The organism is Enterovirga sp. CN4-39 (assembly GCF_049446235.1).
Lineage (GTDB): Bacteria > Pseudomonadota > Alphaproteobacteria > Rhizobiales > Beijerinckiaceae > Enterovirga.
This window is the reverse complement of the sequence record NZ_JBMSEF010000010.1, coordinates 1-55,395: the sequence shown is the minus strand read 5'-3', so window position 1 is coordinate 55,395 and position 55,395 is coordinate 1. Positions and strand designations below refer to the sequence as shown.

At 68.3% G+C, this 55,395-nt stretch carries 54 protein-coding genes (1 of these 54 only partly in view); 26 read left to right on the top strand and 28 right to left on the bottom strand.

Annotation, left to right across the window (positions count from 1 at the left end):
- Positions 1-801 carry the 5' portion of a tryptophan--tRNA ligase gene (gene trpS / locus ACO2SS_RS16820; protein ID WP_423278912.1) on the bottom strand. Its footprint begins 237 nt before the window's first position, so only the first 801 of its 1,038 coding nucleotides appear in the window; the start codon lies at positions 799-801; its stop codon lies beyond the left edge, outside the window.
- Positions 802-936: 135 nt separating this feature from the next.
- Here trpS and ACO2SS_RS16815 point away from each other — a divergent pair, with 135 nt between their 5' ends.
- Positions 937-1,935 (top strand): alpha/beta fold hydrolase, encoded by a 999-nt coding sequence (locus tag ACO2SS_RS16815; RefSeq protein ID WP_423278911.1) that lies wholly within the window; start codon positions 937-939, stop codon positions 1,933-1,935.
- 3 nt (positions 1,936-1,938) lie between these two features.
- Here ACO2SS_RS16815 and fabI read toward each other — a convergent pair whose 3' ends face one another.
- From fabI to fabA, 4 genes are all read right to left on the bottom strand, one after another.
- Entirely contained in the window at positions 1,939-2,784 is an 846-nt protein-coding gene (gene fabI / locus ACO2SS_RS16810; protein ID WP_423278910.1) for an enoyl-ACP reductase FabI, read from the bottom strand.
- Positions 2,781-3,161, bottom strand: a complete 381-nt coding sequence (locus ACO2SS_RS16805; protein ID WP_423278909.1) for a hypothetical protein — start codon at positions 3,159-3,161, stop codon at positions 2,781-2,783. Before ACO2SS_RS16805 ends, fabI begins: the two co-directional genes overlap by 4 nt.
- Positions 3,161-4,384, bottom strand: coding sequence for a beta-ketoacyl-ACP synthase I (fabB, locus tag ACO2SS_RS16800; RefSeq protein WP_423278908.1), 1,224 nt, complete (start codon positions 4,382-4,384; stop codon positions 3,161-3,163). The genes ACO2SS_RS16805 and fabB overlap by 1 nt, the downstream gene beginning before the upstream one ends.
- 69 nt (positions 4,385-4,453) lie before the next feature.
- Positions 4,454-4,978 (bottom strand): 3-hydroxyacyl-[acyl-carrier-protein] dehydratase FabA, encoded by a 525-nt coding sequence (gene fabA, locus ACO2SS_RS16795; protein WP_423278907.1) that lies wholly within the window; start codon positions 4,976-4,978, stop codon positions 4,454-4,456.
- Between the two features lie 180 nt (positions 4,979-5,158).
- Between fabA and irrA the strand changes: the two genes are divergently transcribed.
- Together irrA and ACO2SS_RS16785 are read left to right on the top strand one after the other, a co-directional pair.
- Positions 5,159-5,632, top strand: a complete 474-nt coding sequence (gene irrA, locus ACO2SS_RS16790) for an iron response transcriptional regulator IrrA (RefSeq protein ID WP_423278906.1) — start codon at positions 5,159-5,161, stop codon at positions 5,630-5,632.
- A 40-nt stretch (positions 5,633-5,672) separates the two neighbouring features.
- On the top strand, positions 5,673-6,905 hold the full coding sequence (locus ACO2SS_RS16785) for a lipase family protein (protein WP_423278905.1): 1,233 nt from the start codon (positions 5,673-5,675) through the stop codon (positions 6,903-6,905).
- 5 nt (positions 6,906-6,910) lie between these two features.
- Here ACO2SS_RS16785 and ACO2SS_RS16780 read toward each other — a convergent pair whose 3' ends face one another.
- Entirely contained in the window at positions 6,911-7,468 is a 558-nt protein-coding gene (locus ACO2SS_RS16780) for an SH3 domain-containing protein (protein ID WP_423278904.1), read from the bottom strand.
- A gap of 159 nt (positions 7,469-7,627) precedes the next feature.
- On the opposite strand from ACO2SS_RS16780, the gene ACO2SS_RS16775 reads away from it, so the two are divergent.
- Complete coding sequence (locus tag ACO2SS_RS16775; protein WP_423278903.1) at positions 7,628-8,629, top strand: 2-hydroxyacid dehydrogenase; 1,002 nt, start codon at positions 7,628-7,630, stop codon at positions 8,627-8,629.
- Between the two features lie 31 nt (positions 8,630-8,660).
- Here ACO2SS_RS16775 and ACO2SS_RS16770 read toward each other — a convergent pair whose 3' ends face one another.
- The 4 genes from ACO2SS_RS16770 to ACO2SS_RS16755 form a co-directional block, all read right to left on the bottom strand.
- Entirely contained in the window at positions 8,661-11,744 is a 3,084-nt protein-coding gene (locus ACO2SS_RS16770) for an efflux RND transporter permease subunit (RefSeq protein WP_423278902.1), read from the bottom strand.
- Complete coding sequence (locus ACO2SS_RS16765) at positions 11,741-12,853, bottom strand: efflux RND transporter periplasmic adaptor subunit (protein WP_423278901.1); 1,113 nt, start codon at positions 12,851-12,853, stop codon at positions 11,741-11,743. The genes ACO2SS_RS16770 and ACO2SS_RS16765 overlap by 4 nt, the downstream gene beginning before the upstream one ends.
- The gene (locus ACO2SS_RS16760; protein WP_423278900.1) at positions 12,850-13,479 is read right to left on the bottom strand and encodes a TetR/AcrR family transcriptional regulator; all 630 of its coding nucleotides are present in this window, start codon (positions 13,477-13,479) and stop codon (positions 12,850-12,852) included. The genes ACO2SS_RS16765 and ACO2SS_RS16760 overlap by 4 nt, the downstream gene beginning before the upstream one ends.
- 164 nt (positions 13,480-13,643) lie before the next feature.
- Complete coding sequence (locus ACO2SS_RS16755; RefSeq protein WP_423278899.1) at positions 13,644-14,750, bottom strand: S1C family serine protease; 1,107 nt, start codon at positions 14,748-14,750, stop codon at positions 13,644-13,646.
- 329 nt (positions 14,751-15,079) lie between these two features.
- Between ACO2SS_RS16755 and ACO2SS_RS16750 the strand changes: the two genes are divergently transcribed.
- Both ACO2SS_RS16750 and ACO2SS_RS16745 read left to right on the top strand, forming a co-directional pair.
- Positions 15,080-15,970, top strand: coding sequence for a T6SS effector amidase Tae4 family protein (locus ACO2SS_RS16750; RefSeq protein ID WP_423278898.1), 891 nt, complete (start codon positions 15,080-15,082; stop codon positions 15,968-15,970).
- A gap of 108 nt (positions 15,971-16,078) precedes the next feature.
- Positions 16,079-17,071: a lysylphosphatidylglycerol synthase domain-containing protein gene (locus ACO2SS_RS16745; RefSeq protein ID WP_423278897.1), complete on the top strand. Its 993-nt coding sequence runs from the start codon at positions 16,079-16,081 to the stop codon at positions 17,069-17,071.
- Between the two features lie 13 nt (positions 17,072-17,084).
- Here the strand turns inward: ACO2SS_RS16745 and ACO2SS_RS16740 are convergent, their stop codons facing one another.
- The 8 genes from ACO2SS_RS16740 to ACO2SS_RS16705 form a co-directional block, all read right to left on the bottom strand.
- Positions 17,085-18,698, bottom strand: a complete 1,614-nt coding sequence (locus tag ACO2SS_RS16740) for an ABC transporter ATP-binding protein (protein WP_423278896.1) — start codon at positions 18,696-18,698, stop codon at positions 17,085-17,087.
- The gene (locus tag ACO2SS_RS16735; RefSeq protein WP_423279071.1) at positions 18,698-19,561 is read right to left on the bottom strand and encodes an ABC transporter permease; all 864 of its coding nucleotides are present in this window, start codon (positions 19,559-19,561) and stop codon (positions 18,698-18,700) included. The genes ACO2SS_RS16740 and ACO2SS_RS16735 overlap by 1 nt, the downstream gene beginning before the upstream one ends.
- A 62-nt stretch (positions 19,562-19,623) precedes the next feature.
- A complete protein-coding gene (locus ACO2SS_RS16730) occupies positions 19,624-20,565 on the bottom strand; it encodes an ABC transporter permease (RefSeq protein WP_423278895.1) in 942 nt (313 codons plus the stop codon).
- A 220-nt stretch (positions 20,566-20,785) separates the two neighbouring features.
- Complete coding sequence (locus ACO2SS_RS16725) at positions 20,786-22,366, bottom strand: ABC transporter substrate-binding protein (RefSeq protein ID WP_423278894.1); 1,581 nt, start codon at positions 22,364-22,366, stop codon at positions 20,786-20,788.
- A gap of 67 nt (positions 22,367-22,433) precedes the next feature.
- Positions 22,434-23,903 carry an amidase gene (locus ACO2SS_RS16720; RefSeq protein WP_423278893.1) on the bottom strand — a complete coding sequence of 490 codons (1,470 nt, stop codon included), beginning with the start codon at positions 23,901-23,903 and terminating at the stop codon, positions 22,434-22,436.
- Entirely contained in the window at positions 23,903-25,036 is a 1,134-nt protein-coding gene (locus ACO2SS_RS16715) for a M20/M25/M40 family metallo-hydrolase (RefSeq protein ID WP_423278892.1), read from the bottom strand. The genes ACO2SS_RS16720 and ACO2SS_RS16715 overlap by 1 nt, the downstream gene beginning before the upstream one ends.
- Positions 25,037-25,214: 178 nt before the next feature.
- Positions 25,215-26,375 carry a M20 aminoacylase family protein gene (locus ACO2SS_RS16710; RefSeq protein ID WP_423278891.1) on the bottom strand — a complete coding sequence of 387 codons (1,161 nt, stop codon included), beginning with the start codon at positions 26,373-26,375 and terminating at the stop codon, positions 25,215-25,217.
- 27 nt (positions 26,376-26,402) lie between these two features.
- Positions 26,403-27,911: a M81 family metallopeptidase gene (locus ACO2SS_RS16705; protein WP_423278890.1), complete on the bottom strand. Its 1,509-nt coding sequence runs from the start codon at positions 27,909-27,911 to the stop codon at positions 26,403-26,405.
- 314 nt (positions 27,912-28,225) lie between these two features.
- Here ACO2SS_RS16705 and ACO2SS_RS16700 point away from each other — a divergent pair, with 314 nt between their 5' ends.
- The gene (locus ACO2SS_RS16700; RefSeq protein WP_423278889.1) at positions 28,226-28,567 is read left to right on the top strand and encodes a hypothetical protein; all 342 of its coding nucleotides are present in this window, start codon (positions 28,226-28,228) and stop codon (positions 28,565-28,567) included.
- A gap of 61 nt (positions 28,568-28,628) precedes the next feature.
- On the opposite strand, the gene ACO2SS_RS16695 is transcribed toward ACO2SS_RS16700, so the two are convergent.
- A complete protein-coding gene (locus ACO2SS_RS16695; protein ID WP_423278888.1) occupies positions 28,629-29,129 on the bottom strand; it encodes a Fur family transcriptional regulator in 501 nt (166 codons plus the stop codon).
- A 178-nt stretch (positions 29,130-29,307) separates the two neighbouring features.
- Here ACO2SS_RS16695 and ACO2SS_RS16690 point away from each other — a divergent pair, with 178 nt between their 5' ends.
- The 7 genes from ACO2SS_RS16690 (at position 29,308) to ACO2SS_RS16660 (ending at position 32,872) form a co-directional block, all read left to right on the top strand.
- On the top strand, positions 29,308-29,457 hold the full coding sequence (locus ACO2SS_RS16690; RefSeq protein WP_423278887.1) for a hypothetical protein: 150 nt from the start codon (positions 29,308-29,310) through the stop codon (positions 29,455-29,457).
- 1 nt (position 29,458) lies between these two features.
- Complete coding sequence (locus ACO2SS_RS16685) at positions 29,459-30,256, top strand: metal ABC transporter ATP-binding protein (protein WP_423278886.1); 798 nt, start codon at positions 29,459-29,461, stop codon at positions 30,254-30,256.
- 38 nt (positions 30,257-30,294) lie between these two features.
- Complete coding sequence (locus ACO2SS_RS16680; RefSeq protein WP_423279070.1) at positions 30,295-31,104, top strand: metal ABC transporter permease; 810 nt, start codon at positions 30,295-30,297, stop codon at positions 31,102-31,104.
- Positions 31,105-31,107: 3 nt separating this feature from the next.
- Positions 31,108-31,530, top strand: coding sequence for a metallopeptidase family protein (locus ACO2SS_RS16675; protein WP_423278885.1), 423 nt, complete (start codon positions 31,108-31,110; stop codon positions 31,528-31,530).
- 98 nt (positions 31,531-31,628) lie between these two features.
- Positions 31,629-31,805, top strand: a complete 177-nt coding sequence (locus ACO2SS_RS16670; protein WP_423278884.1) for a CsbD family protein — start codon at positions 31,629-31,631, stop codon at positions 31,803-31,805.
- A gap of 206 nt (positions 31,806-32,011) precedes the next feature.
- Complete coding sequence (locus tag ACO2SS_RS16665) at positions 32,012-32,269, top strand: hypothetical protein (RefSeq protein ID WP_423278883.1); 258 nt, start codon at positions 32,012-32,014, stop codon at positions 32,267-32,269.
- Between the two features lie 159 nt (positions 32,270-32,428).
- A complete protein-coding gene (locus ACO2SS_RS16660; RefSeq protein ID WP_423278882.1) occupies positions 32,429-32,872 on the top strand; it encodes a DMT family transporter in 444 nt (147 codons plus the stop codon).
- Between the two features lie 7 nt (positions 32,873-32,879).
- Here ACO2SS_RS16660 and ACO2SS_RS16655 read toward each other — a convergent pair whose 3' ends face one another.
- The 3 genes from ACO2SS_RS16655 to ACO2SS_RS16645 all read right to left on the bottom strand — a co-directional run bounded on the left by ACO2SS_RS16655 (position 32,880) and on the right by ACO2SS_RS16645 (position 34,902).
- Complete coding sequence (locus tag ACO2SS_RS16655) at positions 32,880-34,151, bottom strand: winged helix-turn-helix domain-containing protein (RefSeq protein ID WP_423279069.1); 1,272 nt, start codon at positions 34,149-34,151, stop codon at positions 32,880-32,882.
- Between the two features lie 73 nt (positions 34,152-34,224).
- Complete coding sequence (locus ACO2SS_RS16650) at positions 34,225-34,605, bottom strand: cell division protein ZapA (RefSeq protein WP_423278881.1); 381 nt, start codon at positions 34,603-34,605, stop codon at positions 34,225-34,227.
- A 3-nt stretch (positions 34,606-34,608) separates the two neighbouring features.
- A complete protein-coding gene (locus ACO2SS_RS16645; RefSeq protein ID WP_423278880.1) occupies positions 34,609-34,902 on the bottom strand; it encodes a DUF4164 domain-containing protein in 294 nt (97 codons plus the stop codon).
- A 161-nt stretch (positions 34,903-35,063) separates the two neighbouring features.
- Here ACO2SS_RS16645 and tkt point away from each other — a divergent pair, with 161 nt between their 5' ends.
- From tkt to ACO2SS_RS16605, 8 genes are all read left to right on the top strand, one after another.
- A complete protein-coding gene (gene tkt, locus ACO2SS_RS16640; RefSeq protein WP_423278879.1) occupies positions 35,064-37,067 on the top strand; it encodes a transketolase in 2,004 nt (667 codons plus the stop codon).
- Positions 37,068-37,124: 57 nt separating this feature from the next.
- Entirely contained in the window at positions 37,125-38,132 is a 1,008-nt protein-coding gene (gene gap / locus ACO2SS_RS16635) for a type I glyceraldehyde-3-phosphate dehydrogenase (RefSeq protein WP_423278878.1), read from the top strand.
- A 75-nt stretch (positions 38,133-38,207) separates the two neighbouring features.
- Positions 38,208-38,642 (top strand): hypothetical protein, encoded by a 435-nt coding sequence (locus ACO2SS_RS16630; protein WP_423278877.1) that lies wholly within the window; start codon positions 38,208-38,210, stop codon positions 38,640-38,642.
- On the top strand, positions 38,639-39,838 hold the full coding sequence (locus ACO2SS_RS16625) for a phosphoglycerate kinase (protein ID WP_423278876.1): 1,200 nt from the start codon (positions 38,639-38,641) through the stop codon (positions 39,836-39,838). Before ACO2SS_RS16630 ends, ACO2SS_RS16625 begins: the two co-directional genes overlap by 4 nt.
- 37 nt (positions 39,839-39,875) lie before the next feature.
- The gene (locus ACO2SS_RS16620) at positions 39,876-40,112 is read left to right on the top strand and encodes a hypothetical protein (protein WP_423278875.1); all 237 of its coding nucleotides are present in this window, start codon (positions 39,876-39,878) and stop codon (positions 40,110-40,112) included.
- Between the two features lie 49 nt (positions 40,113-40,161).
- The gene (gene fba, locus ACO2SS_RS16615; protein WP_423278874.1) at positions 40,162-41,253 is read left to right on the top strand and encodes a class II fructose-bisphosphate aldolase; all 1,092 of its coding nucleotides are present in this window, start codon (positions 40,162-40,164) and stop codon (positions 41,251-41,253) included.
- 83 nt (positions 41,254-41,336) lie between these two features.
- Positions 41,337-41,993, top strand: coding sequence for a thiamine phosphate synthase (locus ACO2SS_RS16610; protein ID WP_423278873.1), 657 nt, complete (start codon positions 41,337-41,339; stop codon positions 41,991-41,993).
- Positions 41,990-42,967: a tetratricopeptide repeat protein gene (locus ACO2SS_RS16605; RefSeq protein ID WP_423278872.1), complete on the top strand. Its 978-nt coding sequence runs from the start codon at positions 41,990-41,992 to the stop codon at positions 42,965-42,967. The genes ACO2SS_RS16610 and ACO2SS_RS16605 overlap by 4 nt, the downstream gene beginning before the upstream one ends.
- Here ACO2SS_RS16605 and ACO2SS_RS16600 read toward each other — a convergent pair whose 3' ends face one another.
- Positions 42,968-43,591 carry a HupE/UreJ family protein gene (locus tag ACO2SS_RS16600; RefSeq protein ID WP_423278871.1) on the bottom strand — a complete coding sequence of 208 codons (624 nt, stop codon included), beginning with the start codon at positions 43,589-43,591 and terminating at the stop codon, positions 42,968-42,970. It abuts the gene before it with no gap.
- A 144-nt stretch (positions 43,592-43,735) separates the two neighbouring features.
- On the opposite strand from ACO2SS_RS16600, the gene ACO2SS_RS16595 reads away from it, so the two are divergent.
- Positions 43,736-45,907 (top strand): glycoside hydrolase family 3 N-terminal domain-containing protein, encoded by a 2,172-nt coding sequence (locus ACO2SS_RS16595; RefSeq protein ID WP_423278870.1) that lies wholly within the window; start codon positions 43,736-43,738, stop codon positions 45,905-45,907.
- A 110-nt stretch (positions 45,908-46,017) separates the two neighbouring features.
- A complete protein-coding gene (locus ACO2SS_RS16590) occupies positions 46,018-47,223 on the top strand; it encodes an ABC transporter substrate-binding protein (protein ID WP_423278869.1) in 1,206 nt (401 codons plus the stop codon).
- A gap of 141 nt (positions 47,224-47,364) precedes the next feature.
- Here the strand turns inward: ACO2SS_RS16590 and ACO2SS_RS16585 are convergent, their stop codons facing one another.
- The 3 genes from ACO2SS_RS16585 to ilvD form a co-directional block, all read right to left on the bottom strand.
- On the bottom strand, positions 47,365-47,790 hold the full coding sequence (locus ACO2SS_RS16585; protein ID WP_423278868.1) for a DoxX family protein: 426 nt from the start codon (positions 47,788-47,790) through the stop codon (positions 47,365-47,367).
- 126 nt (positions 47,791-47,916) lie between these two features.
- On the bottom strand, positions 47,917-48,807 hold the full coding sequence (locus ACO2SS_RS16580) for an NAD(P)-dependent oxidoreductase (protein ID WP_423278867.1): 891 nt from the start codon (positions 48,805-48,807) through the stop codon (positions 47,917-47,919).
- A gap of 2 nt (positions 48,808-48,809) precedes the next feature.
- Complete coding sequence (gene ilvD, locus ACO2SS_RS16575; protein WP_423278866.1) at positions 48,810-50,516, bottom strand: dihydroxy-acid dehydratase; 1,707 nt, start codon at positions 50,514-50,516, stop codon at positions 48,810-48,812.
- 75 nt (positions 50,517-50,591) lie between these two features.
- On the opposite strand from ilvD, the gene ACO2SS_RS16570 reads away from it, so the two are divergent.
- On the top strand, positions 50,592-51,374 hold the full coding sequence (locus tag ACO2SS_RS16570) for a TIM barrel protein (protein ID WP_423278865.1): 783 nt from the start codon (positions 50,592-50,594) through the stop codon (positions 51,372-51,374).
- 3 nt (positions 51,375-51,377) lie between these two features.
- Here the strand turns inward: ACO2SS_RS16570 and ACO2SS_RS16565 are convergent, their stop codons facing one another.
- On the bottom strand, positions 51,378-52,025 hold the full coding sequence (locus tag ACO2SS_RS16565) for a DNA-3-methyladenine glycosylase family protein (protein ID WP_423278864.1): 648 nt from the start codon (positions 52,023-52,025) through the stop codon (positions 51,378-51,380).
- 17 nt (positions 52,026-52,042) lie between these two features.
- Between ACO2SS_RS16565 and gluQRS the strand changes: the two genes are divergently transcribed.
- On the top strand, positions 52,043-52,912 hold the full coding sequence (gene gluQRS, locus ACO2SS_RS16560) for a tRNA glutamyl-Q(34) synthetase GluQRS (RefSeq protein ID WP_423278863.1): 870 nt from the start codon (positions 52,043-52,045) through the stop codon (positions 52,910-52,912).
- On the opposite strand, the gene ACO2SS_RS16555 is transcribed toward gluQRS, so the two are convergent.
- The gene (locus ACO2SS_RS16555; RefSeq protein WP_423278862.1) at positions 52,913-54,976 is read right to left on the bottom strand and encodes a M23 family metallopeptidase; all 2,064 of its coding nucleotides are present in this window, start codon (positions 54,974-54,976) and stop codon (positions 52,913-52,915) included.
- Positions 54,977-55,395: the final 419 nt, after the last annotated feature.

Here is a 55,395-nt window from a genome sequence, read left to right as displayed (position 1 = left end):
GTCCGAAAGGGCGGCGTAGATCCCGACGAGGTTTTCCGCCTCCGGCCGGCCGGCGAGGCCCGCCTCCTCGGACGGCAGCGGCTCGGGATCGGTCTTCGCCTTGCGGATCTTCTGGGCGATGGCATCGGCATCGTCCGTCAGGTTGATGCGCGAGAAATCGGAGGGATCCGACTTCGACATCTTCTTCGATCCGTCGCGGAGCGACATCACGCGGGCCGCCGGCCCGCCGATGAGCGGTTCCGTCAGCGGGAAGAAGGCCTCGCCATGCCCGCGCTCCGCGATGGGGGCCGCGAAGTCGTTGTTGAACTTCTGCGCGACGTCGCGGGTCAGCTCGAGGTGCTGCTTCTGGTCCTCGCCGACCGGCACGTGGGTGGCGCGATAGAGCAGGATGTCGGCCGCCATCAGGGACGGGTAGGCGTAGAGCCCCAGGGAGGCGTTCTCGCGGTCCTTGCCGGCCTTCTCCTTGAACTGCGTCATGCGGTTCATCCAGCCGATCCGGGCGACGCAGTTGAAGATCCAGGCCAGCTCCGCGTGACCCGAGACCTGGCTCTGGTTGAAGACGATCTGCTTCTTCGGGTCGATCCCGGCAGCCAGGAAGGCTGCCGTGACCTCGCGGATCTGGCTCTTCAGCTCGGGCTGGTAGAGTTCGGCCGTGATCGCGTGCATGTCGACGACGCAGTAGATGCAGTCGTATTGCTCCTGCAGGGCGACGAAGCGCCGGACCGCGCCGAGATAGTTTCCGAGGTGCAGATTTCCGGTCGGCTGAACGCCGGAGAACACCAATTCCTTGAAAGCCGACATCCTGGACCGCGCGCCTCGATAAGGCGCGGCCTTTAGGGGAAGCCGGGCCCTCCTTGCAAGTGCGACGACCTGTGGGGAACGGGAGCGCCGCTGCCGCCGTTCGTCGCTTGCCCCGCCTGTCCCGTCGGAGATCACATGCCGAGTCGTGCCGCGCTTGCTTTCGCGATCCTCCTCGCTGCCGCTGCGCCAATCCGCGCGGCCGAGACTCCCGAGCCGATCGGCATCGCCCTCGAAGGCTTCGCGTACCCATATCCCGTGGCTTACATGCCCGTGACGCTGAACGGCGAGGCGTTGCGCATGGCCTATATGGACGTGCCGCCGAGCGGGGCCGCGAACGGCCGGGCCGTCGTCCTCCTGCACGGGCGCAACTTTCCGGCGAGCTATTGGGAGCCGGTCGCGAAAGCGCTGGCCGGGGCGGGCTACCGGGTCGTGATCCCGGACCAGATCGGCTTCGGCAAGTCGTCCAAGCCGATCCAGGCCACGTCATTCGACGATCTCGGCCGCTGGACGGCTGCGCTTCTCGACCGGCTGAACATCGCCCAGGCAGATGTCGTCGCGCACTCGATGGGCGGCATGCTGGCCGTGCGCCTCGCCCGGGCCTATCCCGGCAAGGTTGCGCGCCTCGTGCTGCAGGCCCCGATCGGGTTGGAGGATTACCGGCTGTATGTGCCGCCCGTGGAGACCCGGCGGCTGCTCGAGCAGGAACGCGGCCTCTCGGCGGAGGCCTACAAGCGCCAGCTCGTCTCGAATTACGCGCTGACCCGTCCCGAGGACGCCGACCCGTACGTGGAGTTGCGCGAGCGCATCAAGGGCTCCGGGGAATATGAGCGCTGGCTGCGCTCATTCGTGAATTCCTACCAGATGATCTATCGCGAGCCCGTCGCTCACGAGATCCCGCTCGTCACGCAGCCGACGCTGTTCGTCATGGGCGCCCGCGACCACAATGCGCCGGGTCGCCCCTTCGCGCCCCCGGAGTTGCGCCCGAAGATGGGCGAGAACGCCAGGCTCGCCGAGGAACTCGCCGGCAGGATGCCCAAGGGGCGCGCGGTGGTGTTCGAGGAGGCGGGCCACATGGTCCACCTCGATGCCGGGCCCCGGTTCAACGAGACCGTGCTGAAATTCCTGGCCGAGTGAGCGTCAGGCTTCGGTCGTGCCGGCGGCTTCCTGCGCCTTGAGCACGTCCGGCCGCGGCATGGAGATGATGTTGTAGCCGGAATCGACGTAGTGGATCTCGCCGGTCACGCCGCCCGAGAGCTCGGACAGGAGGTAGAGCGCCGAGCCGCCGATCTCGTCGATCGTCACGGTGCGGCGCAGCGGCGAGTTCGCCCGCTGGAAATTGTACATGAAGCGGGCATCGGCGATGCCCGCGCCGGCCAGCGTGCGGACCGGGCCTGCCGAGATGGCATTCACGCGCACGCCCATCGGGCCGAAATCGCCGGCCAGGTAGCGCACCGAGGCCTCGAGAGCGGCCTTCGCGACGCCCATCACGTTGTAGTTCGGCATCACGCGGGTCGAGCCGCCATAGGTGAGCGTGACGATCGCCCCGCCGTTCTTCATCCGCTCGGCCGCACGCTTGGCGATCTCCGTGAAGGAGAAGCAGGAGATCAGCATGGTCCGCGAGAAGTTGTCGCGCGTCGTGTCGGCGTAGCGGCCCTTCAGTTCGTTCTTGTCGGAGAACGCGATCGCGTGGACCAGGAAGTCGATCCCGCCCCAGGCCTCGTCGACGGCCGCGAACACGCCATCGACGGAAGCCAGGTCCTCCACGTCGCAGGGCAGAACCAGCTCGGAGCCGACCGACTTCGCCAGCGGCGTCACGCGCCTGCCCAGCGCATCCCCCTGGTACGTGAAGGCGAGTTCCGCCCCATGGGCGGCCAGGACCTTCGCGATGCCCCAGGCGATCGAGTGATCGTTCGCGACGCCCATCACGAGGCCGCGCTTCCCCTTCAGCAGGGTTGATGTCGTCGTGCTGGTTGCGGTTGTCATCGGGCCTGTCGTTTGTATGAGCCGCTGAACTCGCACGCCGTCCCATGGAAGGTCAGGCACGCGTCCTCAGCGACATCGAGAACTCCTGCGGCGGTAGGGCGCAGCGTCAGCTGGCACTCGAAGGTATCCTGCCGCCCGCGAAGCACGAGGGTCCCGCCCTTCGGGCGCCCGGTGCCGACGAACTCGCCGACACAGCCCCTCGTCGCGACATAGATCTTGCCGCGGAATCCGGTTGGCGTCTTGGTGACGACGAGGCTCTGCTCATAGCCGGCCCCACCCGCCGTGTAGCGGCCCTCGAAGGCCGCGGCAGGGGAGGCCGCCCAGGCGCCCAGCCCCGTCAGAACTATGCCGGCCGCACGCGTGCGGGAGCGGCCCATCACGCGTCGACGTGCTTCAGCACGATGGTGGCGTTCGTGCCACCGAACCCGAAGGAGTTCGACATCACGCAGCCGAGCTTCGCATCGTCCACGCGGCTGCGCACGATGGGCATGTCCGCGAAGGCCGGATCGATCTCCTCGATATGCGCGCTCTCGGCGATGAAGCCGTTGTTCATCATGAGGAGCGAGTAGATCGCCTCCTGCACGCCCGTGGCGCCGAGTGAGTGGCCGGTCAGCGACTTGGTGGCTGAGATCGGCGGGCACTTGTCGCCCGACCCGAATACCTCGCGGATCGCCTCGATCTCCTTCTCGTCGCCCACGGGCGTCGAGGTGGCGTGCGGGTTGATGTAGTCGACCTTCGGGCCGACACCCTGCAGGGCCATCCGCATGCAGCGCACCGCGCCTTCGCCGGAGGGCGCCACCATGTCGTAGCCGTCCGAGGTCGCGCCGTAGCCGGCGATCTCCCCATAGATGCGGGCGCCGCGCGCCTTCGCGTGCTCGAGCTCCTCCAGGACAAGCACGCCGGCGCCACCCGCGATCACGAAGCCGTCGCGATTCCTGTCATAGGCCCTCGAGGCCCGCTCCGGGGTTTCGTTGTACTTCGTGGACATGGCGCCCATCGCGTCGAAGAGGACCGAGAGCGTCCAGTCGAGCTCCTCCGATCCACCGGCGAAGATGATGTCCTGCTTGCCGGCCTGGATCGTCTCGTAGGCGTTGCCGATGCAATGGTTCGACGTCGCGCAGGCGGACGAGATCGAATAATTCACGCCGCGGATCTTGAACCAGGTGGCGAGCGTCGCCGAAGAGGTCGAGGACATCGCCTTCGGCACCGCGAAGGGGCCAATTCGCTTCGGCCCCTTGGACCGGGCGATATCGGCGGCTTCGACGACCGTCCGGGTCGACGGGCCGCCCGAACCCATGATGATGCCGGTGCGGTCGTTGGAGACGTCGTTCCCCTCCAGTCCCGCATCGCGGATCGCCTGGTCCATGGCGACGTGGTTCCACGCCGTGCCGCCGCCATGGAACCGCATCGCGCGGCGATCCACCACCTCCTCGGCCTTCAGGCTCGGCGCGCCGTGCACCTGGCATCGAAAACCGAGCTGGCCGTATTCCTCAGCCCGGATGATGCCCGAGCGGGCCTCCCGCAGCGAGGCCAGAACTTCCTGCGTGTTGTTGCCGATGGACGAGACGATGCCCATCCCGGTGACCACGACGCGCCGCATTGCGCACTCCTCAGGCCCGACTCGGCCGGGCGTTCACGTAAGGCTGTCGGCCTAGCTTCTCAACCGCCGTCAGCCGCCGGCGGGCGCCACGTCCGGCTTGAAGAGCCCGACCCGGAGATCCTTGGCCTCGTAGATCCGGCGGCCATCGGCCTCCAGCCAGCCATCGGCGATGCCGAGGACCAGCTTCGACTTGAACACACGCTTGAGGTCGACGCCGTAGACGACCTTCTTCACGCTCGGCAGGACCTGGTCGGCGAACTTGACCTCGCCGACACCGAGAGCCCGCCCCCGCCCGGGCAATTCCAGCCAGCCCAGGAAGAAGCCGACGAGCTGCCACAGGGCATCCAGCCCGAGGCAGCCCGGCATCACGGGATCGCCCTTGAAGTGGCAGGGGAAGAACCAGAGGTCGGGCCGTACGTCGAGCTCGGCCCGAACGAATCCCTTACCGTTAGCGCCGCCCGTTTCGGCAATCTCCGGGATGCGATCGAACATCAGCATCGGGGGAAGCGGAAGCTGGGCGTTGCCGGGCCCGAACAGCTCGCCTCGCCCACAGGCGAGAAGCTCTTCGTAGCTGAAGCTCGATTGACCGGCCATGCAGTCCGTGCACTCCCAATGTGAGGCGCCCCGGGCGCCTGCCGCGGGTGGTTAGCACAAGGTCCCGGGTCATCAAAGGCGGGGCGGAAGTTGCTCCGCAGGGCTAAGAGCCCAGGAATGTTGCGATAACGTCTGTCGGCTTATATAGATCGGACGGACCTTCCGAGATCGCCCCCGAGTATGATCGAACCCCGCACGAACGCGCCCCATGACCACGCGGCCCATGAGACGCTTGCTCGTCGCGGCTGCCCGGTCTCCGCGCTGAAGGAACGCCTGCGCGATGTCGGGCTGCGCCCGACGCGTCAGCGCATCTCCCTCGGCTGGCTCCTGTTCGCCAAGGGCGACAGGCACATCACCGCCGAGATGCTCTACGAGGAGGCCATGCGGGCGCGCGTGCCGGTCTCGCTCGCCACGGTCTACAACACCCTTCACCAGTTCACCGAGGTGGGGCTGCTGCGGCAACTCGCCGTCGATGGCTCGAAGTCGTATTTCGACACCAACACCACCGAGCATCATCACTTCTTCGTCGAGGGCGACGAGGAACTCATCGACGTCCCGGTCGATATCGCGGTGGGCGATCTGCCGGACGCTCCGCACGGGATGGAGATCGCCCGCGTGGACGTGATCGTTCGGCTTCGTCGCAAGGCCAAGTAGCTGCTGGAGCGCCGCTTCGGCCGCAGGCTGGAGGGCGTTCATGCTGTATCCGCTTCGCCGCACGGCGTTCGCTGCCCTTCTCTCGGCATTCGGCGGTCTCGCCCAGGCCCAGCCGCAGCCGGCGCTCGATCCCGCGCAGGGCGTGACCGTCCTGTCGCCGTTCTATGTGCCTCCGGCCGAGCTCCCGGCGGAGCCTGGCCGCCTGATCCGGCGCGAGGACCTGCCGCCCGCGCTCGCGCTCGCATCCGCCGAGAACTCCTCCCGCATCCTCTACAGTTCCACGAATGGCGTCGGCGGCGGGCAGCGCATCGCGGTCTCCGGGGCGCTGTACCTGCCGAAGGGCACGCCGCCGGCCGGCGGCTGGCCGATTCTCGCCTGGGCGCACGGGACGGTCGGGGTGGCGGATGTCTGCGCGGCGTCCTGGGCCGGGCGGTCGGCGCGGGATGCCGCGTACCTGAACCGCTGGCTGGACGAGGGGTTCGCGATCGTCGCGTCGGACTACCAGGGTCTCGGCGTGGCGGGCCTGCACCCGTATCTGTTCACCCGGCCCGAAGCCTACAGCGTGCTGGATTCCATCAGGGCCGCCATCTCGGGGGTGCCGGGGCTGAACGCGGACAAGATCGTGGTGGTCGGGCAGTCGCAAGGCGGCGGCGCGGCCTACGCGACAGCGGCGTTCTGGCCGGATTATGCGCCCGACCTGCGGCTGCGAGGGGTCGTCGCCACCGGCGTTCCCTATCTCTCGCTCGACCTCGCGGCCAGCGCCGCCCAGCAGGATCTCGACCGGGTCGATCCGACGATCGCCTACGCGTTCTACATCGCGGTCGCAGCCCAGGAATTCCTGTCGCCACCGCCCTCGTCGTCGAGCCTCTTCACCGAAGCGGCGCTTCCGCTCTTCGCGACGGCCCCGACGACCTGTGTCGGCCCGCTGTTCCGCGCGGTGGAGAACGCGGGCCTCACACGGCGAACCGCCCTGAAGGCCGACTTCATCCAGGTGCTCGCGAAGCTTGGCCCGGAATTGAGCTATCCCACGCTGAAGGTCGCCATCCCGGTCTTCATCGGGACAGGGGCGGAGGATCGGGATGTGAGCGCGGTCAACCAGCTCGCGCTGGTGAGGGATTCGTGCTCAGCCGGCACTCCGGTCGAGGCCCATCTCTATGCAGGCCTCGACCATGGCGGCGCGGTGAACGGGTCCTTGAAGGATTCGCTCCCGTTCATCCGCAAGGTGCTGGCGGGCGAGAGGGTGGAGCCGCGCTGCAATCCCGTCCCCGAATAGGCGTGCTAGTCGATCGTTTCGTTTGGATAGACGCCCCAGAGGCGGTCCTGCCTGATGAAGCCGGAGATGTCGCGGCCCGGCTGGGCGATCGTCACCCGGCACCAGCCCTCGCGGCAGGCCCGCACGCTCGTGATCACGTTCGGCTGAAGCTGCGCGACGACATTGCTCTTCTCGTCCTGCCGCTCGAACAGCGGCAGAGCCTCCGTGCCGGCTTTCGCCCAAGGCATGACGAGCGCCGTGCGCCGCCCGGACAGGAGGGAATGGAGGACCCAGCCTTCGGTCCCGGCCGCATCGCGGATGCGACGCCACACCTCGAATTCCGCCGTGATCTCGACGGGGAGCCCGGCGCGCTGAAACACCCAGGCGGTCCTGTGGTCCTTCGAGGGCCCTTCCCGCAGGTTCACGCGATCGGTCTTGAGACTGACGTAGCGCGGCACGGGGAGGCCGGAGACCTTCCCGACCGGACCTTCGGCGGCCGCCCTGACGGGCGCCATGGATGCGGGCAGGGTGGTGAGAAGAAGAGCAAAAAGCGCAGCGTGGCCGACAGACCTGTATCGCGCCATGGGAACGCCTCTTATGGGTTGATTGTCTTCGCCCGGACCTCTGCTAGACAGCCGGCACTAGCGAAGACCGGTGCGGACCGCCAGCGGGCGGCTTGTCGCCCTGGATCGCCGGATTAGGGTTAAGGTCGCGTAAGCGGCGCGTGAGGGAAGCGCAGATCGATGATGGCGTCGCGGAAAAGGCCTGTGGTCGTGGTCACGAGGCGGCTGCCCAATGCGGTCGAGACCCGCATGCGGGAGCTCTTCGACACGCGGCTGAACATCGACGACAAGCCGATGACCTCGGCCGAGCTGATCGAGGCGATGCAGACGGCCGATGTTCTCGTCCCGACGGTCACGGACCAGATCAACGCCTCCGTCCTGGCGCAGGCCGGACCCAACCTCCGGCTGATCGCCAATTTCGGCACCGGCGTCGATCACATCGACGTGCAGGCGGCGCTCGCCCGCGGCATCACGGTCACCAACACGCCGGGCGTGCTGACCGAGGACACGGCGGATATGACGATGGCGCTCATCCTGTCCGTCGCGCGGCGCCTGCCCGAAGGCACCCGCATCATCCCGGAGGATGAGTGGGCCGGCTGGTCGCCGACCTGGATGCTCGGCCGCCGCATCACGGGGAAGCGGCTCGGCATCGTCGGGATGGGCCGCATCGGCCAGGCGCTCGCCCGGCGCGCCAAGGCGTTCGGCCTGTCGATCCACTACCACAACCGCCGCAAGGTGGCCGCCCAGATCGAGGAGGAGCTCGAGGCGACGTACTGGGATTCGCTCGACCAGATGCTGGCCCGCATGGACATCGTGTCCGTGAACTGCCCGCACACGCCAGCGACCTACCACCTCCTGTCCGCCCGGCGCCTAAAGCTCATGCGGCCGCACGCCATCATCGTGAACACGGCGCGTGGCGAGATCATCGACGAGACGGCGCTCGCCCGGATGATCGAGGGGGGCGAACTCGCGGGGGCGGGCCTCGACGTGTTCGAGCACGAGCCGACCGTCAATCCGCGGCTCGTGAAGCTCGCCCGGCAGGGACGGATCGTCCTCCTGCCTCACATGGGTTCGGCCACCGAGGAGGGCCGGATGGACATGGGCGAGAAGGTCATCGTCAACATCCGGACCTTCATGGACGGCCATCGCCCGCCGGACCGGGTGCTGCCGAGCATGCTCTGAGAAGCGGTGGCCGGGACGTCTCCCGGCCCGCCTATTCCGCGGGCTGCAGGGCCGTGTGGCCGTGGTCCGCAGTATCCTTGTGCTGGTCCTGGCGCTTCCGCGCCAGATACGTGTAGGCGACCGGCACCACGAAGAGCGTCAGCAGCGTGCCGAAGGTCATGCCGCCGACGATCACCCAGCCGATCTGCGCCCGGCTCTCCGCACCTGCGCCCGTCGCGAGCGCCAGCGGAACGGCGCCCAGCACCATGGCGCCCGTCGTCATCAGGATCGGCCGCAGCCGCAGGGCGGCGGCTTCGATCAGGGCCTCGCGCAGCGGCCGGCCTTCCTCGCGCAGCTGGTTGGTGAACTCGATGATCAGGATGCCGTGCTTGGTGATCAGGCCGATGAGGGTCACGAGTCCGATCTGGCTGTAGACGCTCAGCGTCCCACCCGACCAGTAGAGCGCGGCGAGCGCGCCCGTGATCGAGAGCGGCACCGAGAACATGATCACGAGCGGATCGATGAAGCTCTCGAACTGCGCCGCGAGCACCAGGTAGATGAAGCCGAGCGCCAGGATGAAGACGAAGACGATGCTGGCGCCGGACTTCTTGAACTCGCGGCTCTGGCCCGCATAGTCGAGCTGCACGGTGTTGGGCAGGACGCGCGCCGCAGCCTGTTCGATCGCCGTGAGCGCATCGCCGAGCGAGTAGCCGGGTGCGGGCACGGCCGTGATGGTGGCCGAGCGCATCTGGTTGAAGCGGTTCAGCTCCTTCGGGGCGACGGTTTCCTCGATCTTCACGACCGCGGAGAGCTGGATCATCTCGCCGTTGCGGCCGCGGGTGTAGATCGACTGGAGGTCCTCCGTCGTGTCACGGCCGTCCTCCGCGACCTGGACGACCACGTCGTACTGCTCGCCGTTCATGTTGAAGCGGGTGACCTGACGCCCGCCGAGCAGCGTTTCGAGGGTGCGGCCGATGACATCCACAGAAAGGCCGAGATCGGCGACGCGCTGGCGGTCGAGCTCCACCTTCACCTGCGGCTTGTCGAGGATGAGGTCGGTTTCGAGATTAGTCAGGGCGGGAGATTTCGAGGCCTCCTGCAGCACGAGATCCACGTATTTCCGGAGCTGGACATAGCTCTCGGAGCTCCGCAGCACGAAGTTCACCGGACGGCTGCTCGCGCCGCCCTGGCCGAGCGAGGGCGGGTTCGTTGCGAAGAGCCGGATGCCCGGGATCTTGGCGAGCTTGGTATTCAGCTCCGCGACCATCTCCTGCTGGGTCCGGGTACGGTCCTCCCAGGGCTTCAGCCGGGCGAAGGCGATGGCGCGCGTCACGTCCGGGAAGCCCACGATGACGAGGTAGTTCTGCACCTCGGGCTGGGCGGCGAAGAACTCCTCGACCTTGCGGGCGTGCTGGGCCGTGAAGGCGAGCGTGGCGCCTTCGGGCGCGACGCCGATCGACGTGATCGTGCCGCGGTCCTCGACGGGGGCGAGCTCGGACCGAAGATTCGTGAAGAAGAAATAGCTCGATCCGGCGACCGCGAGGGCCAGGACCACGATGACGAGCCGCATCGACAAGGCCGCCTCGAGCGCGCGCCGGTAGCCGTTCGTCATGCCCTCGAAGAAGCGCTCGAGCAGGTTGTAGAGGCGGCCGTGGCTCTCATGGTGGCGCAGCAGCTTGGCGCACATCATGGGCGTGAGCGTCAGGGCGACGAAGCCCGAGACCAGCACCGCGCCCGCGAGCGTCAGGGCGAATTCGACGAAGAGCTTGCCCGTCCGTCCGGTCGCGAAAGCCATCGGGGCATACACGGCCACCAGGGTCAGCGTCATCGCGATGACCGCGAAGGCAATCTCCTTGATGCCGCGGATCGCCGCCGGCACGGGCCGCATCCCGTCCTCGATGTGCCGGTGAACGTTCTCGAGCACCACGATGGCGTCATCGACCACGAGCCCGATGGCGAGCACCATCGACAGGAGGGTCAGCGTGTTAACCGTGAACCCGAGCGCCGCCATGAGGGCGAAGGCGCCGATCAGCGAGACCGGGATGGTGACGAGCGGGATGAGGGTCGCCCGCACGGACCGCAGGAAGATGAAGATGATGAGGACGACGAGCGCGATCGCCTCGGCGACCGTGTGGTAGACGGCCTTGATCGAGCGGTCGATGAAGATCGAGGTGTCGTAGGAGACCGCGATGCTCATCCCGTCCGGCAGGTCGGACGTGATCTCGGGAAGCGCGGCGCGCACGCCGGCGGAGACGTCCAGCGGATTTGCCGTCGCCTGCTTGACGATGCCGATGGTGACCGAGGGCCGGCCCGTGAACCAGGCCGCGTTCCGCTCCTGAAGGGCGCCGATCTCCACGCGAGCAATGTCCCGGATGCGGATCGGGAAGCCCTGCACGTCCTTGACGATGATGTTGCCGAACTGCTCGGGCGTGACGAGGCCCGTCTGGGACAGCACCGTGAATTCGCGATCCTGGCTCTCGATGCGGCCCGACGGGATCTCGACGTTCTGCTGGCGGAGCGCCGCCTCGACATCCTGCACGGTGAGGTTCTGCGCGGCGAGCCGCGTCTGGTCGAGCCAGATGCGCATGGAGATGCGCCGCTCGCCCTGGATGCGCACCTCGGCGACGCCCGTGACGTTCTGCACCCGGTCGGTGATGAAGCGGTCGGCGAAGTCGGTGAGTTCGAGCGGATTGTGCCGCGAGCTCATCAGCGACAGGTAAAGGATCGGCTGGGCGTCGGCCTCGACCTTCGCGATGATCGGCTCATCGATCTCGGTCGGCAGACGGCCGCGGACGCGGCCCACGCGGTCGCGCACGTCGGAAGCCGCGACGTCCGGATCGACCTCCGGACGGAAGGTCACGGAGATGTTCGAGCTTTCCTGGCGGCTGATCGACGTGATGGTCTCGATGCCCTCGATACCGGCGATCGAGTTCTCGAGAATCTGCGTGACCTGCGTCTCGATGATCTCCGCGCTCGCGCCGGGATAGTTCGTTCGCACCGAAACGATCGGCTCGTCGATGTTCGGGTACTCGCGCACCGGCAGGCGCGTGTAGGACACCGCGCCGATCAGGATCACGAGCAGGCTGAGGACGGTCGAGAGGACCGGCCGCCTGACGAAAAGCTCGAAGAGGCTCATTGGGTGACCGTGTTGCCCGCCTTGGCCTGGGGCTGCGGTGTCTCCACCACGGCGCCATCGCGAAGCCTGATCTGGCCCGTGGTGACGATGCGCTGGCCGGGTGCGAGCCCTTCCGCAACCTCCACGCGGCCCGGCAGGCGCTTGCCCAGCTTCACGCGGGAGAGCTTCGCCTTCCCGTTCTCGACGACATAGACGGCCTTGGCGTTGCCGTCGGGAACGACGGCCGATTCCGGGATCACGAGCGCGTCCTGCCGCACGTCCGTCACGATGTTGACGCGCACGAAGAGGCCGGGCTTCAGCAGCAGGTCGGGATTGGGAATGCGGGCGCGCAGGCGAATGGCTCGCCCGTTCACGTCCACCACGGGGTCGATCGCGTAGACGCTGCCCTCGAACTGCCGGTTCGGCAGGGCGTCCACCTGGACGCGGATCTTCTGGCCGACCGCCACCCGCTCGAGCAGCAGCTCCGGCACCCGGAAATCGACCTTGATCGGATCGATCTTGGCGAGGGTGACGACCGTCTGGCCGGGAGTGAGGTAGCTGCCCACGCTGACGGTGCGCAGCCCGACGATCCCGTCGATGGGCGCCGTGATGGTGGCCTTCTCGAGCCGCGAGCGGGCGAGCGCGACACGGACCTCAGCGGCGGCGAGCTGTGCCTGCGACTGCTCCTGCGCGACCCGGGTGCCGCTGCCGCGCTGGACGAGCGCGTTCGCACGCTCGAAGGTGTCGCGCGCAAGTCCGAGATCGACCTCGGCCTGCTTGAGCTCCTGCGCCAGGATGGCTGTGTCGAGCTCGACCAGGACTTGGCCGGCCTTCACCTTGTCACCCTCCCGGAAACCGAGCGCCGTCAGGCGTCCCGCGATTTCAGGCGCGATCGCGACGCTCTCGTCCGGCATGAGCGTGCCGAGCGCCTCGACCTCGTCCGTCACGGCCGCGACCTGGACGGGCGCGGTCTCGACCGGCACGGGTCGGACGACCGCCGGGGTCGATACGGCGGCCTTCGGAGAGGAGAGCTGGAGCCGCATTCCGAAGCGCTCGAGCGCCCCGAACCAGGCCGCGCCTGCCGCGCCGACGGCGAGCAGGAGGGCCAGCAGAAGGGCCTTGCGCATCATGAGGCGTCTCCCAGGACAAGCACGCCATTCAGCCGCGGCGCAGGTTGAGACAGGGTTGTGCGGCGAGCAAGGCCGCCGAGAAGGAGGTCGCTGAGTCGACGGGCCGATCCCGCCGTGCCGTTCCCGACAATGGCGGTCATTCGGATCGCCCCGACGATCGCGATGGCGGCGAGTTCGCAATCGGCAACCTCGAACTCACCGAGTTCGACGCCTTCGCGGATCAGATTGGCGAGTTCGTCCCGGATGTCGCGCATGCCCTTGCGAAGGGCCTTGCGGCTCGTCTCCCCGGGGCCGCTCCCCTCGCCCTCGATGGCCCGCAGGGCAGGCGCAAGGGCGCCGACCTGATCATGGACGAGAGCCACGGTCTTGCGCAGCCGCGCCTCGGCCGGCCCCCGCTCGGCCCGGATGGCAGCCGCATCGGCGCGCAGGTCCTGGAGCGTCTGCTCCAGGGCCGCCATGAACAAGGCTTCCTTGGTGGAGAAGTAGCGATAGAGCGTCGGCTTGGCGATGTCGGCCGCCAACGCGACATCGTCCATGTGGACGCGGCCATATTCTTCGGTCGCGAAGAGGCGCGCGGCCGCGGCGAGGACTTTTCCCCGCCGCCGCTCCAATGTCTCGGGACGCATGCAGGTGAAACTCGTGGGTTACAAACTTTGCCCGCGAGTTAGGATATGGCCGGTTCGGTCTGCCTGCAAGGGCGGCACGAGCCGGATTGCTCGCTTTTTGTGCGACGAAAGACGTAAAATACCTCGCAATTTCAGTGCCGCTGGCCGTCGAGGCCGTGCCGTTCTCAGCCCCGGCCGGGCGTGAGATCCGCGATATCGACCGTGAGCCGTTCCGTCTGCCCGTCCCGCAGCACGTCGACCTGGATCGCGCCCCCCACGCCCGCCTTTTCCACTTCTGCCAGCAGGTCCGAGAGGCGGGACACTCTGCGCCCGTTCACACCCACGATGATATCGCCGAGCTCGCCTGTGCGCGGGTCGATGCCACGGATCCCGGCGCGAGCGGCTGGAGACCCCGGCATAGTGCGGACGACCACGACCCCGGGGACGCCGAGCCGCGCCGTTGCGGCCTCCGAGCCGGCGATGATGCCGATGCCCGGCTGGGGCATGCGGCCGTTCCGAATGAGTTCGGGCACTACCCGGTTCACCACGTCCACCGGGATGGCGAAGCCGATCCCGGCCGAGGCGCCGGAGGGCGAGAAGATGGCCGTGTTCACGCCGATGACGCGCCCGGCGGAATCCAGGAGCGGCCCGCCCGAATTGCCGGGGTTGATGGCGGCATCCGTCTGGATCACGTCGGCCAACTCGCGACCCTCGCCGGTCGGAAGCCGTCGCTGCAGCGCACTGATCACGCCGGTCGTCAGCGTCTGGTCGAGCCCGAAGGGATTGCCGATCGCGAAGACCTGCTGTCCGACTTTCAGGTCGGCCGAGGACCCGAGGGCGATCGGGGGAGGGGGCTGGCGGACGCGGCCGAGCTGCAGCACGGCGAGGTCGTAGTTGGGGGCCGTTCCGACGATCGTCGCCGGGACGATTTCCCCGGAGGAGAGCCGGACGGCGATCGGCCCGGCATTCTGGACGACGTGATTGTTCGTGACGACATGGCCCGCCGCATCCCACACGAAGCCGGTTCCGGTCTGCTGGCCTTCCCCGTTCTCGTCGCCGCTCAGCCGGCTTCGGCTGGCACGTGACACGGCGTAGACATGCACGACGGAAGGCGACGCGCGCTCGAAGAGTTCGACGGTGCTGCGTTCGTAAGGCGCGAGGTCGCCCCGCGGCGTGACCGTGCGCGGCCCCTCCTCCGAGTAGAGGAAGCGGGCGATGTACGGCTCGGCCACGAAGGCTGCGAGAAGCAGCACGGCGACCGTGAGGGCGACGCGGCTCAGACTGTCCCGCACGTTCTTTGTTCCCGATCGGCCCGAACAACCCGCAGAAGCGGCCCGGGTTCGCGATCATACCAAATCCGGCGGCTCGCGGAGTACCCGGAAGGATAGGGGAACGCCTTCGCGGCCCCGTGCGATTGCGCCCTCCGGCCCGCGAGGCGGGGATCAGCCGCTGTGCGAGGCCGCACGGCAGGCGCGGCCACGAGGATCGAATGTAGGTCGTCCCCGCACCGGCGTAGGCGCAGCCGGATCGACGCGCCGCGTTGCAGACGGTCGCCGGGGCAGCAGAGGCACGAATCCGGAGCATTGATCGGCATCTGAGATCATCAATCAGGGAGGCGCACATGGCATTCGCGACGATAAACGCCGATTTCGACACGATGCTCGAGCATTATTATCTCTGGAATAAGCTCAACAAGCCCGTGAAGAACCTCCTGGATGGGCTCAACGAGGCGATCCGAAAGGAGAACGAGAAGCTCCCGGAGAAGAATGCCGAACGGGAGGCGAAAGGCCTGAAGGCGTTGAAGGCCGCCCCAAAAGCGACGCCGTGCTGCTTCCAGGTGAGCCACGCGATGAACGCCGCAGGCGTGAAGGTGCCGGAGGCGAGCGAGCAGCGAAAGCTTTTCAAGCCGGCCGACGGGAACGGCTACTACATCGGCAATGTCAGGGAGCTGGAGCAGATCCTGACCGACCGCTTCGGCAAGACCGAGGACATCAAGGCGGGCAAGAACTCGATCGACAAGATGAAGACGATCATCTTCGGCCGGCGCGGCATCCTCGCGTTCCGCGACGACGGATACGGCTACCACACGGAACTGTGGAACAAGCACGTCATCCGGCAGAACGAGAGCATATCGGGCAACATGTCCGAGACCGGCATCTTCGGCCAGAAGCGGGTGTTGTTCTGGGAAGTGACGAAGGCGCCCCGGGAGCCCACGATGCCGCCGTGGCTCGCGGGCTGGTGGAGCGTCGATGACGGCTCGCAGTACTACTATCACTTCCTTGGACTCGACTACGTCTACTGGACGGAGAAGAAACCGAAGAACAAGGATGAGCTCGGACGCGCCCGGGAGAACTACGGCTCCGTCACGATGACGCCGGCGGGGTTCAAGATCCTGTGGGATCCCTCGGGCGGGGGCAGCACCGAGGAGACTTTCACCTGCTCGGCAGGCGCTACGGACGCGAAGGGAACGTCGAACCGGTTCGGCACGCTGAAAGCATCCAAGATGTTCTAGGCGCTCCGGCGACGGGGTCGCGGGAGCGCTCGCCTGCCTCTATGAGGCAGCGAGCGCCCCATCGGCGCCGACCGGAGGGCGAGTGGGTTCAAGGGGCAAGACAAGGGCATGCGTGACGCCGCCATGCTGAACCGGCGCACGCAGCTCTCGCTCGCACTCGTGGCCGGACTGGCGCTCGCGGTCGCTGTCGCCGCTCATGCGGGGCTTCCGACCGTCATCGAGGTCCTGCGACGCCTCGGCGTTGCGGAGCTCGCCTGGCTGTCTGCCCTGCAGCTGGGCTCCGTGCTCCTCTGCGGGATCGCCTGGTGGATCTTCACGACCGGCGCGAGCCTGACGGCCTGCACGGCAGCCCGGTTCGTGCGGGACGGCGCATCGAGCGTCGTCGCGATCATTCCCGGGATGGGCGAGATCGCCGGCATGCGGGCGCTCACCCTGTTCGGGGCGCGGGCCGGCAACGCGGCAGGCAGCGGCGTCGTCGACCTCGCCACCGAGATCCTGGCGCAGATCATCTTCACGCTCGCGGGCGTGGTGGCGCTGCTGGCCGTGCTCGGCTGGGCCGAGCTGGACCATGCGGTCGGTATCGCGGCGGCCTCCGTCCTGCCGCTCGTCCTTGCCTATCTGGGCTTCCGCAGCCCACGCATCCGCAAGCCGGTCATGCGCTTCGTGACACGGGTGGAACGCCATTTCGGGCTTGCCGAATGGGGCCTCGGCGTAGAGGCGGGCCGCACGGTCGCGGCGCTTTGGCAGGATCGGCCCCGGCTCGCGGCCGGGACATTGCTCCACTTCGCGGCGTGGCTGCTTTCCGCCGCGCAGATCTGGTTTGCGGCCGGCGCCCTCGATGCGCCGCTCTCGCCGACGGCTTCGCTGGCGCTCGCGGCCCTCGTCCATGCGGCGCGCGGCGCGCTCTTCGTGGTGCCCTGGGGGGCGGGCGTGCAGGAGGCCGGATTCCTGGTCGCGGGCGTGGTACTGGGCCTCGACGAGCCGACCGCGATCGCGATGTCGCTGGCACTTCGCGTTCGCGACACCCTGCTCGCCCTGCCGGCGCTGCTCCTGTGGGGCGCGGCCGAGCTCCGCGAGGCTTGGATGGCGCGGCGGGCGTGAACCCGACTAGGCGCTACGCCGCGAAGGCGAAGTCGCGGCCGGGCGCCGCATCGAGCAGCGCCCGCGTATAGGGATGGGCCGGCGAGGCGAAGACCTCTCCCGTCGGGCCCTCCTCCACGACAACACCCTTCTCCATCACCATGATGCGGTCGCAGATCTGCGCCGCGACCCGCAGGTCGTGCGTGATGAAGAGGACGGCGAGCTGGAAGCGCTTCTGCACGTCGTCGAGCAGCTCCAGCACCTGCTTCTGCACCGAAACGTCGAGCGCCGAGACCGCCTCGTCCGCGATCAGCACGTCAGGCTCCATGGCGAGCGCCCGCGCGATGGCGATGCGCTGGCGCTGCCCGCCCGAGAACTGGTGCGGATAGCGCGAGAGCGCGTCTGGCTGCAGACCGACGAGCTTCATGAGATCGCGTGCGCGCGCCATGGCATCGGCCGTAGGCAGGCCGTAATTGACCGGCCCCTCGATGATGGAGGCGCCGACCGTGCGGCGCGGGTTCAGCGAGCGGTACGGGTCCTGGAAGACGACCTGGATCCGCCGGCGATAGGGCCGGAGCTGCCTCTCGCGCAGCTTCGCGATGTCCGTGTTCGAGACGAGGATCGAGCCCTCGCTCGGCTCGATCAGCCGCGCGATGCAGCGTGCGACGGTGGTCTTGCCGGAGCCGGATTCCCCCACGATCCCCAGCGTCTCGCCCCGGCGAACCTTCAGGTTCACGGCGTCGGCCGCCTTGACGATCCGCGCCTTCGAGAAGAAGCGCCGCTCGCCATAGGTCTTGGCCAGTCCGATACCTTCCAGGGCGACGGGGCCGGTCGGCTCCGGGCGGCCCTTCGGCTTTAGGCTCGGGACGGAGCCGATCAGCATGCGGGTGTAGCTGTGCTTCGGCCGGGTGAGGATCTCCTCGGCCGGCCCTTCCTCCACCAGCCGGCCGCCTTCCATCACGACGACCCGGTCGGCGATCTCCGCCACGACCCCGAAATCGTGCGTGATGAAGAGGACGCCCGTGCCGCGACGGCCCTGCAACTCCTTGATGAGCTTGAGGATCTGCGCCTGGGTGGTGACGTCGAGCGCGGTGGTCGGCTCGTCCGCGATGAGGAGGGCGGGATCCAGCACGAGCGCGGCCGCGATCATGATGCGCTGGCGCTGCCCGCCCGAGAGCTGGTGCGGATAGGAGGCATAGATGCGCTCCGGATCCGGCAGGCGCATCGCCTCCATGATGGCGAGAACCTTCGTCCGGCGCTCGGCCGTGCCGAGATCGGTATGGATGCGCAGCACCTCGTCGATCTGGTCGCCGATCGTCAGGACCGGATTCAGGGCCGTCATCGGCTCCTGGAAGATCATGGCCATGCGGGTGCCGCGCAGGTCGCGCAGGCGCTGGGGCGAGGCCTTCAGGACGTTCTCGCCCTCCAGCAGGATCTCGCCCCGCGAGGGGTTCAGCACCTTGGGCAGGAGACCCATCACCGAGAAGGCGGTGACCGATTTGCCCGAGCCGGATTCCCCCACGATGCAGACGATCTCGCCGGGCTGGACCGTGAGCGAGATGCCGTCCACCGCGCTGCGGCGGTCCGCCCCGGGGGGAAGCGTGACGGTGAGGTTGTTCACCTCGAGGACGGGAACGGGGCTCTTCATCACCGGCCCGCCATCTTGGGATCGAGCGTGTCGCGCAGCCCATCGCCCAGCATGTTCACGGCCAGCACCGTCAGGCCGAGGAAGACTGCCGGATAGAGGATATTGTGCGGGTAGATGCGGAAGAGGTTGCGGCCCTCCGCCATGATGTTCCCCCAGGTGGGGATTTCGGGCGGAATGCCGATGCCGAGGAAGGACAGGATCGCCTCGACCAGCATCGCCGAGGCGCAGATGAAGGTGCCCTGCACGATCAGCGGGGCGATGGTGTTCGGCAGGATGTGGCGCACCATCAGCTTCGGCGTCGGCGTGCCGGCCATGATGGCCGCTTCCACATAGGGCTCCTCGCGCACCGACAGCACGATGGAGCGGACGAGGCGCACGACGCGCGGGATTTCGGGGACCGTGATCGCCACGATGACGGCCCCGATCCCGGCCCGGAACAGGGACACGACCGCGATGGCGAGGAGGATGGCCGGTATGGCCATCAGCCCGTCCATCAGCCGCATGATGGCGCCGTCGAGCCAGCGGACATAGCCGGCCACGAGGCCAAGCACGAGGCCGATCGCCAGCGAGATCGCCGCGACCGAGACGCCGATGATGAGCGAGACGCGGGCGCCGTACATCACCCGGCTGTAGATGTCGCGGCCGAGCGAGTCCGTGCCCATCCGGTGCTTGAAGGTGGTGGATGAGCCGTCCTCCTGGCGGATCGTCCGCTCGACGCCGGGCACGCGGTTGCGGAAGGCGGGGTTGATGCCGGCGGGATCAATGGTGCCGAGCGCCGGGGCCAGGATCCCGATCAGCAGGATCACGAGAAGCACCCCGCCGCCGATCAGCACGGATGTCTGGCGCAGCAGCCTGCGCCAGATCGCGGCTCCGGGGGCGACGACCGGGGTCGGGGCCGTGGGCGCCAGGATGGTGGGCTCGACGCTCAATAGCGGATCCTCGGATCGAACAGCGTGTAGGCGAGGTCCACGCAGAGATTGATCACGATGTAGACGAGCGAGAAGAGCAGGATCACGGCCTGGATGGTCGGGTAGTCGCGGGCCAGCACGGCATCGACCGTGAGGCGCCCCAGGCCCGGGATGGAGAAGACGCTCTCCGTCACGACCACGCCGCCGATCAGGAGCGCGACCCCGATGCCGATCACGGTGACGATCGGGACGGCCGCATTCTTGAGTGCGTGCCGGAAGAGGATCTTGCGCTCGACCTGGCCCTTGGCGCGCGCCGTGCGGATGTAGTCCTCGCCCAGGACCTCGAGCACGCTCGCCCGCGTCATGCGGGCGATGAGCGCGACATAGATCACCGACAGCGTCACGGAGGGCAGGATGAGCCGCTGCAGGAAGCCCCAGAATCCGTTGCCGATCGGCTGGTAGCCCTGGATGGGCAAGAGGTTCAGCTTGATGGCGAAGACGTAGATCAGCGCATAGCCGATGACGAAGACCGGCACCGAGAAGCCCAGCACCGAGAAGCCCATGACGACCCGGTCTATCCAGGAACCGTGCTTGTAGGCGGCGAGCACGCCGAGCGGCACGGCGATCAGCACGGCCAGAACGATCGTGGTGAGGGCGAGCGAGACCGTCGGCTCGATCCGACCCATGATCAGTTCGGCGACCGATTTCTTGAAGAAGAACGATTCCCCGAAATTGCCGCTCAGCAGGTTGCCGCCCCAGATCGCGAACTGCGTCAGGATCGGCTGGTCCAGCCCGAGCCGGGAGCGGATCATCGCGATCTGCTCGGAGGTGGCGTTGTCGCCCGCGATCACGGCGGCCGGGTCGCCCGGCGTCAGGCGCAGCATCAGGAAGACGAGCACCGCCACGATCAGCAGGACAGGGATCGTCGAAAGAAGACGGCGAAGAATGTAGCCAATCATCTCAGATCCTGCTTCTCCCTTCGCGAGAGAAGGCGTGTCGCGCGCCGGCGCGACCGAATGAAGGGCTCCTCGGTCGGGGCAAGGCGCCCCTCATCCGAGTCGCGCCGGCACCCGTCCCGGCCCGAGACGGGCAGACGAGGATCGCATGGCGACTGGATCCGCGTCGCACCCTCTCCCGCGAGGGAGAAGGTGCGCAGGGATCGGTCGCGCCAGCAAGGCGCTATTTCTTCTTCTTCTCGATGTTCCAGAAGACGGGCGCAGCGGCCGTGAGAATGCCGGACACCTCGCCCGTGGTGCCGATCGGAACGTAGTACTGGCCGAGATGGATGTGCGTCACGACCTCGCGCTGGCGCTGCTGCACCTTCTCGACGATCTCCTTCTGCTTGGCAGTGTCCGTCTCCCGGGCGAAGTCGTCCCGGAGCTTCTCCATCTCGGCATCGCAGGGCCAGCCGAAGGCTGCCTTGTCGCAGCTCGCGTTGACGAAGCCGGTCATGACCGGGTTCAGGATGTCGGCCGACACCCAGGAGGTCAGCATCAGGTTCCAGCCGCCCTTGTCGACCGGGTCCTTGCGGGTGCGGCGGGAGACGACCGTCTGCCAATCCGAGGACTGCATGTCGACCTTGAAGCCGCCCTTCTCGAGGAGCTGCTTGGCGACGGGCGCCAAGTTCGTCAGCACCTGCAGGTCGGTCGAGTGCAGGAGCACGATCGGCGTTCCGTCGTAGCCGGCTTCCTTCAGGAGCTCCTGCGATTTCTTGAAGTTCGACTCGAGCAGGCCCTCCATGCCCTTGTCGGTCGCAAGGGGCGTACCGCAGACGAACAGGGCCTTGCAGACCTTGTAGTAATCCGGGTTTCCGATCGTCGCGTCCAGGAAGTCCTTCTGGTTGAACGCATAGAACATCGCCTGCCGGACCTTCGGGTTGTCGAAGGGCTTGAGCAGGTGGTTCGGCCGGAGCGTGTATTGCAGGCCGAGCGGATTGTAGTCGACCAGCTTGATCGAGTTGTCGCTCTTGAGGAGCGGGATCAGGTCGTGCGGCGGCTGCTCGTAGTAGTCGATCTCGCCCGCGAGGAGCGCGTTCGCAGCCTGCTGGTGATCGGGGATGGCGAGCCACTCGACCCGGTCGAGCTTCACGACCTTGCCGCCGGCGAGCCCGGAGGCCGGCTCGGAGCGCGGCTTGTACTTGTCGAATTTCACATAGACGATCTTGTCGCCCGGCTTCCATTCGTCCTGCTTGAGCTTGAACGGACCGGAGCCGGTGAAGTCCGAGATCTGCGTGTTCGGGTCCGTTTCGGCTACCCGCTTCGGCATCATGAAGGGCACGTTCGAGGACGGCTTGCCGAGAGCGAACAGGAGCAGGCCGGTCTGCGACTTCAGCTTGATCGTGAACTTGTTTTTGTCCTGGTCGTCGACCGTCATCGTGTCGACGAAGCTCATCACCTTCTGGCCGAGCGGATCCTTCGCGGCCCAGCGCTTGATCGAGGCGACGCAATCCTCGGCCGTAACGGGCTTGTCGTCATGCCAGAGGAGGCCGTCGCGGAGCTTGAACGTGTAGGTGAGCTTGTCGGGCGACTCCGTGTAGGTGTCGACCATCTGCGGCTTGACCTCGCCCTTCTCGTCGAGCGCGAAGAGCGTGTCGTAGATCATGTAGCCGTGGTTCCGGACGATGTAGGCCGTGGTCCAGATCGGATCCAGGATCTTCACGTCGGAGTGCATGACGGCCTTGAGCGTCGTCTGGGCCTGTGCGGCCGAGGCGGCTGCGAGTGCCGCGCCGGCAATCGCGGCCATTCTCCAACTGAAAGACATTCCCACCTCCGCTTTGCGCCCCTCGCGCTTTGTTGATCTTAGAATGCACGCTCCGTGCCGGGCCGTGTCAATCGGGCAGGCGCGCGGCGTCTCGCTCATAGGCGGCCCCGATCGCGAGCAGCGCCCGGTCTGCCCGGGGCCGTCCGATCAGCTGCATCCCCATGGGGCGCCCGCTCTCGTCGAACCCGGCGGGCACGTTCAGGACGGGGCACCCCGTGAGCGTGCCGATGACCACCACCTCCATCCAGCGGTGGTAGCTGTCCATGGCCACGCCGGCGACCTCCCGCGGCCAGTGCCATTCGATCGGGAACGGAAAGACCTGCGCGGTGGGCAGCGCGAGCGCGTCGAAGCGCTCGAACAGCTTCACGGCGACCTGGTAGAAGGTCGCCCGCACCTTCGCGGCGGCTGCGACCTCCTCCGCGCTGAGCCGGTTTCCGCCTTCGACCTCCCAGACGATCTCAGGCTTCAGGTGGGCGCGGCGCGCCGGATCGGCGTAATCCGGACCGTAGCGGTTGCTCATTGCCCATTGGCGCAGCACCACGAAGGAGCGCCACAGCTCGGCCCAGGGAAACGGGATCGAGACATCTTCCACCTGCCAGCCGGCCGGCTCCAGTTCCCGGAGCGCCGTCGCGCAGAGATCCAGGATGCCGCCCTCGAAAGGCAGGCGCCCGTCCAGGTCGGCGAGCCAGGCGACGCGTGGCGAGGAGGCGGGAACGAGGTTCGCCTCGAAGGGCTCGGCCTCGGTTTCGAGCGAGAGCGGCGCGCGCGGGTCGTAGCCGGACATCACGGTGAGCATCGCGGCGACGTCGGCCACCGTCTTGCCCATCGGCCCGTTTGTCGAAAGCTGGGTGTAGAACGGGTCCTGCGCAGGCACCGTGGGCACGCGGCCCTGCGAGGGTCTCAGCCCGAAGACGTTGTTCCAGGCGCCCGGATTTCGCAGCGAGCCGCCGAAATCGGAACCGTCCGCGATCGGCAGCATGCCGAGCGCGAGCGCGACGGCGGCCCCGCCGCTCGAGCCGCCGGCGCTGAGATCGGGCCGGTACGCGTTTCGGGTGACGCCGAAGACCGGATTGTAGGTGTGCGAGCCGAGCCCATATTCCGGCACGTTCGTCTTGCCCACGATGATCGCACCCGCCCGCCGGAGCCGGGCAACGTGCAGGTCGTCCTCTGCCGGGACATGGTCGGCGAAGAGGGGGGATCCCCAGGTGGTGGTCAGCCCGGCCGTCGCGGCCAGGTCCTTGATGGCGATCGGCAGGCCGTGCAGTGCGCCGAGATCGCGGCCATCGGCGCGCGCTGCGTCTGCGGCGCGAGCTTCCGCCAGGATCTCCTCGCGCGGCCGGAGGGAGACGACCGCGTTGTAGGTCGGGTTCACGGCCTCGATCCGGTCGAGGCAGGCGCTCGCGAGCTCGGCGGACGAGATCTCGCCAGCCCGCAAGCGGCGCTGCAGCGTGACGCCGTCCTGCTGCAGGAGGTCCGGCGCGTCGAGACCGGCGGGCGGAACGAGGCGGCCGTCGCGGCCGAAGGCAGGGCGCCGCATCACTGGAGCCGAGCCAGCAGGCCGGCGATCAACCGTCCGCGTTGGGGCAGGCTCTCCACCTCGATATGCTCCTCGAGCGTGTGGTAGCCGGCGCCGAGAAGGCCGAGCCCGTCGAGTGACGGGATGCCGGCCGCGCCGGTGAAGTTGGCATCCGAACCGCCGCCTGAGGAGCCGTGCGGGAGGTCAAAGCCGAGATCGGCCGCGACGCCCTTCGCCACCTCATAGACCGCCATTGTGCCCGCGTCCGGCTCCCAGACGGGCCGGGTCACGCCGCGCGTGACCGTGAACCGCGTTCCGTCCGGATTGCGGACCGACAGCGCCAGCATGCGATCGACGCCGCGGTCGAGATCGGCCTGGCGCTTCGCCATCGAGAGCGCCTCCGCCCGGCAGGTCGTCGGGACGCAATTGACCCAGCGACCACCCTCGATGACGCCGACCGAGAAGGTGCAGTCCTCGTCCGTCATCTCCTCGATCGCGAGAAGCTGGCGCGCCATGGCGTTGATCGCCGAGCGGCCGTCCTTGAGGGCGGCGCCGGCATGGCTGGGCCGGCCCTCCGCCTCCAGGTTGAACCGCGCGATCGCGTATCGCCCCGTGACGACCCCGTTGCCCGGCTTTCCGGGCTCCGGCACCAGCACGTAGCGGTGCTTCCTGGCCTCGCCCATGATGAGGTCGCGCGTGCCGGGGCTGCCGATCTCCTCGTCGCTCGTGAGGAGCACCGAGACCGGCAGCGGCGTCTCGATCCCGGTGCGGGCGAGTTGCACCACCGCCTCCAGGGACGCATAGGCGCCGCCCTTCATGTCGAGGATGCCGGGCCCATAGCAGCGCCCGCCCTCGCGCCGGAACGGCAGCTTGGCGAGGGTGCCGACCGGGTGGACGGTGTCCAGATGCGACATCAGCAGGACGCCGGGCTCGCCGCGCCGCGGGTGCGGGAAGTCGGCGCGGACGCAATCGCCGAGGCCCGGCGGGCCCGCGATGCGCTCTACGCTGGCGCCCGCCGCCGCGAGGTCTGCGGCGGCCACGTCCATCATCCGGTTCACGGCCGGGACGTCGAAGGTCGGGCTCTCGGTCTCCACCCAGCGCCTGAGGCCGGCGAGCATGGAATCGGTGTCGAAGGGCAGGGTGGCGGGGTTCATGGCTACGCCTCCTCTCCCCACGGGCAGGGAGAGGTCGAGTCGGCGGCAGCCGACCGGGTGAGGGGGCCTGTCCGGACGAGGTGGCGCCCGCAGGAGCCCCTCACCCGGGCGCTCGCTGCCGCGAGCTGCTCGACCTCTCCCCGCCCGCGGGGAGAGGAGGCGGAAGACGCAGCGCCCGTCACGCTGCGAGCCGCCGCTCGACGATGCGGGCGAGGAGGCTCGCCCCGACCGGGAGGATCTCCTCGCCGAGCACGAAAGACGGGTTGTGCAAGGGCACCGTGCCGCTATGGCCGACCCAGCAATAGGCGCCGGGCACCTGGTGCAGCATGTCGGCGAAGTCCTCCGAACCCATCATGGGCCGGGGCTCCGTGATGACGTTCTCGGCCCCCACGATGTCGCGCGCCGCCTCCGCGAAGGCGGCGGCCGGCTCGGCGTGGTTCACGAGGGTGTTGAAGATGGTGCGGATATCGACCTCGATCTCCGCGCCGAACGAGACCGCAAGGCCTCGCGCGATGGTCCGGATGCGCTCGTGCACCATCGCCCGGACCTCGGGCGCGAAGGTGCGGATCGTCCCGGCGAGCGCGGCCTCTTCCGGCACCACGTTGTAGGCCGAGCCCGCATGGACCTGCGTGATGGAGACCACAGCGGCCTTGAGCGGATGCGTGTTGCGGCTCACGACCGTCTGCAGCGCCCCGATCAGGGCGCCCGCGATCACGACGGGATCGCGGGATTCCTGCGGCATGGCGCCATGGCTGCCGGCTCCCCGGATGCGGATGTCGAAGAAGTCGCCGGCCGCCATCGCCTCGCCGGGCCAGACCGCGACCTGCCCGGGCTCGAGATAAGGCGCGTTGTGGAGCCCATAGATCTCGTCGCAGGGGAAGCGCTCGAAGAGCTTGTCCGCGAGCATCGCCCTGGCGCCGCCGAGACCCTCCTCGGCCGGCTGGAAGACGAAAACCGCGGTCCCCTTGAAGTTTCGGTTCTCGGCCAGGTAGCGCGCCGCACCGAGCACCATGGTCGTGTGTCCGTCATGCCCGCAGGCATGCATGGTGCCGGGGCGGGTGGAGCGCCAGGGAAGGTTCGTCAGCTCCTCGATCGGCAGGGCGTCCATGTCGGCGCGCAGGCCGATGCGGCGGCCCGGCCCGAGTGCGCCCTGGAGGATTCCGACGACGCCCGTGCCGCCGACGCCGCGATGCACCTCGATGCCCCAGGATGCGAGCTTTCCCGCGACCACGTCGGAGGTGCGGACCTCCTCGAAGCCGATTTCAGGATGGGCATGCAGGTCGCGCCGGATGGCCACGAGGTCGTCGGCGAAATCCTGGATCGCAGGCATGATGCCCATGGTGCTTCTCCGTCCCTGTGCTGAGGATCAGGCGCCTTGGTTGAAGACCGGTCCCTTCGGCGACGTTCGGATGCCGGGCCGGAGCCGCTTCCAGGGGAAGGCGGCGGGGTCCACCGGCATGGGTCCCGGTGCGGCGCAGACCAGGATCGTCTCGGCAATGGGCTCGAAATCGGCCCGGAAATGGACCGAGCTCTTGTTCACCAGGATGGCCTGCTCCGTCGGCTCGATCCCGACCTGGCGGTACATGGCCTGGTCGGCCATCTGCGCCTTGCGGGACGCGACGACGAAGCGGACGTCGCCGACCCGCAGGCAGGCGCAGCGCCCGAGCCTCATCCGGGTGGCGCCGAAGAACGGGCCGGTCGCGACGAAGTCGCCGTCCGACAGCGCCTCGACGGCGAATTCCGCCTCAAGCGGCTGGTCGCCCGGGATGCCGGATTTCGCGCCGAGCGAGAGGCGGATCGTAGCGCCGACCCCCGCCTCATGCGCTGCCTCGGCTGCCGCGGGATCGACGATGAGGCCCATGGCGGCGCGGGGCGCATCGTTCCGGACGAGAGCATGCGCCATGCCCATCGTGTCGGAATCGCCGCCCGCGCCGGGATTGTCCTGGGTGTCGGAGATCACGACCGGGCGGGAAGCCGTCTCGGCGATGCGCATCGCCTCGCGGATTCCCTCGTCGGGCGTGTAGACGCGGCCGCGGAACGCCTCCTCGCTCTCCGCCACCAAGTCCGCGATCTCGTCGGCCACGCCGTCGGCATCCGCCTGCGTCACCCCGTAGGCGACGACCGAGGGGCCGCAATCGGCGAAGTCGGCTGCCGGAAAGCCGGGCAGGAAGGACAGCGACGGCACGGCCTCGCCCTCGCGCGCCTCGAGCCGGCCATAGATCGTCCGGCAGGGCTCCATGGCGGTCGCCTGCCAGGCGATCGGGATCAGGTAAGGGATCTGCCGGAACGCCTTCGCGTGCCGCCGTTCCGTGCCGATGATGCCCGCCAGGTACTCGCCCGAGCGCCGCCCCGTCTCCGCCATGTCGACATGCGGGTAGGTGCGGTACGCGATCAGCGCATCGGCGCTGTCCACCATGAGGGCCGTCACGTTGCCATGCAGGTCGAGGCTTGCGACGAGCGGCACGTCCGGGCCGATCGCGGCGCGCACCCGGCGCAGGATCTCGCCTTCGCCGTCGTCGAAATGCTCCGTCACCATGGCGCCGTGCAGGTCGAGATAGACGGCATCTACCGGCAGTTCGGCCCGGATGCGCTCGACGAGGTCGCCGGTGATCCGCTCGAAAGCCTCGCGCGTCACGTGGGCAGAGGGACTGGCGGAGCACCACAGCGAGGGGAGCAGGGTCCAGCCGCGCCGGCGGCCTTCCTCGATGAACCCGGCGGCCCCGACATTCACGTTCCGGACCGCGTCGAAGACCCCGTCTCCGCGCGTCAGGACGGGCCATCCGCCGCCCTGCTCGAACGCGCTCATACCGGCCTTGGAGGGGGCAAAGGTGTTGGTTTCGTGCAGGAAGCCGCCAAAGGCGACGCGATAGGGCATGTCGGGAGCGTGTATCTGTGTGACAGCTGAAACCAAGCACGCCTCGCGGCCTCAGCCAAGCTCAAATTGCGCCGGCGAAGATCTTCCCAGCGGGAGCTCTCCATCCCGCGGGCCGGCAGGCTGTCGCGGCGCCTCGGGCCGCAGGGCCGGCAAGCGTATCCCGGCTCTCGCGCTCGGATTTACCAGTGGATCTTAGTTGAGGCGTGAGTAGCCGGTTATCTTGGCTGTTGCGGCGGCTCTCCGTATCTCGGGAAACCTTTCTGCGGCCTGGCGAGTTGTGAGCCATAATATCGAACTCTTGAGGACGCACGGACATGAACAAAGTCATTTCTGTCGCGGCCGCGACGACACTCGGCATAGCCCTGATGGCGGGGGCGCCGGGGGCGCAGGCCAGCAGCCCATCCCTGCCCAACGCGGACGCGCTCGCGGCGGCGGTCCCGAACGCGGAGTACACCCAGCACCGCGGCCGCCGGCACGGGCATTACCGCAGTCATCGCGGCCGGAACGCGGCCGGCGCGGCCGCCGCGGTCGGGATCGCGGGCGCGCTTATCGGTGGGGCGATCGCCGCCCAGCAGCGGCGCGACTACTACTACGACCGGCCCTACGGCGCGTATGGCTATTACGGCCCCGGTTACGACTACTACGACCCCTACTAAGGCGGGTCGGCCCGACGGCCTGCCTCCGGCCCGGTCCTCGCAAGAGGGCCGGGCTTTCGCGTTACGAGACCTCGCGGCAGGTCTGGCATTCGCCCTCGAGCTCGACCGTCCGGCTCACCGGGCGAAAGCCCACCTGGGCAGCCGTGCCCGCGAGGTCGCGCGCGACCTCGGATGAGGCCAACTCGTCCACGTTGCCGCACACGGTGCAGACCAGGAAGACGGTCGTCTCGTTCGAGCCGTGCTCGTGGTGGCAGGGCAGGTAGGTGTTCCGCACCGCGATCCTGTGGATGAAACCTGCCTCCATCAGGAACTCGAGCGCGCGATAGACGGAGATGGGCGAAATGCGCCGCTCCCGCCCGAGCTGCTCCACGAGATCATAGGCGCCGAGCGGCGCTTCGCTCCTGGCCAGCGCCTCGAAGACCCGCCGCCGCAAGGGCGTGAATTGCAGCCCGCGCTCGCGGCACACCTCCTCGGCATGGGCCAGCAGCCCGTCCGCCTCGGCGGGCGAGTGGTGATGATGGTGGCCATGCGCCGGGTGCGGCGCGGCTTTGTCCTTGCCCATGGAGCCGATCGGCCTCGATTGCAGTTACAAGATAACAGGTGGCGGGCCCTCCAGGCCAGCCCGTCACCATGGGACATGGGGTCTCCCGTGCTTTTCCGCGCTGGCGCCTTGCCCCGGCTCGTGTATGTTATATCCTAACATCAGCCGCTGGCCGGCTGCCCCGTATTCGAGTGATCCCGTGAGAAATCTATCAGCCCGTGCTGGCCGGGACCGGGCGCTGGAAGGCGCTTCCTCCTCCCTCATGTTGCTCGGATTGGGCGAGCGGCTCGCGATCTCCGTTGCCCTCTCGGGCGTCGCCTTCCTGGGTGTCGCCTGGGCACTGGCGTGAGGTGAGCGGGCAAGCCCCGGAGGCGCGTGCGACCGGTCCGTCGCCCGCCCTGACATTCCGGTCAGCGTCCTTCGGCTACGGCGGCCGCCCGGCCGTCGCGGCGATCCAAGGCAACGTGCTGCGCGGAGAGACGCTGGCGCTTGTCGGCCCGAACGGTGCCGGAAAATCGACCTTGCTGAAGGGGATCGTCGGGGAGGCGCAACTTCTCTCGGGCAGCGTGGACCTTTGCGGCCTGTCGCTTCGGGACCTCGCCTACCTGCCGCAGCAGCCCGAGATCGACCGGTCCTTTCCCATCACCGTCGTCGAATTCGCCGGGATGGGTCTCTGGCGCAGGCTCGGCGCCTGGGGACGATACCGCCCGGAACACCGGGTGGAAGTCGAGGGCGCGCTCGAGCGCATCGGCCTTGCGGCCGAAAGGCACCGCACCATTGGGGCGCTGTCGGGCGGGCAGATGCAGCGGCTTCTGTTCGCCCGCACGCTCCTGCAGGATTCGGCCCTGATCCTGCTCGACGAGCCCTTCACGGGCGTCGATGCCGAAACCGAGGCGGACCTCCTCGACATCATCCGCGGATGGCGAGGCGAGGGCCGGACGGTGATCGCGGCCCTGCACGATATCGGGCAGGTGCGGGCGGTGTTCGGGCAGACCCTGCTCCTGGCTGCGCGGCCTGTCGCATGGGGCCCGACGGAGGAGGTCCTGACGCCGGACAATCTCGCCCGGGCCTATGGGCGCCTCCCGCTCGAAGGCGGGCTGCCGGACAGCCCCGAGACAGTCGTGCTCGCGGCCCTAGGCGCACCGTGATCGATCTCCTGGTCACGCCCTTCGTGGAGTTCTCCTTCATGCGCCGGGCGCTCGCGGGCGCCTTCGCGCTGTCGCTCAGCGCGCCGCCGATCGGCGTGTTCCTGACGCTGCGCCGCATGAGCCTGATGAGCGACGCGATGAGCCACGCGATCCTGCCGGGCGCGGCGATCGGGTTCCTGGTCAGCGGCCTCTCGCTCCCCGCCATGACGCTGGGCGGGCTCGTGGCTGGATTGGCCGTGGTCCTGATCTCGGGCTTCGTCAGCCGATCGACCATCCTGAAGGAGGATGCGAGCCTCGCCGCCTTCTACCTCGTCTCGCTCGCGCTCGGCGTGATGCTCGTCTCCCTGAAGGGCTCCAGCGTCGATCTCCAGCACATCCTGTTCGGGACCGTCCTCGCGTTGGACGATGCCGCCCTCCTGGTGATCGGCTCCGTCGCGGCCCTGACGCTCGTCTGGCTGGCCGTCGCCTACCGGCCCCTCGTGGTGGAATGCGTCGATCCGCTGTTCCTGCGGCTCTCCGGCAGGGCGAGCGCCGCCACCCATCTCACCTTCCTGGGCGTGGTCGTGCTGAACCTCGTCGGCGGCTTCCAGGCCCTCGGCACGCTCCTGGCGGTCGGCATCATGCTCCTGCCGGCCGTCACGGCCCGGTTCTGGGCGACCACCCTTTCGGGGCTGCTGCCGGTCTCCGTCGCCGTCGCCCTGGCATCGAGCTATGCCGGCCTTCTGCTATCATACCATTACGGGCTGCCGTCCGGTCCGGCGATCATCCTGACGGCCGGGGCGCTCTATGTCGGGTCGATCCTGGTCGGCCCTCACGGCGGCCTGCTGACGAGGATGGTGAGACGGTAGATCATGGCCCAAGCGCCTGACTGGTCGGGGTTGCGCGCGCCCGACCTCGCGGAATTCGAACGGATGGCGCAGGACGCGTTCGACCGGCTGCCCGAGCTGTTCCGGCAGCGCGGCGCCGGCGTCGCGATCCGGATCGCGGACTTTCCCGACGACGAGATGCTCGACGCGCTCGGTCTCGAGAGCCCGTTCGACCTCCTCGGGCTCTTCCGCGGAGTCGGCCTCGCCCAGGGCGGCGATGCGGGACTGCTGCCGACTGGCCAGATGCCGAACATGATCTGGCTGTTTCGCAGGCCGCTGCTCGACTACTGGGCGGAGCACGACGAGACGCTCGGGCACCTCGTCACGCATGTGCTTGTGCATGAGTTCGGACACCATTTCGGGCTTTCGGACGACGACATGGAGCGGATCGAGGCGGAGGCCGGGTAGGGCGTCTGGCCGCACCATTCGCGGCGCGAAACCCTGCCGCGATAGGCAACCATCTCTGGGTTCGGCGGGTTGAGCCTCCAGAAGTAAAGGAGGTTCACATGGACAAGGATCGCATCGAAGGCGCTGTCGAGAAGGTGAAGGGCACGGCCAAGGAAATGGCCGGCAAAGTCACCGGCGACACCAAGCTCGAAGCCGAGGGCAAGGCCCAGAAGGCTGCCGGGACGGTGCAGAACACCGTTGGCGGCGTAAAAGACACGCTGCGCGGCGACCGCTGAGCCGTCGCTCGATCCACGAAAAGCCCGGCTCAGCCGGGCTTTTCTTTGCGCCGCGTTCACGCCGCAGAGCCACGCTGCCTGCGAGAAGGCTGCGTCGTCTATGTCCAACGCTCCGCGACCTCGCCGCGAAACGGCTCCGACAACGAGGCTGGTGAGCCCTCGAGAAAATCGGCGTATGTCTGTCGACCGGCTGGGATCCTGCGTCGATGGGCACCGAGCTGGAATACGAGGCGGAGATGCTTCGTCGGGCGAGCGAGCACATCGCCGAGGGAGAATCGCGGATCGCGCTCCAGATGATCCAACTGGCTGAGATGCGGGAGCGAGGGCACGATACCCACGAGGCCGAGCGCCTGCTCAGGGTCTTCCAGGATACGATGGATACGTGGCGCATCCACCGCGAGGCCATCCAGGCCCGCATCGGCTATCTGAAGCAGATCGGGGCCAGCGGCCTGCCGGAATCCTGACGCCCTTCGAGGCGCGGGCGTCCGACGCCGTCCGGTTTCGGACATTCCGGGTCTGACCTCCCCGCTTCGGCGTTCATGGTCGGCGTGACAGGCCGGCGCCGCGCCGGCCACCCGCCCCGCAGTCCAAGGTTCCTCCGGTCCCCTGACGATGTGCACTCTATGAGCTGGGTGTTGTACGCCTTCGCGCTCCTGGCCGGCGCCCTGAACACGGTCCAATCGGGCGCCAACGTCACCCTGAACAAGACGCTCGATCAGCCGATCCTGGCCGCCCTCGTGATCGCGGCGGTCGGTGCGGTCGTCTACCTCCTCGCCGCCCCGTTCATGGGGCTCGGGGTCTCTAGCGCCGAGAAGGTGGCGCAGGTGCCCTGGTGGGGGTGGCTCGGCGGAGCGCTCGGCGCCATCTACGTGCTGTCGATGATCCTCATCGCGGGCCGGGTGGGCGCTGCGGCCTTCACGGGCCTGACGGTCACCTCCGCTATCGTGACGTCGATCCTGCTGGACCATTTCGGCTGGCTGGGCTTCGACGTGCAGACGGCCGGCTTGTGGCGGCTGCTCGGCGGCGCCCTGATGATCGTCGGGCTGGTGCTGGTCTGCGTCTTCTGAGCGGCCTTCACCAGCTCAGGTCATCGTCGCCCTCGTTCGGGAATTCCGGCATCGCGAGTGCGTCCTCTCCGGCAGCGGCGATCCGCCTTGCGTCATCCGCCCAGCCCTGGCGCGCCTGGCCTGTTCCGGCCTGCAAGACCACTTCCCCGAGCCCGAGCCAGCGAGCCAGCTCGGCCAGCTCGCGCTCGAGCGGCGCCCTGACTTCTTCGAGGTCGGCTCCCGGCTCGATATGCCGGGACAGGACCAGAAGCCGGCCGGCCTGCCGGTCCGCCTTGAGGTCGAGGCGGGCCGCGATCCGGTCGCCGAGCAGGAAGGGCAGGACGTAATAGCCATGCTCGCGCTTGTGGGCGGGCGTGTAGATCTCGATGCGGTAGCGGAAGCCGAAGACCCGCTCGGCGCGGGAGCGTTCCCAGATTAGCGGATCGAAGGGCGAGACCAGCGCGGCCGCCTCGATCCGGCGTGGAAAGCGCGCATTCGGATCGAGATAGGCCGGGTTGGACCAGCCGGCCACCTCGACCGGCATGAGTTCGCCCGCTTCCACGAGGCTTGCGAGCGCCGCCCGACCGTCCTCGGGCGACATCCGAAAATAGTCGCGCAGGTCGCGCTCGGTTGCGACCCCAAGGGCGCGCGCCGCCACGCGAAGGAGCTGGCGTTGCGCTTCCGCGGGCTCCGGGGTCGGCGCGGAGACGATCTCCGGAGGCAGGACGCGCTCGGGCAGGTCGTAGACGCGGTCGAAGCCCGGCCGCCGGGTCTTCGTCGTCAGGAGGCCGGCCCAGAACAGCCATTCGAGCGCGCGCTTGCCCTCGCTCCAGCCCCACCAGGAGCCCTTTCCACGGCCGGCCGCTTCCAGGTCGCGCGCCGCGAGCGGGCCGGAGCGGCGAACCTCCTCCAGGATGCCATCGATGAAGGCGGGCTGATCCGCGCGAAGCTGCGCCAGCCCGCGATAGATTCCCTGTCCGGCCCGCGCGCGGTCCATGCGCCAGCGCAGGTACGGCTGCAACTCGACCCGGATCAGCGAGGCCTCGTGGCCCCAATACTCGAAAAGCCGCCGCTTGCGGCCGCCATAGGAAAGGCGGTCGAGCTGGGCCGTATCGTAGGGCCCGAGGCGCGAGAAGAACGGTACGAGATGCGCCCGCGCCAGCACGTTGACCGAGTCGATCTGGATCAGGCCGAGCCGCTCCGTCACCCGCGAGACATGCCGGGCGGATGGCTGCTCGACGCGGCTTTCGCCGAAGCCGCAGGCCGCGAGCGCGATCCGGCGGGCCTGCGCAGCCCCGATGCGCTCGCGCGGCCGGGGGACCTTTGCGACGCTTTCGAGGCTTGGTTCCGGCGCCTCGCCGGCGATGGAGCGCTCAGCCGAAATCCTGCGCGCCCTTTGTGTCGGCGATGCCGTCCGCGACGCGCTCGATGCGCTCGGCGGTCCGGCTCAGGGCTTCCGCAAGCTGTCGCTCCAGCGCGTCCGAGCGCCCGGCCTGGGCTGAGACCATCGATCGCAACGCCGCGATCTCGGATTCCAGACCGGCGATCCGCTTTCTCGTTTCCAGCAGATCGTCCGCCATGGTGAGCGCCGCCATCACGTGGAGCCGCATGTCGCCGATCTCGCCGAAGGAGCCGCGAAGTTCCTGGATCTTGCCGTCGAAGGCGGCGGCGAGGTCGAGCAGATGCGCTTCCTCGCCGTCCCCGCAGGCCATCCGGTAGGAGCGGCCGGCGATCGTGACCTGAACATGCGCCATGGGCTAGCTCCGCATGCCCTCGACGGCCTCGGCTCGGGCCAGGACCTCGCTGACATGGCCGATGGCGGTCTGGAGCCGCTCGCCGACATGCCGGGAGGCCGTTTCGACCTGGTTGAGGCGGGCGCTCGCGCTCTCGAGCTCGACCGACAGCCGGGCACGGTCGTCCTGCATCAGTTGCAGCTCGGTTTCGAGGTCGCCGCGCGAGGCGCCAAGCCCGGGACGGGCAGCCACCGCGGCCTCGAGCTGGGAAACCGAGGCGTTCAATCGCCGGATCGCGGCTTCGAGCTCGGGGGACATCGCCTCCTCCAGAATCGGAGGGACGAAACTAGGGCCGGGCTCCCCTCACCGCAATGCGGCTGCCCCCTCCGCGCACTGGACTCGCGCGGCCTGCGTGGCTAGACCCCGGCCGCGAGCGGCCCCCCGCGCCTTTTCGAGCCCGCCGCATCCTGGAACAGATCTTGTCCGACGTCGCTAAGCCCGATCGCGCCTCCCATGCCGAACTCGCGGGGGCCGTGCGGGCCCTCGCCATGGACGGTGTCGAAACCGCGAAATCCGGCCATCCCGGTCTGCCCATGGGGGCGGCCGACATCGCCACCGTGCTCTTCACGAAATTCCTGAAATACGACGCGGCCGATCCGTTCTGGCCCGATCGCGATCGCTTCGTGCTGTCGGCCGGGCACGGCTCGATGCTGCTCTATGCGCTGCTCTACCTGTCCGGCCTGGAGGGCATGACGGTCGAAGAGCTGAAGCGCTTCCGCAAGCTCGATTCCAAGACGCCGGGCCATCCCGAGCACTTCATGACGCCGGGCGTCGAGACGACCACGGGCCCGCTGGGGCAGGGCATCGCGACCGCGGTCGGCATGGCGATGGCCGAGCGCATGCTCGCGGCCGAATACGGCGAGGGCGTCTCCGACCACTACACCTACGTGCTGGCCTCCGACGGCGACCTCATGGAGGGGATCAGCCAGGAGGCGATCGCGCTCGCGGGCCACCTGAAGCTGAGCCGCCTCGTCGTCCTGTTCGACGACAACGGCATCTCCATCGACGGCCCGCTCTCGCTGGCGGATTCGGTCGACCAGCCGAAGCGCTTCGAGGCGGCCGGCTGGCGCGCCGAGCGGATCGACGGGCACGACCCGGCCGCGATCGAGGCGGCCCTGAAGCGCGCGCAGGCCTCCGACAAGCCGAGCCTGATCGCCTGCAAGACGACGATCGGCTTCGGTGCGCCTAAGCGGGCCGGCACCTCCAAGGCGCATGGCGAGCCGCTCGGCGCCGAGGAACTGGCCGGCGCCAAGGCTGCGATCGGCTGGACGGCCGCGCCCTTCGAGGTGCCCGAGCACATCCTGTCGGCCTGGCGCGAGGCCGGCCGCCGCGGAGCCTCCGAGCGCAAGGCCTGGACGGAGCGCGTCGAGGCGCTCGATGCCGGCACGAAGGAAGAGTTCGGCCGTCGAATGCACCGCAAGCTGCCGGACGGGCTGGGCGCCGCCATTGCGGGCCTGAAGGCGCAGTTGGTCTCCGCCCCACAGGAGGTGGCGACCCGCAAGGCGAGCGAGATCGCGCTCGGCGCCATCACCAAGGTGATGCCCGAGCTGATCCTCGGCTCGGCCGATCTCACGCCCTCGAACAACACGCGCGTCAACAACCCGAAGGAGATCGCCCCCGGCGCCTTCGGCGGGACCTACATCCATTACGGTATCCGCGAGCACGGTATGGCGGCGGCCATGAACGGCCTCGCCATCCATGGCGGCTTCCGGCCGGCGGGCGCGACCTTCCTGGTCTTCTCCGACTATGCCCGGCCGGCGATCCGCATCGCGGCGCTCGGCGGTATCCCGGCCATCTACGTCTTCACCCACGATTCTATCGGCCTCGGCGAGGACGGCCCGACGCACCAGCCGGTGGAGCATCTTGCCGCGCTCCGTGCGATGCCGAACCTGCGCGTCTTCCGCCCGGCCGACGCCGTCGAGACGGCGGAGTGCTGGCAGCTCGCGCTGGAGCGCACGGACGGTCCCACCCTCCTTACGCTGACCCGCCAGAACCTGCCGCAGGTCCGCCTCGCGGCCACGGACGAGAACCTGTCGGTGCACGGGGCCTACGAACTCGTGCCGGCGGAAGGCGACGCGCACGCGACCATCTTCGCGTCCGGCTCGGAGGTCTCGATCGCCGTCGAGGCGCAGGCGCTGCTCAAGGCGAAGGGCGTCCCGGCCCGCGTCGTGTCGGTGCCGTCGCTGGAGCTCTTCCTGGCGCAGCCGGAGGACCGGAAGCGCCACATCATCGGGGCCTCCCCCGTGAAGGTCGCCGTAGAGGCCGCCGTGCGCTTCGGCTGGGACGCCGTGATCGGGCCGGACGGCATCTTCGTCGGCATGAGCGGCTTCGGGGCGAGCGCGCCTTACAAGGATCTTTACCGTCACTTCGGCATCACGGCCGAGGCCGTGGCGGAGCGGGTGCTGCGCACCCATAATCTCTAAAATCCACGTCATTCCCCGCGGCAGCATCGTCGGACGGGCGGGAGGGAGTTCGATCACATGAGCGTCAAGGTCGCCATCAACGGGTTCGGTCGCATCGGCCGCAACGTGCTCCGCGCCATCCACGAGGCCGGCCGCACGGATATCGAGGTGGTCGCGATCAACGATCTCGGGCCGGTGGAGACCAATGCTCACCTGCTCCGCTTCGACTCGGTGCACGGGCGCTATCCGGGCAAGGTCGAAGTTTCCGGCGACTCGATCATCGTCGACGGCAAGAAGATCAAGGTGACGGCGATCAGGAACCCGGCCGAGCTGCCGCACAAGGAACTCGGCGTCGATATCGCGCTCGAGTGCACGGGCATCTTCACGTCGAAGGAGAAGGCGTCCGCGCATCTCCAGGCCGGTGCCAAGCGCGTCATCGTCTCGGCCCCGGCCGACGGCGCCGACCTGACCGTCGTCTACGGCGTCAACCACGACAAGCTCACGAAGGATCACATCGTCGTCTCGAACGCCTCCTGCACGACCAACTGCCTCGCGCCGGTGGCCTATGTCCTCCACGACGCGGTCGGGATCGAGAAGGGCTTCATGACCACGATCCACTCCTACACGGGCGACCAGCCGACGCTCGACACCATGCACAAGGACCTCTACCGCGCCCGTGCGGCGGCCCTGTCGCAGATCCCGACCTCCACGGGCGCCGCCAAGGCTGTCGGCCTCGTCCTGCCCGAGCTGAACGGCAAGCTCGACGGCTCCTCGATCCGCGTCCCGACCCCCAACGTCTCGGTGATCGACTTCAAGTTCGTGGCCAAGAGGAAGACCTCGAAGGAGGAGATCAACGAGGCGATCCAGACCGCCGCGCAGCAGAGGCTGAAGGGGATCCTCGGCTTTACGGATCAGCCGAACGTCTCCATCGACTTCAACCACGACCCGCATTCCTCGATCTTCGCGCTCGACCAGACCAAGGTGATGGACGGCAATTTCGTCCGCGTCCTGTCCTGGTACGACAACGAGTGGGGCTTCTCGAACCGGATGAGCGACACCGCCGTCGCGATGGCGAAGCTCATCTGAGCTTTGCCGGATGGGAATGCGGAACCGCCAAGCTTGGCGTAGCTTCTTGTACAAAGACGCCTTGATGAGAGCGCCATGTCCGAAAGCCTGACCGCATCCCGTCCCGACCTGGTGGACGTCTCCTCGCGCCCGACCGAGCCCGAGGTCATCGTGCCGGCCCCGACGCCGACCTCAGCGCCGGGCTTGAACGGGCACGACAAGCCTATCCCGGCGGAGCCGCTGGCTCGGATCGAGGACAAGACTTCGCGGATCGAGGAGAAGATCGCCCGGTCCGAAGATTCGATGCAGCGCGCCCTCGCTCGGTTCGAGATGGCCACGAACCGCATGAACGAGGTCGCCTCTCAGGCGGAGCTCGCGGCCGTGCGGGGCGAGGTCGCGTTCATCTCCCGCCGCATCCGGACCGTGCCGGGCTGGACCGCGCTCGTCGGCTCCTCCGTCGTCACCGCGATCCTCACGGCCATTGTCATCATTCTTCTTCTTCGGTTCTTTCCTGGAGCACTCGCACGATGATCGGCGTCAAGACGCTCGACGACGCTGACGTTAAGGGTAAGCGCGTCCTCGTCCGCGTCGACCTGAACGTCCCGACCGAGAACGGACGCGTCACGGACCGGACCCGGATCGAGCGTGTCCTGCCGACCATCCGGGAGATCGCGGATGCGGGCGGGCGCGTGATCCTGCTGGCGCATTTCGGTCGCCCGAAGGGTGGACGGAGCGAGAAGGACTCGCTGAAGCCGATCGCCGCTGCCGTCGCCGAGGATCTCGGCCGCCCCGTCGCCTTCGCCGAGGATTGCGTCGGCGAGCCGGCCGAGCGCGCCGTGGCGGCCATGAAGGACGGTGACGTCCTCCTCCTTGAGAACACCCGTTTCCATCCAGAGGAGGAGAAGAACGATCCCGGCTTCGCCCAGAAGCTCGCCTCGCTTGGCGATCTCTACGTGAATGACGCCTTCTCGGCCGCGCACCGAGCGCACGCCTCCACGGAAGGGGTCGCGCATCTTCTTCCGTCCTATGCCGGACGGACCATGGAGGCCGAACTCGACGCCTTGTCGAAGGGGCTGGAGAACCCGCAGCATCCCGTCGTGGCCATCGTGGGCGGCGCCAAGGTCTCGACCAAGATCGACCTTCTCGAGAACCTCGTCGCCAGGGTGGATGCGCTGGTGATCGGCGGCGGGATGGCCAACACCTTCCTGCATGCGATCGATATCGGCGTCGGAAAGTCGCTCTGCGAGAGGGATCTCGCGCCGACGGCCCAGCGGATCCTCGACCGCGCCAAGGAGACGGGCTGCGCGATCCTCCTGCCCGTGGATGCCGTGGTTTCCGCCGAGTTCAAGGCCGGTGCCCCTCACCATGCCTATGGGATCGACGCGATCCCGTCGGACGGCATGATCCTCGACGTCGGCTCGCAATCCGTCGACCGCATCAACGCGGCCATCGACGACGCCCGCACGGTGGTCTGGAACGGCCCGCTCGGCGCCTTCGAGATCGCGCCCTTCGACCAGGGCACGGTGGCGGCTGCCCGTCATGCGGCGGAGCGCACCAAGGCCGGCAAGCTGGTCTCGGTGGCGGGCGGCGGCGATACCGTCGCGGCGCTCAATCACGCCGGCGTGGCCGAAGCCTTCAGCTACGTCTCGACGGCCGGCGGCGCCTTCCTCGAATGGCTCGAGGGCAAGAAGCTGCCCGGTGTGGAGGCTTTGAAGACAGGCCGGTGAGTCTCCAGCTATGGTGTAAGCTTGCAGGAGCTAGCCCGTGGCCGAGAACATCCAGGATGCGACCTTCGAGATTTTGAAGAACCTCCAGTCGACTCTCGTCGAGTTCCGTACAGAGGTTAACCAGCGCCTGGATACGCTCGAAGCCGGCATGCGGAAGGATCGGCGCAACGCGGCTGGAATGATCGTCATGATGCGAGCGACCGCCGGAGATTTCGACCAGAGGGTGAGCGAGGTCGAAGAGAGGCTTGCGCGGCTCGAGGCCGCACGGAGCTGATCCGCTCACGGCTGACCAACAACCAAGACCGTTCGGAGGTTACAGAACCATGGCCCGCATCACTCTCAGGCAGTTGCTCGATCACGCCGCCGAGCACAGCTACGGCGTGCCGGCTTTCAACATCAACAACATGGAACAGGCGCTCGCCATCATGGCGGCCGCGGACGCGGTCGACGCGCCGGTCATCATCCAGGCGTCCCGCGGCGCTCGGCAATACGCCAACGACATCATGCTGAAGCACATGATGGATGCCGTGACGGAGATCTATCCGCACATCCCCGTCTGCGTGCATCTCGATCACGGCAACGAGCCGGCGACCTGCATGACCGCCATCCAGGCGGGCTTCACCTCCGTCATGATGGACGGCTCGCTGAAGGCCGACGGCAAGACGCCGGGCGACTGGGACTACAATGTCCGCGTCACCAAGACCGTGACGGACATGGCGCATCTCGGGGGCATCTCGGTCGAGGGTGAGCTAGGCGTGCTCGGCTCGCTGGAGAGCGGCATGGGCGAGGCCGAGGACGGCCACGGGGCCGAGGGCAAGCTCTCGCACGACCAGCTACTTACGAACCCGGACGAGGCCGTGAAGTTCGTGGCAGAGACCAAGGTGGACGCGCTCGCCATCGCCATGGGCACGAGCCACGGTGCCTACAAGTTCACCCGCAAGCCGGACGGCGCGGTCCTGGCGATGAACGTCATCGAGGAGATCCACCGCAAGCTCCCGGATACGCATCTCGTGATGCACGGCTCGTCCTCCGTGCCGCAGGACCTCCAGGACATCATCAACAAGTACGGCGGGCAGATGAAGCCGACCTGGGGCGTGCCGGTCGAGGAGATCCAGCGCGGCATCAAGCACGGTGTCCGCAAGATCAACATCGACACGGACAACCGCATGGCCATGACCGGCCAGATCCGGAAGGTGCTGCAGGAGAACCCGTCGGAATTCGATCCGCGCAAGTACCTGAAGCCCGCCATGGAGGCGATGACGAAGCTCTGCAAGCAGCGCTTCGAGGAGTTCAACACCGCCGGCCAGGCTTCCAAGATCAAGCGGGTCGCGACCCTCGCCGAGATGGCTGCCCGCTATGCCAAGGGCGAGCTCGACCCGAAGATCGGCGCCGTCACCCGCGCTGCGGCGGAATAGGGCCGGCCGGCCTTTCGCCGCAATCCGACAGCATGGGACGGGGCCTGCGGGCCCCGTTTCCGTTTTTGCGCTAGACCGTTCCGATGTCCGACTTGCAGCCCCGCCTGTATCTATTCTCTCCTCTCCTCGAGGCGCCCGAAGCCTTCGCGGGCCGGCTCGGGGAAGCCTGCCACGCCGGCGACGTCGCGGCCGTCCTGCTGCGGCTCGCGCCTGCGGACGAACGCACCCTCGTCAAGACGATCAAGGCGCTAGCTCCCGTCGCTCAGGAGCGCGGGGCCGCCGTGCTCGTCGAGATCGCGGGCGAGCTCGATGCCGCGCTCGTCGCCGCGCGAGGCGGCGCCGATGGCGTTCACTGCGCTCAGCCAGCCGACCTGCGGGGCCTCCGCGAGCGGCTGCGGGACGGGCGGATGCTCGGCGCCGGCCAACTCCGCACCAAGCACGACGCGATGACGGCCGGGGAGGCGGGGGTCGACTACGTGATGTTCGGCGAGCCGCGGCCCGACGGCTATGTGCCGCCGCTCGATCAGACGGCCGAGCGGGCCGAGTGGTGGGCCGAGATCTTCGAACCGCCCTGCGTCGCCTATGCGGAGGACCTCGAGGCCGTTCGGGTCCTGTCCCGGACAGGTGCCGAGTTCGTGGCGATCGGCGACCTGGTTTGGGCTCATCCCGATGGTCCGGGGGAAGCCGTCCGGCTTGCCGGTCGGGTGCTGGCCGATGCCGCCGAGGAGCGGGCAGAATGATCGCCCTGCGCCATGTCCCGGCCGCGCTTCTCGCCGGTCTGCTGTGCGCGGGGACGGCGGGCGCACAGGAGACCCCGAAGGCGCCTGCAGCTGCGGGACGCGCGGCGAAGGTCGCGCCGGAGAAGCCGGCCGCTTCCGCGCGGCTCGACCTGGCTTTCGGGGCGTATCAGCGCGGGCTGTATCTGACGGCTTTCCGCGAGGCGACGAAGCGCATCGAGGCCGACCCCAAGGACGGCGCCGCGATGACGCTGCTCGGCGAGCTCTACAATCAGGGTCTCGGTGTCCGGCAGGATGCCACCGAAGCCGCGCGCTGGTATCGCCTTGCGGCAGAGCGCGGTGACGCGCATGCGATGGCGTCCCTCGGCCTGATGACGGCGGACGGGCGGGGCGTGAAGAAGGATCCCGGGGCGGCCCGGGCCTGGTTCGAGAAGGCCGCCGGTCTCGGCGAGGCGACGGCGAGCTACAATCTCGCGCTCCTGCTTCTGGCAGGTGGCGCTGAGGCGGACCTGCCAGAGGTCGCCCGGCTGCTTCGCGTCGCGGCCGATGCCGAACTCGGCGACGCGCAGCATGACCTCGGCGTCCTCTATGCTCGGGGCAAGGGTGTCCGGCAGAACGCGGAGGAAGCCGCCAAGCTCTATATCCGCTCGGCGAAGAACGGCTCGATCGCCGGTGAGGTCGCGCTCGCGATCGCTCTGTTCAATGGCGACGGCATCGAGAAGAACGAGGCCCACGCGGCGCGACTGTTTCGGCGCACCGCCCTCCGCGGCAACGCGATCGCGCAGAATCGGCTGGCGCGGATCTACGCCACAGGACGGGGAGTTCCCCGGAACCTGATCGAGGCCGCCGCCTGGCACCTGATGGCCTCCGGCCAGGGGCTGCCGGATTCCTGGCTCGACAGCACTCTCAAGGACATGCCCGAGCAGGACCGCAAGCGCGCCGAGCAGCTCGCGACCGAGCGCGCCGCCGTTCTCTGATCAGCCGGCCCAGAGGGGGAGGGCGGCGATCCCGACCAGGGCCACAGCGGCGGAAGCCGCCATCGTCAGCCGCGTCGCCATCACGGGCCGGATCTGGACGAGGCGCCGCGTCGCTTCCCGGACGCCGAGGGCTATGCCGAGCTGCACGATTGCGAGCCCGGCCAGATAGGCCCCGAGCGGGGACGGCTCGGCCCCGACAATGCTTTCCGCCTGCACATAGCCATGGACCATTCCGCCGAACCCGCACAGCGCGGCCGCGATGGCGAGCGGGGTCCGGCCATGCAGCCAGATCGCAAGGCCTGCGAGCAGGACCGAGAGGGCCACGAGCAGTTCCGCGCCCGGCACCCCGATCCCGCCGAGATGGAGCGCTGTCCCGAGCGCGCCCGCCAGCAGGAAGATGGCCGGCAGCGTCCAGCCACGGCGTATGAAGGCGGACAGGATGCCGATCCCGACCACGAAGGCGAGGTGATCGGGTCCGATGACCGGATGTGCCAGTCCGGACAGGAAGCCCTGGGCGAGCGTGGTTGGCGTCTCGCCATCCATCGCATGATGGGCGAGCGCCGGGGCTGCCGCCGCGATCGCAGCGCCCGCCAGGGCAACCCTAGGGAGAACCCGCAACACCATTCCGACTTCCTTAAGCAGAGATGCAAGCCTAGCCGTAGCAAGCTTCGTTGGCGAGGCGGTCTTTGCGAAATGCGCCTACGCCATCGTTGTAATCAGCCCGTCCGCCCCTATTCGGAACGCAGGCCTTCGAGACTGGATACCCCTTTGCGACCCACGTTCTGGACCCGCGCTCTCGGCGCGGCCGCGCTTCTCGCCTGCGGCACGGGCGGGGCGCTCTCTGATCAGGCCGTCTCCCCGCTCGCTCAGAGGCTGGAGGGGCTGCTCTCCCGCATGACGCTGGAGGAGAAGATCGGCCAGCTGAACCTCGTGCCCTACAGCCCGACCTTCGACCGCGGCGATCTCGAGAAAGGCCGGATCGGAGCTGTCATGGCCGTCACGAAGCCGCAGGAGATCGCCGACCTGCAGGCGGCCGCCCGCCGCGCACGACATGGGATCCCCGTCCTCGTCGGCCTCGACGTGTTGCACGGATTGCGCACGATCTTCCCGGTTCCCATGGCGGAGGTCGCAAGTTTCGACCCCGACCTCGCCAAGGCAACGGCGCGGCAGGCCGGCCGGGAAGCGGCCGCGATCGGCATCAACTGGACTTTCGCGCCCATGGCCGATCTCGCCCGCGATCCGCGCTGGGGCCGCATGAACGAGGGGTTCGGCGAGGATCCGCTCCTGGGGAGGCTCTTCACCCGGGCCCGCGTGGCGGGGTTTCGCGAGGCCGGTATCGCCAGCACCCTCAAGCACTTCGCCGGTTACGGCTCCGCGATGGGCGGCCGCGATTACGACATGGGCACGATCGCGCCCGCGGATCTCTTCGACAGCTACCTGCCCCCCTTCAAGGGCGGGATCGAGGCGGGATCGGAGAGCGTCATGAGCGCCTTCCTGTCGCTGAACGGCATGCCGGTCTCCGCGAACCGCGCCCTGCTGACGGGCATCCTCCGGGAGAAGTGGGGATATGGCGGCTTCGTCGTGTCCGACTGGAACTCGGTCGGCGAATTGCTCGAGCACGGCCTCGCGAAGGATCCCGCCGAAGCAGCCCGCAAGGCCCTCCTCGCTGGCATCGACATGGACATGTATTCCGGCTTCTACACCGCCCATCTGGCAGAGGAGGTGAAGGCTGGGCGCGTTCCCGAGGCGGCCGTCACGGAGGCGGCGCGTCGGGTGCTCCGCTCCAAGCTGCGCATGGGCCTCTTCGAGCGGCCGGACCCCGATACGTCCCGTACGGAGCCGCTACCGCCGAGCTCCGAGGCACGGGAACTCGCGCGCCGGTCTGCGCGCGAATCGGCCGTGCTTCTGCGCAATCGGGGCGGTCTCCCGCTCCCCCAGGGCAAGCGGACCGCGGTTGTCGGTGATCTCGGCCAGACGCAGCGTCACCTGCTGGGGCCGCACGCCGCGATGGGCCGCTGGGAGGACGGCGTCTCGGTCCTCGAAGGGCTGCGCCGGCGGGAGGGCGCCACGGTCTCTTACGCGCAGGGCTGCGAGATCGAATGCCAAAGCGATTCCGGGTTCGCGGCCGCCGAGCAGGCGGCGCGCGAGGCCGACATGGTCGTCGCGGTGCTCGGCGAGGCCAACGAGATGAGCGGAGAGGCGGCCTCCCGCGCTACCCTCACGCTTCCGGGGCGCCAGGGCGAGCTGCTTGACCGGCTCGTTGCGACGGGAAAGCCGGTCGTGCTCGTGCTCATCGCCGGGCGACCCATCGAGCTCGGCCCGGTGGTCGACCGTCTCCAGGCGGTGCTGATGGCATGGTTCCCAGGAACGGAGGGAGGCAATGCCGTCGCCGACCTCCTCTTCGGCGATGCCGATCCGGCCGGGAAGCTCCCGGTTTCCTGGCCTCGAAGCGTCGGCCAGGTGCCGCTGCCCTATGATCTTCCGCCGACCGGCCGGCCGCACGATCCGCAGAACCACTACACCTACCGGTATGTCGACGAGGCGATCACGCCCCTGTTCCCGTTCGGGTTCGGCCTGACCTACACGGAATGGTCGCTCTCGGACGTCCAGCTGCCCCAACGCAAGCTCCGGGCGGGCGACCAACTCGCGGTCGGGGCCACCCTGCGCAATACGGGCTCGCGCTCCGGCCGCCAGGTGGTTCAGCTCTACATCCGGCAGCTCCATGCGAGCCGGTCCCGGCCGGCACGTCAGCTGAAGGCTTTTCAGAAGGTCAGGCTCGAGCCGGGTCAGACCCGAAGGGTGGCATTGCGGGTGCCCGTCTCCGAGCTCGGTTTCCACCTCGACGAGGGTTCTCATGTGGTCGAGGCAGGACGTTACCAGGTGTTCGTCGGGACCGACTCGAAAGCGCCTCTGGCAGGCGAGTTCGAGGTCCTGCCTTGAGCGGCGCCCCTCTCTACAACCTTCGTCGAGAGACAGATCCGGCTGCTTGACTCGGGGCCCGCCCGGGCGTCTGTCCGGCTCACAAGCAATACTCGCTTAGAGGAACGCCGTTGAAACAGCTCGCAACTCTTCTTGCCGGCGTGGCGCTGGCCGCATTCCCGGCTCTCGCCCAGGCCCAGGTCTCGGACAATGTTGTCCGCCTGGGCATTCTGAACGACCAGTCCGGCGTCTATGCCGATTACGGCGGCAAGTGGTCCGTCGAGGCGGCGAAGATGGCCGTCGAGGATTTCGGCGGCAAGGTTCTCGACAAGCCCATCGAGATCGTCTCGGCGGATCACCAGAACAAGCCCGACGTCGCATCGACGATCGCGCGCGGCTGGTACGACAATGACCGGGTCGACGCCATCATGGAGCTGACGACGTCCTCGGTGGCGCTGGCCGTCCAGCAGCTCTCGAAGGACAAGAAGAAGATCACGATGACGAGCGGGGCGGCGACGTCCGACCTGACCGGCAAGGCGTGCACCCCCTACGGCTTCCACTGGGCCTTCGATACGCGGGCGCTCGCCGTGGGCACGGGCGGCTCGCTGGTGGAGAACGGCGGCGACACCTGGTTCTTCCTCACGGCCGATTACGCGTTCGGGCACGCGCTCGAGGCGGATACGGCGAAATACGTCCAATCCAAGGGCGGCAAGGTCCTCGGTGCCGTTCGGCATCCGCTGTCGACCAACGATTTCTCGTCCTTCCTGCTGCAGGCGCAGGGCTCGAAGGCGAAGATCGTCGGTCTCGCCAATGCGGGCCTCGACACCAACAACTCGATCAAGGCCGCATCCGAGTTCGGCATCGTTCAGGGCGGGCAGCGGCTTGCCGCGCTCCTGTTCACGCTCGCCGAGGTGCACGGCCTGGGGCTCCAGGCGGCGCAGGGCCTCGTGCTCACGGAAGGCTTCTACTGGGACCTGGACGACCAGAACCGCGCCTTCTCGAAGCGCTTCATGGAGCGGACCGGCCGCATGCCGAACATGATCCAGGCCGGCACCTATTCGAGTGTGCTGCAGTACCTGAAGGCCGTGAAGGCGGCCGGGACGGACGATTCCGATGCCGTCTCCAAGAAGCTGCACGAGATGCCCGTCGACGACTTCTTCGCCAAGGGCGGCAAGGTCCTCCCGAACGGCCGCATGGTGCACGACATGTACCTGTTCGAGGTGAAGTCGCCGGCCGAGTCGAAGGGGCCGTGGGACTATTACAAGCACCTCGCCACCATCAAGGGCGACCAGGCCTTCGCCACGCTCGCCGAGAGCGGGTGCACGATCGCCAAGTAATCCGGTCCAGTCACCTGGAACGAGAGGAGGGTGGCGGGCGAGGATTCGCCAGCCACCCTCCTTTAGCCATCCGTTGCAGCAGCGAACGAAGAACTCACCGCTCCGCGGGATCGAACCCGACGAGCGGGGGTGTCCAGACGTTTAGGCCCAGGCCGGCAGCTTGCCGTCCTGTCGGAGCTTCGCATCGACGCTCCACGGTCCCGGGCCGGCGACGGCGATGTACAGGAACACGAAGCAGTAGAGCGCCGCGAGTTCGCCGCCGTTGAGGATCGGGTAGAAGTTCTGACCCGCATGGACCATCCAATAGGCGACGGCCGTCATTCCCGATGCCAGGAAGGCGGCAGGGCGGGTGAAAAGCCCGATCGCCATCAGGAACCCGCACACCAGTTCGATCACGCCGGCGAGCCACGACATGCTCATCATGGCGGGGGCGGAGCGGCCGGCCGGAAAGGCCGGGAACCCGAGAAGCTTCTGCGTCCCGTGCTGGAGGAGCAGGAGCGCCGCCATGATGCGAAGGATGCTGAGAACGCGCGGCGCCCAAACCGCTGCAGTGTTAGAATTGACCATAGCCGTACCCCTTTGTTGGTCTCCAAGTGATCGGAGCGAAGGCCCGGAGGGTCAAGCTTTGCGCATTGCGCGGTCGCAAGCCGAGACTTGCGTCCCGCCCAGGAATATCGGCGGCTCGAAGCCGTCTTACGATCGTTTGGCCGACGGCTCGTTCAGCTTGTAGAGTTCGAGTGCGTCCGCCTTCTCGCCGCGCGCTGCCGTCAGCATCCTGAAGATCTGCGCCGCGAGCCCGGCCATGGGAGCCGGGGTTCCGGTCTCCCGCGCCACGTCCAGGGCGGTGTCGAGGTCCTTCAGCATCGTATAGGCGTGGCCGAGCGGCGGATCGTGGATGCCGGCCGCCATGCGGGGAACGAAGAGCTGCAGCGGTTTCGAATCCGCGAAACCGCCGGCCAAGGCCTCAGGCAGCCGCGCCGGATCGATGCCGGAATTCGAGGCGAGCCGCGTGGCCTCCGCGAGCACCGTCATGGTGCAGCCGACGATGATCTGGTTGCAGAGCTTCGTCGTCTGTCCGGCGCCGAGCGGACCCATATGGGTCAGCCGAGCCGCCATCGTCACGATGTAGGGCCGCGCGCGCTCGACATCCGCGGCATCGCCGCCCGCCATGATGGCGAGCGAGCCCTCCTCGGCGCCCTTCGTCCCTCCGGACACAGGCGCGTCGACCCAGCGCATGCCGTTCTGCGCCTCGAGCCGGCGCGCGATCTCAACCGTCGCGTCCGGCCGGATGGAGGAGAAGTCGACAACGAGTTTCCCATCACCGGGAACGGAGGCCAGTCCGTCCGGCCCGAACACGACCGCTTCCACGGCCGCCGTGTCCGTCAGGTTGAGGAAGATGATCTCGGCCGCTTCCGCCACCTCTCCGGGGCTTCCGGCGCGGCGCGCACCTGCCTTCACGGCCGCTTCGAGCTTCTCCGCGGAGCGGTTCCAGACCGTGACCTGCTGGCCTGCTGCGAGCAGGCGACGAGTCATCGGGCCGCCCATCAGGCCGAGCCCGACATAGCCGAGGGGAGTGGAGTTCATGGTCAAAGTCCCATCTCTCCCGCAGGATTGGTCCAGACGGCTCCGCCGTCGTGGGTGACCGCGCCGTTCTCGGCGCCCCCGACCAAACGGGCATATTTCGCGAGCAGGCCGGCCGGGTGCCGGGTCGGCTTCGGCGTCCATTCGGCGCGGCGGCGGGCGATCTCGGCCTCGTCGACCAGGAGGTCGAGCGTGCGGGCGGCGCCGTCGATGCGGATCCGATCCCCGGTCTCGACCAAGGCGAGCGGCCCGCCGATCGCTGCCTCCGGCGCGATATGGCCGATGCACATGCCGCGGGTCGCGCCCGAGAAGCGCCCATCCGTCAGAAGTGCGACCTTCTCGCCCATCTGCTGGCCATAGATGAGCGCCGTGACGCCGAGCATCTCGCGCATGCCGGGTCCGCCGCGCGGTCCCTCGTAACGGATCACGAGCACCTCGCCGGCCGCATAGGCGCGGGCGCGGACGGCGACCGCGCAATCTTCCTCTGAATCGAAGACGCGCGCGGTGCCCTCGAACAGGGTCGATTTCAGGCCGGCGACCTTGAGGAGCGCACCGCTCGGCGCGAGGTTGCCCTTCAGCACTACGAGCCCGCCATCCGGCCGGATCGCGTCGCCGGCTGTGCGGATGACCGTTCCGTCCGGGGCGGGTGCGGCACCGTGCTCCTCGGCGAGCGTGCGCCCGGTGACGGTCAGGGTGGAGCCGTCGAGAACCCCGGCGGCGATCAGTTCGCGGATGATGATCGACACGCCGCCGAGATCGTAGACGTCCTTGGCCAGGAAACGGCCGCCCGGTCGAAGGTCGCCGATCAGCGGCGTCCGGGCGAAGACCTCCGCCACGTCGTCGACCGTGAAGCGGATCCCCGCCTCGTGCGCGATGGCCGGGATGTGGAGGGCGGCATTGGTCGAGCCGCCCGTGGCGGCAACGATCGCGGCCGCATTCTCCAGCGAGGCGCGGGTGATCAATTCGCGCGGCAGCGGCCCGCCGCGCGCGATGATCTCCATGGCGATCGCGCCGGCGCGCTTGGCGATCTCCAGCCGCTCCGAATAGACGCCCGGAACCATGGAGGAGTTCGGGACCGTGAGGCCGAGAACCTCCGAGACCATCGCCATCGTGTTCGCCGTGAACTGCCCGGCGCAGGCCCCGAAGGTCGGCTTGCAGACCCGCTCCATCTCGCCCAGCACGCTCTCGTCGAGCGCGCCCGTCATCACGGCCCCGACCGCCTCGTAGGCGTCCAGCACGGTGACGTTCTTGCCCGCGTGCCGGCCGGGCAGGGCGGAGCCGCCATACAGGAACACTCCCGGCACGTTGCAGCGCACGAGGCCCATCATGGCGCCGGGCAGCGTCTTGTCGCAGCCGCCGAAGGCGATGAGGCCGTCATAGGCATGGCCGTGAACGACAGCCTCGATCGAATCCGCAATGATCTCGCGCGACACGAGCGAGAACTTCATTCCCTCGTGGTTCATGCCGATCCCGTCGGAGATCGAGATCGTCGTGAACTCGCGCGGCGTGCCGCCGGCGCGCGTGACGCCCTCCTTCGCCGCCTCGGCCTGCGGCCCATGCGTCATGTTGCAGGGCGTGACCTCGCCCTTCATCGACACGACGCCGACCATCGGACGGGCGATCGCCTCGTCGTCGAGCCCCATCGCCCGCATGAAGGCACGGTGAGGCGTGCGCTCGATGCCGTCCCGTGTGACGTCAGACCTCAGCCGCATCGGATTCCTTGTTCCTGAACCGAACGGACGTTATCGAATGCGGGGCAACGTGCCGCAAGCCGCCCCGGGGTGCCGATGCAGCTGATCGCGAACCTCTCGCTCATGTTCACGGAGGTCCCGTTCCTTGAGCGCTTCTCGGCGGCCGGGAGGGCGGGCTTCGCGGGCGTCGAGATCCAGTTTCCGTATGAGTGGAGCGTGGAGGAGATCTCCCGCGCGGCGGGCGAGCTTCCCATCGTGCTGATCAACGTGCCGGCATCCGACGAGAGGGGAGGCAACGGGCGGGCGACCGACGGTGCCGCCCGGGCTGCCTTTGCGGAGGGTGTCGAGCAGGCGGTGCGCTACGCCTCCGAGCTCGGCGTCAGCAAGGTCAACGTTCTCGCCGGGCCGCCGCCGATCGGGCAGGACGATGCGACGACCGCGCGCGTCTTCTCGGACAATGTCAGCCTGGCCGCAAAGCGCTTCGAGCGGATCGGCGTCGAGACGATGCTCGAGGTCATCAATCCGTTCGACATGCCGGGCTTCTGGCTCGACAGCCTCGACAAGTTCCTGCGCTTCTATGCGGGACAGGGCGATCCACGCCTGCGCCTGCAGTTCGACCTGTACCATATGGCTCGGACCGAAGCCGATCTCGTCGAGGCCGTTCGTCGGGCCGGCGACCTCATCGGCCACGTCCAGTTTGCCGACAACCCCGGCCGGCACGAGCCGGGGACCGGGCAGCTCGACTTCAAGGCGGCATTCGCGGCGCTTCGGGCCGTCCATTACGACGGCGCGGTCGGGGCGGAGTACAGGCCCGCGGGCCGAACCGAAGCGGGGCTCGGCTGGATGAAGGAAGCGCCAACCTGGTTTGGCCGCGCCTGATACTCAGGCGGGGAGCACGCCCTCGCGGCTCTTGATCTGGCGGTAATGGGCCCACAACACGCCCGCCGCCACCCCGCGCCACGGATGCCAGCGCTCCGCGATCAGGGCGAGGGCCTTGGCGCTCGGGCGCGCCGGAAGATCGAGCAGGGATCGGGCGGCCTCCTGCAAGGCGAGGTCCCCGGCCGGGAAGATGTCGAGATGCCCGAGACAGAACAGGAGATAGATGTCGGCCGTCCAGGGACCGATCCCCGGGATGGCCGTCAGCGCGGCATGCGCCGCCTCGGCAGGCATCTCGGCCAGCGATGCGAGCTCGATCCGCTCCTCCAGGATGGCCGCCGCGATCGCCCGAAGCGTCTTCAGCTTGGGGCGCGAGAGTCCGACGCCGAGGAGCTCGGAATCGGACGCCGCCGCGATCGCGGTTGCCGAGAGTTCCGGAAAGGCGGCATGGAGCCGCCCGAGAATGGCCGCCGCGCTCGCGGTCGAGACCTGCTGTCCGATCACGATGGAGACGAGGCCGGGCAGACCCGGTGTGCGCTTGCGCAGGGGCGGGCGGAGCCCGGCTTCGACGAGGGCTGCGATATGCGGGTCGATGCGACACAGCTCGGCAAGTCCCTCGGCGAGCGCCGCCTCGCTGTCGAGAAGCAGCGTCACGGGGCAGGATAGGGCGCATGGACCCCCTCCTGCGCTTCGCGCCCAGCCCCAACGGGCGGCTTCATCTCGGGCATGCCTTTTCCGCGCTGGTGAACGACGCCGTTGCCCGGCGCCTCGGCGGCAGATGGTTGCTCAGGATCGAGGATATCGACCCGGTTCGTGCGACGCCGGAGAATATCGCCGGCATCGAGGAGGACCTGGCCTGGCTCGGGCTCGACTGGCCGAAGCCGCCGCGGCGCCAATCCGAGCATATGGCGGAATACCGGGCCGGTGCCGACAGGCTGCGCGCCGCGAATCTCCTCTATCCCTGCCGTTGCAGCCGCGGCGAGATCGCGGCGGCCGTCGCCGATCGCGAGGCGGAGACGGGGCAGCCCTGGCCCCGCGATCCGGACGGAACGCCCCTCTATCCCGGCACCTGCCGAAAGCTCGGCGCGGCCGAACGCGAACGGCTCGTCGCCTCCGGCCGGCCGCTCGCCTGGCGCCTCGACGTGGCAGCCGCGATCCGTGGCGCGGGGCGGGTGTCGTGGCGCGCCTTCGATCCGGCCGGCCGCGAATGGATCGTCGACGCCCGCCCGGAGCGATGGGGCGACGTCGTGCTCGTCCGCAAGGAGACGCCGACGAGTTACAATCTGTCCGTCGTGCTCGACGATGCCGCGCAGGGCATCACCCACGTCGTGCGCGGCGTCGACCTGGAGGCAGCAACGGACGTCCACGCGCTTCTCTTCGCGCTGTTCGGGCTCGCGGCGCCGCTCTACCACCATCACCGGCTTCTCACGGACGAGACCGGGCAGAAGCTCGCGAAGAGCCGGAATTCCCTGCCGCTCGCGGCCCTGCGGCAGAACGGAGAAACGCCGGACGGCATCAGGCGGCGCCTCGGCTTTCCCTGATCAGCTCCGCTGAGCCACCTGGTTCGGCGACGCCTTGAGCATCAGCTGGTCGATCTGGTCGCGCTGCCGGCCGAACTCGACCAGGGCGCGCCCGTCGAGCTCGCGTCCGCGTGGAACGCGGATCTTCATCGGGTCGACGAAGTGGCCGTTGACGATCACCTCGTAGTGGAGGTGGGCGCCGGTCGAGAGGCCCGACGAGCCGACATACCCGATCACCTGCCCCTGACGGACGCGGGCGCCGGGCGCGAGCCCGCGCGCAAACGCCGATTGGTGGTTGTAGGCCGTGACATAGCCGTTCGCGTGCTGGATCTCGGTGCGCCGACCGTAGCCCGAATCCCACGCGGCCTTGATCACGGTGCCGTTGCCGGCCGCGAAGATCGGAGTTCCCGTCTTGGCAGCCCAATCCACGCCCGTATGCGTCTTCGCGTAGCCGAGAATCGGATGGAACCGGGTGCCGAAGCCGGAGCTCAGCCGGGCTTCCACGACGGGCTTCCGGATCAGGAATTTCTTCAGAGAGCGGCCGGCCTGGTCGAAGTAGTCCACCGTCCCATCCTCGCCCTGGTAGCGATAGATCCGGTGAGCATCGTTCCCGAGCGTGATGGTGGCCGACAAGATCTCCAGGCGGTCGTTCGCGTTGTCGTCGTCCGTCGCATAGAAGATCTCGAAGCCATCGCCCGGAGCGACGCGGCGCTGGAAGTCGACGTCGTAGCCGAAGATCCGGATCAATTCCTCGACGACCTGCCGGGGAAGCTCCTGCTTCAAGGCCGTTTCATAGAGGCTGTTGTAGAGGGTGACGCCGCTCCCCTCGTCCTCTTCGTCGTCGTCTCCGTCCGGCCTCGCCTGCGGTCGCGCGAGGTTTTGCGTCTGCGGCGGCGTGACGGACACGAACGTGCCGCGGTCGTTCATGGCCGAGATCGCTTCCACGCCGCGCTCGCCGAACAGGATCGCCCGCACGACGCGCTTCGGCTCTCCGGGGCGCATCACGGGCGCAAACAGGAGGCGCAACTGCATGCCTTCGAGCGGGCCGAGCTGCCGGTCGCGCCCGACGAGTGTCGATACGATGGCCCGGGTGTCGTCCGCGGCCGCGCCGGCCGCCCGAAGAACGCTCTCGAGCGTGTCGCCGCGCCGGATCTGGGTCAGCCGCTCCTCGAAATCGGCCTCAGGCGCCCTCGCGCCCGTCTTGGGGTAGTTCGTCACGTTCTCCGGGACGACGAGAACCTCGATGGAGCGGAACGGGGCCTGCAGCGCCGCTTCGCCGCCCGGCAGGACCGGGTCTGCCGGGGTTGCCGGCATCCGGCCGAGCATGCGGGACAGCATGGCCGTGGAGGGGAGGGGCGATGCCTGGCGGCGGCCGGCCTCGGCGCGGAGGCGCGCCTCTTCCTCCAGTTGCAGCACGACCTGCTCGTCCGAGAGGCCGGGGCCGCCGAATTCGACCGCGAGGGTCGGCAGGTCGCTCTTCACCACCGAAACCTCGGCGTCGGAGGTCTCCGGCGGTGGCTCGACCCCGCGCTCGCCCGGGCTCTCGGCAAAGAAGCGGAGCGGATTGAAGGGCGGGATGTCCGTCGCGTAGATGCCGCTCGTCATCGAAAGGTTGGTGGCGATGCGCACGAAGTTGCGCACCTTGATGACCTCGCGGTCGCCGGCGCGGAGCGTCATCGGCGTGCGGAAGCTCTGCTTGGCAGACGCGACCATCTCCGTCCGGACCAGCTTGTCGGCCTTCCGGGCGACGTCGCCATCCTCCTGGCTGCGGGTGGAGCCGACCGGTGCCCGCTCGGCCCGCTCGGCAAAGGTCGTCTCGCCATCGGACGAGATGTAGATCGCGGAGCCCAGAAGGAGCGCGCCCGTGAAGCCGATAAGCACGGAGGCGCCGAGCCAGCGGAAGCTCACGGCGTGGCGGCCCGTAACGACAGGGCCCGGGGCGCTCGGATCGAGCGGCGGCTCGTTGCCGATCAGGTCGTCATAGGCCAGCCGCTCCCGCCTGGCATGGCTCCTCCGCCGGGCCGAGCCGGCGTGAGTTGCGGAAGCGATCGTATCTGCGAGGGAGAGCGCGGAAGGAGGCGTCAAGTTCTCGGTCGCGTCGTGCTGTGGCCGTGGTCGCCCCGGCAGGCTGCTTTGTCAATCGAAGCCGCAGCCGGCCGCGCATGAAACAGCTCTGGCTGTGATCCACGATCACGACCGAAGCGTGGCAGCCTGTGGATGCAGATTCTGCAACGGGTATCGCCGGCCCGCACGAGGAGGAGCAAGAGGAGGCGATTGAGAGGGCCCGCAGAAGGGCCTCCAGTGCTTTGTCGCCGGGCTGTCGCCGATCCGTCGAAAAAACTTCAAGAACCGTGTTGACAGGGCCGGCGGGTATCCGTAGACAACATCCATCGACGGCGGCGCTGACACGGCGCTTCCGCCGGAGAGCTTCCTCGGATTTCTGGGTGACCTACCCGGCTTCGGTCGGATGGGGAACTTGTTGTCCGCGGTGTTCTGGTTTTTTC

Excerpts from the sequence above, each read along its gene's own strand:
- ACO2SS_RS16815 (WP_423278911.1), top strand. The coding sequence starts at position 937 with ATGCCGAGTCGTGCCGCGCTTGCTTTCGCGATCCTCCTCGCTGCCGCT.
- fabI (WP_423278910.1), bottom strand. The coding sequence starts at position 2,784 with ATGACAACCGCAACCAGCACGACGACATCAACCCTGCTGAAGGGGAAG.
- ACO2SS_RS16805 (WP_423278909.1), bottom strand. The coding sequence starts at position 3,161 with ATGGGCCGCTCCCGCACGCGTGCGGCCGGCATAGTTCTGACGGGGCTG.
- fabB (WP_423278908.1), bottom strand. The coding sequence starts at position 4,384 with ATGCGGCGCGTCGTGGTCACCGGGATGGGCATCGTCTCGTCCATCGGC.
- fabA (WP_423278907.1), bottom strand. The coding sequence starts at position 4,978 with ATGGCCGGTCAATCGAGCTTCAGCTACGAAGAGCTTCTCGCCTGTGGG.
- irrA (WP_423278906.1), top strand. The coding sequence starts at position 5,159 with ATGATCGAACCCCGCACGAACGCGCCCCATGACCACGCGGCCCATGAG.
- ACO2SS_RS16785 (WP_423278905.1), top strand. The coding sequence starts at position 5,673 with ATGCTGTATCCGCTTCGCCGCACGGCGTTCGCTGCCCTTCTCTCGGCA.
- ACO2SS_RS16780 (WP_423278904.1), bottom strand. The coding sequence starts at position 7,468 with ATGGCGCGATACAGGTCTGTCGGCCACGCTGCGCTTTTTGCTCTTCTT.
- ACO2SS_RS16775 (WP_423278903.1), top strand. The coding sequence starts at position 7,628 with ATGATGGCGTCGCGGAAAAGGCCTGTGGTCGTGGTCACGAGGCGGCTG.
- ACO2SS_RS16770 (WP_423278902.1), bottom strand. The coding sequence starts at position 11,744 with ATGAGCCTCTTCGAGCTTTTCGTCAGGCGGCCGGTCCTCTCGACCGTC.
- ACO2SS_RS16765 (WP_423278901.1), bottom strand. The coding sequence starts at position 12,853 with ATGATGCGCAAGGCCCTTCTGCTGGCCCTCCTGCTCGCCGTCGGCGCG.
- ACO2SS_RS16760 (WP_423278900.1), bottom strand. The coding sequence starts at position 13,479 with ATGCGTCCCGAGACATTGGAGCGGCGGCGGGGAAAAGTCCTCGCCGCG.
- ACO2SS_RS16750 (WP_423278898.1), top strand. The coding sequence starts at position 15,080 with ATGGCATTCGCGACGATAAACGCCGATTTCGACACGATGCTCGAGCAT.
- ACO2SS_RS16745 (WP_423278897.1), top strand. The coding sequence starts at position 16,079 with ATGCGTGACGCCGCCATGCTGAACCGGCGCACGCAGCTCTCGCTCGCA.
- ACO2SS_RS16740 (WP_423278896.1), bottom strand. The coding sequence starts at position 18,698 with ATGAAGAGCCCCGTTCCCGTCCTCGAGGTGAACAACCTCACCGTCACG.
- ACO2SS_RS16730 (WP_423278895.1), bottom strand. The coding sequence starts at position 20,565 with ATGATTGGCTACATTCTTCGCCGTCTTCTTTCGACGATCCCTGTCCTG.
- ACO2SS_RS16725 (WP_423278894.1), bottom strand. The coding sequence starts at position 22,366 with ATGTCTTTCAGTTGGAGAATGGCCGCGATTGCCGGCGCGGCACTCGCA.
- ACO2SS_RS16720 (WP_423278893.1), bottom strand. The coding sequence starts at position 23,903 with ATGCGGCGCCCTGCCTTCGGCCGCGACGGCCGCCTCGTTCCGCCCGCC.
- ACO2SS_RS16715 (WP_423278892.1), bottom strand. The coding sequence starts at position 25,036 with ATGAACCCCGCCACCCTGCCCTTCGACACCGATTCCATGCTCGCCGGC.
- ACO2SS_RS16710 (WP_423278891.1), bottom strand. The coding sequence starts at position 26,375 with ATGGGCATCATGCCTGCGATCCAGGATTTCGCCGACGACCTCGTGGCC.
- ACO2SS_RS16705 (WP_423278890.1), bottom strand. The coding sequence starts at position 27,911 with ATGCCCTATCGCGTCGCCTTTGGCGGCTTCCTGCACGAAACCAACACC.
- ACO2SS_RS16700 (WP_423278889.1), top strand. The coding sequence starts at position 28,226 with ATGAACAAAGTCATTTCTGTCGCGGCCGCGACGACACTCGGCATAGCC.
- ACO2SS_RS16695 (WP_423278888.1), bottom strand. The coding sequence starts at position 29,129 with ATGGGCAAGGACAAAGCCGCGCCGCACCCGGCGCATGGCCACCATCAT.
- ACO2SS_RS16680 (WP_423279070.1), top strand. The coding sequence starts at position 30,295 with ATGCGCCGGGCGCTCGCGGGCGCCTTCGCGCTGTCGCTCAGCGCGCCG.
- ACO2SS_RS16675 (WP_423278885.1), top strand. The coding sequence starts at position 31,108 with ATGGCCCAAGCGCCTGACTGGTCGGGGTTGCGCGCGCCCGACCTCGCG.
- ACO2SS_RS16670 (WP_423278884.1), top strand. The coding sequence starts at position 31,629 with ATGGACAAGGATCGCATCGAAGGCGCTGTCGAGAAGGTGAAGGGCACG.
- ACO2SS_RS16665 (WP_423278883.1), top strand. The coding sequence starts at position 32,012 with ATGGGCACCGAGCTGGAATACGAGGCGGAGATGCTTCGTCGGGCGAGC.
- ACO2SS_RS16660 (WP_423278882.1), top strand. The coding sequence starts at position 32,429 with ATGAGCTGGGTGTTGTACGCCTTCGCGCTCCTGGCCGGCGCCCTGAAC.
- ACO2SS_RS16650 (WP_423278881.1), bottom strand. The coding sequence starts at position 34,605 with ATGGCGCATGTTCAGGTCACGATCGCCGGCCGCTCCTACCGGATGGCC.
- ACO2SS_RS16645 (WP_423278880.1), bottom strand. The coding sequence starts at position 34,902 with ATGTCCCCCGAGCTCGAAGCCGCGATCCGGCGATTGAACGCCTCGGTT.
- gap (WP_423278878.1), top strand. The coding sequence starts at position 37,125 with ATGAGCGTCAAGGTCGCCATCAACGGGTTCGGTCGCATCGGCCGCAAC.
- ACO2SS_RS16630 (WP_423278877.1), top strand. The coding sequence starts at position 38,208 with ATGTCCGAAAGCCTGACCGCATCCCGTCCCGACCTGGTGGACGTCTCC.
- ACO2SS_RS16625 (WP_423278876.1), top strand. The coding sequence starts at position 38,639 with ATGATCGGCGTCAAGACGCTCGACGACGCTGACGTTAAGGGTAAGCGC.
- fba (WP_423278874.1), top strand. The coding sequence starts at position 40,162 with ATGGCCCGCATCACTCTCAGGCAGTTGCTCGATCACGCCGCCGAGCAC.
- ACO2SS_RS16610 (WP_423278873.1), top strand. The coding sequence starts at position 41,337 with ATGTCCGACTTGCAGCCCCGCCTGTATCTATTCTCTCCTCTCCTCGAG.
- ACO2SS_RS16605 (WP_423278872.1), top strand. The coding sequence starts at position 41,990 with ATGATCGCCCTGCGCCATGTCCCGGCCGCGCTTCTCGCCGGTCTGCTG.
- ACO2SS_RS16600 (WP_423278871.1), bottom strand. The coding sequence starts at position 43,591 with ATGGTGTTGCGGGTTCTCCCTAGGGTTGCCCTGGCGGGCGCTGCGATC.
- ACO2SS_RS16585 (WP_423278868.1), bottom strand. The coding sequence starts at position 47,790 with ATGGTCAATTCTAACACTGCAGCGGTTTGGGCGCCGCGCGTTCTCAGC.
- ACO2SS_RS16580 (WP_423278867.1), bottom strand. The coding sequence starts at position 48,807 with ATGAACTCCACTCCCCTCGGCTATGTCGGGCTCGGCCTGATGGGCGGC.
- ilvD (WP_423278866.1), bottom strand. The coding sequence starts at position 50,516 with ATGCGGCTGAGGTCTGACGTCACACGGGACGGCATCGAGCGCACGCCT.
- ACO2SS_RS16570 (WP_423278865.1), top strand. The coding sequence starts at position 50,592 with ATGCAGCTGATCGCGAACCTCTCGCTCATGTTCACGGAGGTCCCGTTC.
- gluQRS (WP_423278863.1), top strand. The coding sequence starts at position 52,043 with ATGGACCCCCTCCTGCGCTTCGCGCCCAGCCCCAACGGGCGGCTTCAT.